This window comes from Capnocytophaga periodontitidis (assembly GCF_016126015.1).
Classification (GTDB): domain Bacteria; phylum Bacteroidota; class Bacteroidia; order Flavobacteriales; family Flavobacteriaceae; genus Capnocytophaga; species Capnocytophaga periodontitidis.
Genome location: NZ_JAEFDB010000005.1, coordinates 1 through 57,671, shown reverse-complemented (window position 1 = coordinate 57,671; position 57,671 = coordinate 1). Strand labels below are relative to the sequence as shown.

Here is a 57,671-nt window from a genome sequence, read left to right as displayed (position 1 = left end):
AGTTTCTTCGAGATAGAGCAAGGCACTACCAGTCATCCATTCGTGGAAGTGGCAAATTACGTTTTCGCGTGAGGCAGTGTTGAACTTCACAAAACTTTCGATTACCTTTCCAACGGCATATCCAAAGAGAACTGATTCTACATAATCCCAGGGGCTACTGAAAGAGTCGAGTTTATAGTTATCCCAATAGTAGCGCAAGATTTCGTTTTTAGCGCTCATATAATGAGAGAAATCAACAAGGAGGACGATGGGGTTACCTTCAATTTTCCAATTACCGACACGCACGCGCAAACCTTCGGAGGCAGCTTTAGTGCGCCAAGATTTGAAGAGTTCAGGGTTTTCTACAAACTCTTTATTTTCGTTGTGTTGCCAAATATCAGGACCAATCAAGATGTATTTACTTCTGAATTTTTTGGCAATAGCAGGGGCTTTAGTAGCGATAACGGTGTGGATACCGCCAACTTTGTTGCACACTTCCCAACTGGTTTCGAACACATAGTCGGGATTGAATTTCTTTGTCATACTCATTATATTTAGTGGCTAGTTTTTAGTGGTAAGGTGTTAGGTGACAGGAGTCAAGTGGCAGTTAATGTTCTGTTTATACAAAATATGTTGCAAAGGTACAAAGTTTTTTTTGATTACAATACTTTTTAGGAGAATTTTTTAGGTAAGAGATAAGAGTTAATAGCATTCGCTTTTAAAGGCTTAACCTCCGTTGAAGGTGTCCAAAAAATTTTTTGTAAGGGCGTTTGCAAAACGCCCTTACATAATATACTCTAAAAGTGATTGATTATCAGAACTGTAAGCTTTTTCAAAGTGTAGGGACAAAAAGGTGATTTTGAGATTTTTGAGACGGCTTCTAATCCGCAAAAGTAAAATTTTAAAGAGAAAACATCTAATATTCGATACTTTTTTTGTAGTTTATTAATAAATTATAAGTCTATTATTTTAAATACGAATGTCGTGAGGTAGTACAAATTTGTTTTATTAAGACAATGAGAATTGACAAATTATTGCTATTTTTGTCATAAATAAATTCTTTTCTTATGAAAAAACTATTCTTTTTATTGTTATTACTTCCTTTGTTAGGGAATGCTCAAGATTTTGAATACTTTGGCGTTAGAGCTGCTTTCACCCATAGCAACAAGTCGCATAATTTAGGTTTTATAGGAGCTTCACTCAATTCTTTTGACGAAGGAAATGGTTATTTTTTAGCCATTCCTACAGCTTCAACCTTTTACGCAGGTGCTCATATAGGGTCAGATTTTGATAGCACTTCTAATAAAGTACTGATAATCCCTGAAATAGGGTTTGAAACTAGTATATTTATATTTGGAGCAGGAATCTCCATTAATACTCAAGCTATACAACCCAGAATGGGACTCTCTTTTTTTAATATACACAACGCTCATATAGGCTATTCTATACCTTTAAGAGAAAAAGCCTCCTTTGAAGGATTAACTATTACTTTTACTTTGAATCTTTTTAATCTTAGTTTTTAACAAAACTCTTAATTGTTCTGACTTATCATCTTGGTAGCTAAAATGTGCTTGCACAACCCTCTGTTTGTTTGGTGATTGGTGTACCAATTGCAAGTGCATTGTGCTTTCTCGCCGTCAAGAATAACGGTATGGGTAACCCCTCCTGTTCCTTTTACATTGGCTTTCACATAATCACCGCGTTGTTCTACGATTTGTACTTCATTATTTTCAGTGAGTTTTTTGGCATTTTGCAAACGCGGGTTCAGACTTATCAATCGCTGCGGTTTAAAAGGCAAACGACGGTAGAAATAATTGCCATCGGTGAGGTTGTAGCCCAAGAGTCCGATACTCGAAAGCGATGCTTGTAGGGTTGCCATTGTACCCATATTCACATCGTTTTCAATAGCTACCATTGCTGGTGAGAACACTTCGTTAGTTTTGAAGAAATTGTTAATCCCCACGAGCCATTCCATAGGTACCTCTTCAATCATATTCTCCAAGTATTTTCCTTCGCCCGAAAAGCCTCGATATACATTATCCGAAAGTAAGAAAAGCATCTCTACCCCTTTGAAATGCAACACAAAAGCAACAGATTGCTCACTGCTACTGCGATATACATAAAGACTATCGGCAAGCAGAAGTAAACTTTGTAAGAGGTTGAGACGGTGCACTCCTCCTATTTTGATAGCTCCCGCTGTAGGGGTAGGCGCAAAAGTGTAACCAACACCGCGTTTTACCAAATAATAATCATTTTTCACGGCTTGTTTAGGCAAAGAACGGAAGAGCTGTATGGCTTCAGCTTTATTGAGGCGGTATGCCAAATCCATCTCCGAAAGATATACTTGTACATTACCCAAGCCTTTGATCCAGCGGTTGGGGAGGGTTACTTTTTTCTCTACAGTTTTGTGTTTCTCGGTAATAAAGTGTGTCTGCTTTTGTCCTACACTAAGCACCATTTTCTCGGAAGCGGTTACCGCATTGAAAGCACGCACGGTTATATCGTTGAAATCGATATTGGTGCAACCACTTTGGAGAAAATCACCGTCTAACACATCGTTGCGCAACCCTACACGGGCATAGACGCTATTGCAAGAGGAGAAGCCCTCAAAAAGCAATTCACCATTCCCCACCGAGATAATGGGGTCACGCAATTTTGCAAGCACTCCTGGGGCGATAGCAAACTGAGAGGCTACGGTCTTCGCCAGTGTAGCAAGACACTTAGCCACCACAAAAGGTTGAGTGATACTCCCCCAGAAGAAACAAGGCACTGCATTGTCTTCTTTGAGTTCTGAACAGTGCGAAAAGATAAAATTCTTCTCGTGAGCGCTCGCCTCTTCTATCACAGAGGCAAACGGATAAGCATATTCAAAGTCGTTCATTTGATTTGTCGATTTGTTGATTTGTGTGAGGGGCAAAGATAGGGATAATTTGTTAATTAACAAATTAGTGAATTAGCAAATTTGCCAATGAGATAATTATGGAGGTAGGTCAGCTATAGTTAAAAAAAATAATAATGGTATAAATTTTGAACTCTTAGTATAACAAAAAAGAATTGTTTTATGAAAAACCTCCTCCTACTTTTCACCCTCTTTGCCAGTGGGCTATATGCTCAAGATAGCCTTGTCGGGATTTATAAAAACGATAGAGAAAGAGAAAGTATCCGGCTCAATGCTGATAATACTTTCGATGTGATAAAATACTCAGGTAGCTACAGACGCGATGGCAACCTCGTGATACTAAACGCCGACCGCTCTTTTATGCTACACAAACAGCAGGGCAACTCCCAGCAGCTGCAACTCTCATTCATAGGCCCCAAAGGAATGATTTGGGAATCTTCTACCTTGTTTATCTATGTAGGCTACGAAAACGAACAAGGGGGCGTCACTTATCTGCATCTGTATAAGGAGGCGAAAGACCAGTTCGCTAATGATACCCTTCATATCGAAATTCCGCGTACCGAAAAGCTCTATTTGGTAAACAGCTTTGCTGCTGAATACCGCGAAAATAACGGCGAGGTAACTATCAACACTTTTTATATAGGCAAAAACACCAATGCCTTAGAAGTTGTTTTCTTGGGAGAGAACAGTGCTTTAAGAAATCAATTTATAGGAGTATATGAGGCTTCAACAGGCGAGCTATCACTTATGGAAACAGGCAATAAAAGACCTGATATATACCAAAAGCTTATCCCTACCCCCCTCTATCCCAACGAGATAACACGTGTAAAGAACTGGGAACATCTGTCTTTTAAAGAAGTTAAAACGAATAGGGAACTGGGTTGTGTAATCGATGATTATGACGATATACTCGAAGATTATAAAGAGGAAGAAGAGGAAGCAAAAATAAACGCCACCTTAGTGGTGAGCGATAGCAAGAATATTGAAAAAGCGATACAACGCGTAAAACCCACTCAGCAGTTGCTCGCTATCCTTCACCAACCGCAGAACCCCAAAGCCGACAAAGAGTTTGAGTTGCTAAAACTATCTTACAAGATAGAGAAAAGCGATAAACTACCTTTTACTTATCAGTTTTATACCACTTCTAAAGGTGATGAGCAGTGGCTGAAAAAACACGGTATTGCCACTGATAAAAACCAAGTGATTTTTGTAGATTACGAGGGACACGTGCTTTACTATCAAGAAAGTACCATAGCCGAAGCCCAGCGCGATGATTTCTTCGGAAAAAACACGGCTCCTACCCTTTTCAATAGCATCATAGTAGCGCGCCACATCGACCAGCTATTTGCTAACCCTCAGGCTCCTATAAAAGAAGTGGAAGCGCTCTTTTACACCTACCTCAAAAACTATGATTTGAGCTTATATTTGCTTACCGACCGCAAAAAATTTGAGCAAGAGTATTACGCACTCGACTTCAAAAATAAAAAACTTATTTACCAACTGAAAACCACCCCCGCCCAACTGACTTACCAATGGCGCAGAGTGGCGGCAAGTCATCAAAACGATACAGTTTTAGACCCCTTATTTGCCAGAATGACCGTCAGAAACCTTTATAGCTACCGAAATTATCTGATAGAGGATAAAAAAGTCGCAGCTAAAGACAAGCTACAAACCATTGCCTACCTGATGAAGTTCAGCCAAGCCATTAAAGCCTATAACGAAGCTATTGATAAAGACGTGAATATCAGCTCTAAAAAGAAAATAGAGCCATACGACTCGACTGTGCAAGAGGCCATTAATGACTTAGAAAAAGAAAAAGTACTACCTCTTGAAGAGATTAGACCTATTTACGAAGAGGCAGTCACTAAAAAGATGACTTCGGCACTGGGTTATATATACTATTTGTTAGACCAAGACAAGCAAGCGGCTATTGATTATTACGTACCTTATATAGAGGGAGTTATCGCACAGGGGAAAGGCAATTTTGTGCAAGGTATCAACAAGGTATTTCCTAAGAATGGGTATTATTCCGATTGGTATTCTTATGGCAATGTATGGGCAAATCAGGCTAACACTATTGCTTATTATATCTTCGAAACGCGCCGTAATGACGCCACCTTACTCTCTAAAGCTACGAAGTGGATGGAGGCTATATGCGATTTCAGAGAGAATGACCCTTATTACCTCGATACTTACGCCTGCTTGCTATACGCTACCAACCGGAAAGACGAAGCTATAAAAATAGAAGAAAAAGCCGTGCAAGCGGCACAAGAAAAAGACAAGAAAAAGCTTTTAGACAGCCTACAAAAGACTTTATTGCAAATGAAAAACGGTACTTTATAGCACTTTGTGGTATGAATTTATACTTTTGCCACGACAAAAAGAATTGTTTCATAGTCAAACAAAAATAGATTGCAAATAAATAAGTTTACTTTTAGGAGGTGTTTGAACACATACCCAGCTATCGCTAGCTTTCCTACATAATATACTCTAAAAATAATTGATTATCTATAAAATACACTTTGCTAAAGGTGCAAGCCGCATGGGCAGGAAACTTTGGCAAAGTGTAGCGACACAAATGCGATTCTGAAACTTTTTAGACAGTCTCTACGTTAAATTAGTATTTGTTTATGTAGATTAATCGCTAAATTCCACTAACTTCTTATGATTCTTCGGTAGTTTTTCTTGCTTCTTCACTTCTTCTAAATACAATCTCACTACTTCTTTTCCAAAGGCTTTTACTTTAGGGTCGTGAGCAGGACGATCGAGAAACTCTATAAAGCGAGTGATAGGGAGAAAATCCCAAGCGAGGACTTGAGCGAGATAGGTCTTGAGGTAACTGAGGTCTTCCTCGCGAGTAATTGCCTGACAGATATATTCATACGCCAAATCCCGTGAAGGGCGTTTCTCAAACAACAAAGCCGTACCTATATAGAGCCAACCGCTATGGCGTACCCTAATGTCGTAGCGCAAAAGCACTTCCAAAGGCAGTGACATATTGCGAATTTCACGCACTTCGTTGCCCGTAACCCAAGTGCTGATATAGTCACACAACATCGCATCGGGGTAGTGAGGGTTGAGGCTTATCTTATACTCAAAAATAGTACTGATGGGCGAGTTCCCACCATTGGTATTGTAATAGCGATACGGGAAGGCATTCTTTAGGTCTGTATAACTTACCCCTACCCACTCGGTGTGGTATCCAAAAGTAAATTTTTTATGACCGTCACCTTCCTGCCATCCATAGCCAATTAGGTAAGGTTTTACTACCCCCAGAATATTCTTAGCTGAAGTGGCAGCAAACTCTGGGAACTCTCTATCGGGGTGTTTTAAGCGGGTGATTTGTGTCCAAAGCGGGAGGAGGTCTTCGGTTAGTTGTATTTCATCTGTAAGACCTAAATAATACTGAATGGCTTTAGCATAATCTCCTTTGAGTTGTCTCGCTTTTTCTTTGGCTGCTGCCGAAACTTCTGTGAAAAGCAATCGGTTGCAAGCTACAATGAGGTCGTCAATATCGGGGGCTTTACCTTGCGCTTCGTATTGCAAGAGCTTATCCACCAATACCTCTGCTTCTATATAAAAAGGCAGGCGCGTAGGGGTAGAGAGCAACGGCAAGTGGCAGTGCTGGAGGATGAAGTCAATGACGATTTGCCCCTTGCGGAAAAGAAACGGCAGGACTTGGCGGGCATTGCCTAAGTAATAATCCTGCGTATAGGCTTCAAACTCTTTTTCGGAGAGCTTTTCGCGCTTTTTACAGAGTTCTTCCCACGTATAACGACACTTAGGGTCAAGTGCTAAAGGACGGCGGTCTATCAGCGCACGCAAAACTCCCAAGAGGATTATATCGGTAGGGATTTTCTTGTCTATTCGCTTGGTGAGCTGTTTGATATAGGGCGAAAGGGACTTTGCCCAATCGGTAGGGAAGTTGTCTTGCAAGGTGATAAGCCCCTCCAAGAAGACATCTATTGTATGAGCTGCAGGCTCACGGAGGCAGTCGCCGAGAAGGAAGAGGATCCTCTCCTTCGACCCCTCTCCCAAGGAAAGGGGAGTGCGGGCAGTTTGGGAGGTGTGAAGTTCAAGCCCCCGAACCCCCGAAGGGGGACAATCTGCAAATTGAGATGAAAGATTATTATCCTGATTGAGGTTTGCCCCCTTCCCTTCGGAAGGGGGAACGGGGGTAGGACTTAGAAGGTCTTGGGCTTTGCCTTTTAGGTAATCGCAGTAAGGGGCGATGATTTTGGGGAGACCTTCGTGGTTAAAATAGGTAGTGAGGAGAGTAGCTACTTTCTCTTGGAGCTTCACGTCAGGTATCGTAAAGAGTACCGCCAATTGCTCGCAGTAATCTATATTTATAGGGGGGTGTGTTTTATAGTATTTTTCTAAGATTTCTACCCCTATGAGTTGCGATTTAGCGATTTTTTGGACGGTAAAGCAAAGTGCAAAATTGTCGGTAAAGGCTTGGAAATCAAAAGCAGGATGGGTGCTTATTTGAGCAATGCACTTCATCGCAAAGTTGATAAGCGATGATTTGTCCAAGGTTAGCAAGGCAAAGAGCGTGTGCTGGCTTGGGAGCAACTCCTCCTCGGTGGGGGCAAGTCCCTGAATCCAACGGCAGTACATATCTAATACATTCTTTTTCCAAGGGTTGAGCAATACTTCAATAAAGCTGGTTATGAAGCTCTTATCAGGGAAATAGTTTTTCTTACAAAGCAGGGTAAAGACTTTTTGCCATTCCAAGTTGCTTCTAAGGGTATAATCTATATACTTAGCCGTATGAGGAATCACGCGCGTTGCCAGCTCAGGATACTGGAGGAGTACCTCAGCCGCTTTGGCTTCTTGTGTACGGCTGTACTCAATATCATATAAGTTCTTGACAAAAATCTCCTCATTGAAAGGGATAATCCCCTCTGTATAGAGCACTAAGAGTATTTCGATAGAAAAACTACGCGGGGATTGCTCAAAAACCTGTTGGACACCCTTTATCATATACGCCCCTTCGGGGGTGTGGATAAAATCCATAAAGGCTTGGGAGTGCTGGGAATTCAAAAAGAAAAGAGGATACTTAATACGTGTATGATAGCTCTTTACATTTACAGACGTGAAATTTAGCTGTTTTTCTACACTTAGCAGTTCTTCTACGCTATGACATACACACATCATCAGATAGGTGATGAGGTACTCAGTTTCGTAGGCAAGGCGCTTTTTCTCAAAGAGTTTTTCCCAATCTTTGTCATGGGTTTGTTTTTTGATTTGTGCCTTTTCCTGCTCGGGGAGCGCAAAGGCAATGCGGCGGATTTCTGCCCAGTTTTCTGTTCTAAGGGCTGAGATAAGTTCTTTGTTCATAATTAAGTGAAAAGTGACTAATGACTAAATTCTGCTAATTTTTTGTGATTGCGAGGGAGTTTGTCCTGCTTCTTCGTTTCTTCTAAATAAAGGGCGACAACTTTCCTTTGGAAAGCCTTTACTTTAGGGTCGCGGGTAGGTCGGTCTAAAAACTCTACAAACCGATTGATTGGACTAAAATGCATAGCCAACGCATCACTTAAATAGCGTCCTACATAATGCAAATCCTCACCTCTTGCAAGGGCTTGAAGTATGTATTCATAAGCCAAATCTCGCGACGGACGTTTGTCGTATAACAAACACGCTCCTATATACAGCCAACCGCTATGGCGCACGCGCAAATCATAACGCAAAACAGCTTCTAATGGTAGCTGCATATTGCGTATTTCTTCTGCCCCAAAAGCATTATTGGCTATATAACCGCAGAGAATAGCATCAGGGTAATGAGGGTTCAAACTCAATAGGTAATTCACCTCTGTCGATAGGGGTGTACTACCACCACAAGCATTGTAGTAAAGGGGCGAAAAAGAGTTTCGATAGTGCTCTATCCAATAGCCTTTTTCGCTTTTCTCATCATAACCTATATCGTAATTATGAAAGGTAAACATATCTCTGTCTCTCCATTTTGTCCATCCATAACCTATGTAATAAGGCTTTACTACACTGGGAATATCCTTAGCTGAAGTGTTTTCAAATTCTGGAAATTCTCTATCGGGGTGTTTGATGCGAGTGATTTGCGCCCAAAGAGGGAGAAGTTCTTCAGTTAGTTGTATTTCATCGGTAAGTCCTAAATAATATTGAATAGCTTTAGCATAATCTCCTTTGAGTTGTCTCGCTTTTTCTTTGGCTGCTGCCGAAACTTCTTTGAAAAGCAGACGGTTGCAAGCCACTATAAGGTCGTGAAGGTCTGGTTGCTTATTCACAGCTTCATATTGCAGTAGTTTATCCACAAATATTTCGGTATCTATATAAAAAGGCTCGTGTGTAGGAGTAGAAAGGAATGGCAACAGCTCTTTTTCATTAAGATATTTCAAGGTGAGTTGTGCCTTGTGAAAGAGGAATGGCATAAAAATCTTATGCTTATACAACCTATTCCAAAGAAGATACTCCTCAAAAGCTGCTTCATCAAGTTTTTCTCTCAAAGCATTACTCTCCTCATAAGTGTATTGATAAGGAGGTATTTCAAGAGGTTTTTGATGTGAATAGCAGTACAAAAAGCCCTTTATTATGGTTGTAACACTATCCAAATAATGACTTTTCATCAGTTTTTTAAGATAAGGAGCCAACTCTTTAGTGTAATTAGCCGGAAGGCTCTCTTGCAGCTGCACAATTCCCTCAAAAAAGAGGTCAATAGTCTCCGCAGTACGCTCACGAAGGCAGTCGCCGAGGAGGAAGAGGAGGTCTTCAGGGGTTAGGGTGCGAGCCGCACGGGCAGTTTGGGAGGTGCGGGAACTGTGGGAGGTGCGAGCCGTACAGGCAGTTGGGGAGTTCTCGGAGTTCTCAGAATTTTCTGATGGACTTAGGGTTGCAAGGAGGGCTTGAGCTTTGCCTTTTAGGTAATCGCGGTAAGGGGCGATAACTTCGGGGAGACCTTCGTGGTTGAAATAAGTAGTGAGGAGACTAGCGACTTTTTCTTGGAGTTGGGTATCGGGGACGGTGAAGAGTACCGCCAATTGTTCGCGGTAGTCGGGATGGGTAGGGGCTTGTTTTTTATAGTGTTTTTCTAAGATTTCTACCCCTATGAGTTGGGATTTGGCGATTTTTTGGGTAGCAAAGCATAGGACAAAGTTGTCGGCAAAAGACTGAAAATCAAAAGCAGAAGCATTAGTAGCTTTTTGCAGTTGCTTCATCGCAAAATTGATGAGGGCTGTATTGCCCAAGCTGAGTAAGGAAAAGAAAGTGTATTGGTTTTCAATTACTTCATCGGCAGTAGGGTTGATTACTTCTATCCAACGGCAATAGGCATTGAGGATGTTTTTCTTCCAAGGGTTTAACAAAGCCTCGAGGTATTGCTTTACAATATCGCGATTTGTGAAATAGTTATTCTTAGCCAAAATGTGATACATTGCCAAGATATATTCAGTATCATATAGATAAGTATAGATATATTTTGGGGCTGCTGCAAGGATTTGAGTGGCTATTTCAGGGTATTGTAACAACAAATCGATGAAAAAAGGTTCTTCACGATAGGAAACATTCTTGTGATAAAAGTTTTCAACGAACAATTTTTCATTAAAAGGTATCAAATCCATTTTATACAGCACCCAAAGCATCTCAAAAGAGATATATTCTGCATTTTCTCGATACATTTGGGGCAATTCTTCTTTCAAGTAAGCCCCTTGAGGAGCTTGGATAAGCGCTAAAAGCTCTGGATAAAAAGCTGTGGAAAGGAAATCGTAAAACACCCCTTTTGCATACCAAGGACTGATATTATTTTTTCGCTCAAAATGGAGTATTTCTTCTCTTTGATCACTCAAACACATAAAGGCATAAGCCATTACTATACGATCGTTAGGTACATTCTTAGCCCAACTTTTGGGCATATCATACATTTGCTTGATAGGCGTATCAAGGAAAAACACCTTTAGCTTTAGGCGTTCCTCTTCAAAAAGACCAAAGCAAATAGTACGTATCGCGGTAAAATCGTGTGCCTTAATGGCGGAAAGTAAGTTTTCTTTCATAAGTGAATAGTGACTAATTGATAAAAGCTACTAATTTCTTGTGATTGGTAGGTTTCTTATCTAATTTTTCAGCTAAAGGGAGGTAAGCTCCTACCACACTTTTTTGGAAAGCCTTTATTTTTGGGTCACGGGTAGGGATATCCAAAAACTCCACAAAGCGGGCGATGGGGGCGTATTGCTCGGCTAAGAGTTTGCCGATATATTGCGCCAATAGGTTGAGATTCGTACCATACTCCAGATGTTCTAAGATATAAGCGGCTGCCATATCGCGGGTGGGCTTTTTCTCAAAGAGCAAGGCGGCAGCCACAAACAGCCAACCACTGTGATAGATAGGCAAATGGTTCTCGAGCAACACTTGCATAGACGTTTGCATATACTCTATATCGTACGACTCATTGCCCTTGGCGTAAGAGGCTATATAACGGAGGATTTGCGCCTCAGCATAGTGTGGGTTTAGACTGCATTGGTACAATATATCCGTGCTCCAGCCTCGACGACTGTTGCCTGTGTTGTAATACGGGAAAGGATATTTTGTAGGCTTCTGCTTCATATCAAAATTGTTATTCCAATTGTCTTCTAAGTTCAGGTAATGGAAGGTAACATCACTTTGGTTGCGCGTTTTCATCCAGAAATCAATCATAAAGGGCTTTACCACAGTAGGGAAATCCTTAGCCGAGGTATTGGTAAACTCTACGAACTCCTTATCGGGGTACTTGATACGGGTGATTTGCGTCCAAAGAGGCAAAAGTTCCTCAGTAGGTTGCACTTTATCTGTCAGTCCTATATAGTACTGAATAGCAGGGGTGTAGGCACCCTTGAGCTTTTGGGCTTTTTCTTTGGCTGCTGCCGAAACGTCCTTAAAGAGCAGTCGGTTGCAAGCCACTACCAAGTCGTGGAGGTCGGGGTTTTCACCTTGAGCCTCGTATTGTAAGAGCCTATCCATCAGCACCTCTGCTTCTATATAGAAAGGGGCGTGTGTAGGGGTGGAAAGGAAAGGGAGTTTATTCTTCTCCTTGAGTTTTTCCAGCAGATGTTGGGCTTTGTGATATAGGTAAGGCAATGTAGTGAGGAAAAATGTTTCGTCCTCCTTGTTTAGTTTCTTTTTATCCCCCGTCCAACGCTGTAAAAACCAACGCAAAATAGGCACCGAGGCAATGCCATTCCAGTGTCTCTCTAACTGCTTGAGGTAAGGTGCTAACTGCTCCTTGAAGTCAGCAGGGAAGTCATCTTGCAACTGGTTAAAGCCCTCAAAGAAAAGGTCGATAGTAGCAGCCGTACGCTCGCGGAGGCAGTCACCAAGGAGAAAGAGAAGGTCTTCAGGGGTTAGGGGGCAGGCTATTTTTTGGGGGTTGGAGCTGTGGGAGCTGTGGGAATTATGGGAGGTGTGGGAAGTGCAAGCCGCACAGGCAGTTTGGGAGTTTTCGGAGTTCTCGGAGTTTTTGGAGTTCTCTGATGAGTTGGGCGAGGGTAAGGATTGGAGGAGGTTTGGGGCTTTGCCTTTTAGGTAATCGCTGTAAGGGGCGATGACTTCGGGGAGACCTTCGTGGTTAAAATAGGTGGTGAGGAGGTTGGCGACTTTTTCTTGGGGCTTCACATCTGGGACGGTGAAGAGTACCGCTAATTGCTCACGGTAGTCGAGATTGGAGGGGGCTTGCTTTTTGTAGTACTTTTCTAAGATATCCAAACCTATGAGTTGAGATTTGGCGATTTTTGGGGTAGCAAAACACAAGGCAAAGTTATTGGCAAAAGATTGGAAATCAAAGTCCTTTTCGCCGGCTATCTCTTTGATGAGCTTCATCACAAAGTTCACTACCGAGGTCTTGTCACTACTGAGCAGGGCAAAGAGGGTGTACTGAGAAGGGAGGAGTTCTTCCGCAGAGGGTTTGCAGCTCTCTATAAGACGGCAATAGGTATTGGCTGTATAGGTTTTTAGCGGGCTGATCAATGCCTCTAAGAAGTTAGGTAGCACTTGGGTACCTTTGAAAAATCCTTTTGCCCCAAAATCAAGTAATTTTTCATATTCTGTAACAGAAATATCTCTTTTTTCAAGGAAATAGGAAGGCAGTTTTTCACCTATTTCTTTAGCAATACGGGGTCTTTTAAGAATAAAGGACTCTATTTCTTTATGTTTGTTCAATAAATATAAGGCATCTCCGAATTTTTCTATTAAAAAATCCTCCTCAAATGTGATAAAATCATTTTCATATAGCGACCACAGTATAGGGAAACCTAAATTTTTACAGCTCTTCACATCTAACTGAGTGAGTTGTTCTAAGTGTAGTGGATTTTTCCCCTCTTTGAGTACTGAAATCAGCCCAGAAATGTCACGGCTGTACAATAAGTTTTGTAGTTCTTTGTCTAATGCCTCGAATTTAAGGGGGATTGTGTTTTTCTTTGCCATAAAATGATTTTATCAATTAAGGGACAAAGATATGATTTTTTATTTTATTTTCAAAATGAGAAGATTTAAATTTAGCTACTGATTATCACGACAAAAAAACAACTCTTTTTCCTTCATAAAGAGTACATTCCACTTGCCTGCACTCCAAAAAGCTTTAAAATTGCGAATATTATTTGCACTTATAACTTCTTCTTCAGGAAAATATTGGTACAGTACTTTTGGTTTATCAATAGGTTTAAGGGTTTGTTTACTGAAGAGTTGCATTTTCACTCCTTGGTAAAAACCTTCGTCAAATTCAAAAAAAACAGCAATATGCTGGTTATTAGTAGTAAACAAACATTTATCGGTGTTGTAATCACTATCGGATAACACTATAGTTTGCGAAGGAGAGGCTATGTTATATAGCACAAAATTGCCCTCTTCTTTACCGGCGTGATACTGTTGATTGTTCCATTGCAAATAGTTGGTTGCCCACCTAAAAACATTACCTAAATACACATTTTCAGTACATTTTGTTTGTTTAAACTTCAGGTGATACACTCCTTGTTCTGTTTTAAAAAGCACTGCAAAAGCATCTCCTTTTTGCATATCGGTATCCGATATTAGCCTGTATTCTAATTTTTTAGGATTGTTTAAGAGCGCGTTTATAGAAGTTTCACCAATTAGTTTACCAGTTTTGGTTTGAAGACACAACAACTTGAAAACAGAAGTATTTTGCTGTTGTAATAGCAAATAAGTGTAATGTGAATGACTATAGCTTTGTTGAATATTATAATTTTTATCAAAAGGAAGAGCCAATGAAGCAATTTCACGGTAGAAAAGTGAGTTGTTAGCAGTAAGAGTAGGCACATATTTAGCCCAACACAAATGACGATTGAGAGTGTAGAGTGTATCACTCTCGGCATAGACAGTTACAAAGTCGCGAGCATTGGGTTGTGATTCACTCCAAATTTTACCACGTTGCACGAGTCCTGTAGTAGTATCGAAACGCTTTAACGCATCTATATCGTATTCATGTAGGAGGTAAATATGTTGGGTTACAGTATCTAAAGTAGCATATACCTCTTCAAAACCTATATTGTTACTCAAAGGTTCTATATGGGCGGTATTTTTTATAGGGGTAAATTTGTAATTATAGATTTGTTGTAACCACCGTTGCCAATCCTTTTGAGTATCTTTTTTAGGGATAGTTCCTAAATCATAGGTTAAATATACTAAATGTTCTAATTTTTCTTTGGCTAATGTTGAGAGTGGTACATTTTCGATATTTTCTTGGAATCCTACTTCACTAACACCACATTCACCATCTCCTGATGAAAGATAAATTACTTTTGTTTTCTGAGGATTATTAATAGCAGTTATCCAATAGGCTGTATTTTGAAAATCATATCTATTGTTAAATTCATCATAGTAAAAAGGTTTCTTTCTTTTGATTTGTGAAATGATAGAAGGAGAGCGTTTCCAATAGCTTTTGGTGTAATACACCTCAGGGAGATTAGGAATAGGGAGCAGTTCAAAAGTGAGAGGAGTATCATACTTCTCTCCTATTTCTTGATTAAAAGGAATAAGGAGAATCGTTTCCGTTTTTAGTTTTTTAGCATCCTCAGGTGATAAATCTAAGAAATATCCCCGTTCTGGTAAATAAATATTTGCTTTTTCTAATACAAAAAGTGCTTTTTTGATATTTTCCGATAGATTTATCGTTCTATAATTCTTATTAAAGGTACCTGTAACAGTAATTTTCTGTGCAAAAACGGAGAAAAACGCTAATAAAAATGCTATAGTTAAGTGCTTTTTCATAGTTGTATATTGTTTTTTATTTATCAGAGTTTATTTTATCTCTTACCTAATTCAATGATTTCTAAGCTCTTAATTTCTTTACCTTGAATTTCAAAACGGAGCATAGTGCGTACTGTTTGCCAGCCATAAATGCCTGCGGCTCCTGGGTTGAGATGCAACAATTGAAATTGTGGGTCGTATTGTACTTTTAGAATATGTGAATGCCCCGAAATGAAGAGTTTAGGAGGGTGTGCTAAAATTTCTTGTTTGGCCAAGGGAGTGTATTTATTAGGATAACCGCCTATATGTATCATCAGTACTTCTACTTCCTCACACAAAAATCTATTTACTTTAGGGAAGTACTGACGCACATCGGTACCATCGATATTACCATAGACCCCTCGCAAAGGTTTCACTGCTTGAAGGGCTTCGATCACTGCTACATTACCAAAATCACCACAATGCCAAATCTCATCGGCTTCATTAGCATAGTGCAGGATGCGGTCGTCTATGTACGAATGGGTGTCGGATAGGAGGAGAATTTTCATTGTACGTCCAATTTATGGTGCTGTTTGCCTTGAATTTTGTAGCAAGCGCGCTTAGCGGCTATTTCTTCGGCTTTTTTCTTAGAAGTAGAGCGGGCACGCGTTACCGAAAAACCTTGTACGTGTACTTTGGCGACAAAATATTTTATTTCAGAACGGTCTTCTATATCTTCTTCGGCTTCAAAAGCAAAGTCTAACTTGTGTTTTTGACACCATTCTATCAATAAACTCTTGTGACTAATCACTTTTCCTTCCAAGTTTTTGATATTGATATGCGGCAAGATGAGTTCGCGTTCTATAAAACGGAAACAGGCTTTATACCCTCTATCTAAATAAATAGCCCCTATGAGCGCCTCGAAGAGATTACCTGTGATATTGTTACCCAATTGCCTTGGGGTGAGCTTGGTGCGCAAAAAATCTAAGAGTCCCATATCTTTACCCAACTGGTTGAGATTGCGGCGTTCTACAATTTTAGAGCGCATTTTAGTGAGGTACCCCTCATCTTGCTCAGGGGCATTGGTGAAAATATAATCGGCTATTACTGCGCCAAGTATGGCATCGCCCAAAAACTCCAATCGCTCATAACTTTTGCGCGTTGCCTTCTGGAATTGGTAAGAAGGATGTGTAAAAGCCTCGCTGTAATAGGACAAGTTTTTAGGGGCAAAGCCTAAGAGATTCTTTATTTTATTATAAAAAATCCCGTCTTTCTTTTTTGAAAAAAGACGGGGAAAAGCTAATATTTTCTTTAAGTAGAACACTTATAGTTTATATCTTTTTGAATAATAAACACGCATTATGACCACCAAAACCAAAGGTGTTGCTCATCGCTACTTTTACATCGCGGTGTTGTGCTTTGTTGAAGGTGAAATTCAAGCGTTGATCTATTTTTTCATCGGGGGTTTCAAAGTTGATTGTAGGTGGTACAATGCCGTATTTGATAGCGAGAATAGATGCCACTGCCTCTATTGCCCCTGCAGCACCGAGCAAGTGTCCTGTCATCGACTTGGTAGAGTTGATATTGATATCATAAGCGTGTTCGCCAAAAACTTCGAGTACAGCTTTAGATTCTGCAACATCACCCAGTGGTGTAGAAGTGCCGTGCATATTGATAGCATCGACTTCGTTTGTTGATACTCCTGCATCTTTCAAGCAATTGATCATCACATTTTTAGCTCCTAATCCTTCTGGGTGAGGAGCCGTCATGTGGTAAGCATCGGCCGAAAGACCTCCACCTGCTAATTCGCAGTAGATAGTAGCACCACGAGCTACTGCGTGGTTGTACTCTTCGAGCACTACAGCTCCTGCTCCTTCGCCTAATACAAAACCATCGCGATTGGCATCGAATGGACGAGAGGCTTTGGCTGGATTTTCGTTGAAAGTAGAAAGTGCGTGCAAAGCGTTGAAACCACCAATACCAGCAATAGTTACAGCTGCTTCGGAGCCTCCTGATACCATCATATCGGCATAGCCTAAACGGATGTAGTTAAGGGCATCAATCATAGCGTTAGCAGCTGAAGCACAAGCTGATACAGTAGTAAAGTTAGGACCTCTAAAGCCGTAGCGTATAGAAATTACGCCAGCGGCGATATCGGCTATCATTTTAGGGATAAAGAAAGGGTTGAAGCGAGGAGTTCCATCGCCTTGATTGAAGTTGGTTACCTCGTTTTGGAAGGTTTCCAAACCACCTATGCCAGAGCCCCAAATCACGCCAATGCGGTCTTTATCGAGTGTATCAACATCGAGGTGGGCATCTTTGATTGCTTCATCGGAAGCTACTAAGGCATATTGTGCAAACTTATCGAGTTTACGGGCTTCTTTTTTGTCCATAAAATCCTCGATATTAAAGTTTTTAACTTCACAAGCAAACTGAGTTTTGAACTTAGAAGCATCGAAATGGGTAATAGGCGCAGCGCCGCTTTTACCAGCGACAAGACCTTCCCAAAACTCTGGGGCGGTATTTCCAATAGGGGTAAGAGCCCCTATACCTGTAACTACAACACGTCTTTTCTCCATATAGTTTTTTAAGTTTTTAGCATTTAGGTTTTAAAAAACAATTAGGCAGTAAGCTACCAACTGTGATATGCTGATAGCCTACTGCCTATGAGCCAATTATTGTTTAGCGTCTTCAATATATTTTACTGCTTGACCAACAGTTGCAATGTTTTCAGCTTGGTCATCTGGGATTTGAATATCAAATTCTTTTTCGAATTCCATAATCAATTCAACAGTGTCTAATGAATCAGCTCCTAAGTCGTTAGTGAAGCTTGCTTCTGCAGTAACTTCATTTTCGTCTACGCCTAATTTATCAACGATAATGGCTTTAACTCTTGATGCAATGTCTGACATAATTTTCTTTTTTTATAATTTAATAATAATTACTGCCGGCAAAAGTATAACATTTTTTTTGAAACACAATCTTTTTCTGATAAATATTGCAGTTTTTTTGCATTTAAAATTTTTAAACTACTCATTTATAATTAATTATATAATAGAGGTTAAAAGATGGGGTGTAGGGGAAAATTTGGCTATTACGGGGTATTTTCCTGTTTTTTGTTGTACGGGCGTTTGCAGCACATACCCAGCTATCGCTGGCTTTCCTACATAACACACTTTAAAAGTGATTGATTATTAGAGTAATCAACTTTGGTAAAGTGTGAAACTTTGGCAAAGTGTTGAGATGTTATATTGAACTGTCATAGGGAAGTTCAACAGAAAAATTTTCTAACGACTCACGACTACACTTATTCCATTTCCGCCAAAGCCAACCGCATTGATTAAGATATGTTGTAGTTTATCAGGGATACATTCGGGTGCTGGCAGGTAGGGTACTGGCTCAAAACGGTTGTTTTGCAACATTCTGACAGCCATTGCAAGGTTGAGCGCCCCACTAGCACCGTAAGTATGTCCGTGTTGCCATTTATTATTGGTGAGCAGTGGTTTCTTGTCGCCAAAAACCGCTTCTATAGCATTGAGTTCAGCTTGATCGCCTTTGATAGTACCCGTGCAATGGGTAATTATGGCATCTATTTTAGGATTTCCGGCACTTGCCAAAGCCCGTTGCATAGAGGCTTGCAGACAATCGCCATTTTTGGAGAGGGATACACTATGGGTGAGCTTTTCGGTAGCAAAACCTATCCCCACAATATGAGCTAAGGCATTAGTGTGTTCTCCTTTTTCTAAACAGAAACAACCTGCCCCCTCCCCCAGCACCATTGTGCTTTGTTTTTTGGTCATATCCATTGCGCGACAAGGATAAGGCAAGGGCAGACTGCTATAGATTTTGAGGGCTTTTACTTGAGCAATGGTAAAAGGAGTAAGCGGCGCCTCACTACCCCCCACTAAAAAGCGTTGTTCCATACCACTTTCCAGCCACGCAATGGCATTGGCGATGCCGTGCAGTGCAGTAGAGCAAGTGATAGAATGTGAGAGTTCAAAACCTTGATTGCCTAAATCTTGAGCTACCCACGTGCTGATATTACCCAAAGTAGTGGTGGGTGAGGCTAAGGTTTGGCAAGTGCCTTCGGCAAGAAAATGAGAATAATTCTTTTCAAACAAGGCCGTAGCTCCGCGAGAAGAGCCTATATTGATGCCAAAACGCAAATCGTGCCAATTAGCTTGTGCTACTGCTTCACGAGCGGTGTGTAGTGCATAAAGAACAGTAGTATCTAAAGGTTCGTAAGCCGGATTGGAGGCTTGAAGTGCTGAGATGAGCATTTGGTCGCCCTCAGAAAGTTTTCCTTGGGGTATGTTGTTATGAAGAGTAAGAGCCTCGGCAGCGAGGGTACTCATTCCCGTAATAGCTATTTTGAGGGGTATATAATCTTCCATTTTCTACCTTTAGTAATTTTTTGTATGAGTTTTTGCCAGAAGTTCATTTGTTTATAAGCGAGTTTTTCACTGCCCATATATTCGGGATTATAGTTTGCAGAAAGAGCTACTAATGTTTCAAAACTCTTTTCTTTGTTCTCTTGTAGAAATTGTGTTATAACCTCTCTAAATTCTTTGAAATACCAATAGTGATGAATATGAGGTTCAGCCTCATAAATAGCTCCTTTTTGAGAGAGCAACACTGTGAAAGCAAACTGTTCGGTTACGTGGTTATCAATAGAAGGGTGAAGAAAATCGGTAACTGTTAGAGCCCTTTCTACCACAAAGTTATCACTTGGTGAGAGACCTATAATCCCAGCGTTGTACATCGCTTGTTGAGGAGCTACAACGATAGGAGGCACTACTGCAATCGTGTTTTGATGTGATTTTAGATAGGAAGCTAATGTTTTGAAGTGCCTAAGATTGCTTTTGAAGATAATTCCCTCTTTCAAACTCATTATAGGAGTACCTTTATTGATTTTCGTTTCTAAGAAAGAGATGTTTTCTTTGAAATAAACATCGCTATCTAAATACAAGAATGTTTCTTGAGGGAAGCGCTGAAAAGCATCGCGTAGCACTTCTATTTTTACACGGTGAACAAAGTCGATAGTGCCACGCCATTGTTTTATTTGTGCAGGGGTAACACTTATGTAGGTAATTTGGGGAGGGAGCAATTGCTGAAAATGAGCTACATTATCAGTATATATTACTATTTTATTTTCATCAATACGGTGATGCTGATAATAAGAAAGTAGCGCAAAGGTTACTTCGTTTAAAAAAGCTTCACCTCCGTGAGCAAAGAATACTATGGTCATTCGCTGTTAGTTTTTATAGTTTGAATAAGGTTTGCGCATTGAGAGTAGTTGCTGAAGCCACTGTTTCGAACGGTATCCCTTTGAACTGAGCTATAGTTTGAGCCACATAAGGCAAAAAGGCGGGTTCATTGCGACGCGATTGATACTGTAACAGCTGACTTTGGGGTACGTTCTTGGGCAACATAAAAGGAGCATCGGTTTCTATGAGCATACGGTCTAAAGGCACGTAACGGACAACTTCTTCTAAATGAGCAAAGCGTTTGCTATCACTCACAGCCCCTGTAAAACCTATATAATAGCCAGCGTCTAAGTAAGTTTTTGCTTCTTTTAAACTACCGGTAAAGCAGTGTACTACCCCTTCGGGCAATTGGTTGTGGTCGGCGAGTATGGCAGTAAAACGCACGAAGGCTGCACGCTCGTGTAGAAATAAGGGTTTATGCACTTCTTCAGCTAAAGCGAGTTGTGTGTGAAAGCACGCTTCTTGTATGGGGCGTGGTGAGAAATCGCGGTCGAAATCTAAGCCACATTCGCCTACGGCTACTACATACTTTTGGTTGAGCAACGCTTGTAAGTTTTTGATGCTCTCGGCGTTCATCGTTTTGGCGTCGTGAGGGTGAATGCCAGCGGTAGCGTAAAGTCTTTTGGGGTATTTTTTGGCTAACGCTAAAGCCTCATTACTGCTACGCACACTTGTTCCCGTAAGAAGTATTGTATCTACTTCTGCCTCTATGGCACGGTCTATAATTTTGTCGTACTCACCTGCGAATTGCTTATTAGTGAGATTTATGCCTATGTCTATCATTAGTTGTTAGGGGATAGTTATTTTTATTGTCTGAACTTTTTCATTTCGGCTTCGGTATAGTCAAAGAAGCGAGCGACCTCTTTACTATTTACATCATAATAATTTTCTTGTATTACATAGGTTATAGTTTCTGTGGTGAGGTCTTTTACCGCAAATACCCAAGCCGCTGTCCTATATAATGAATTGTAAACAAGTATCTTGAATTTTTTCAAGTGAAGTATATCAGTAGCGTATTTCTCTACTTGCGCAGGTAATGCTCCTATTTCCTTAGCCTCCACCTTCATTTTTGTTTTTTGTTTATACACTACATCGTCCTTTATACCGGTTACTAACAAATAGTTCTTAGCCTTTTCTTGATCTTCTTTTTCATTTCTTGAAGCGCTTTTCACTAAGAAGATTTTCTTATTTGAGACTTTGTATATGTAATAATCGGCGGTATCGTTATGCAACTTTTCGTTTTTGTGTTTACAATCACCAGTTTGTTCAAAAGTTAGGGCATTCAGGCGCACATACGAGGGGGCAATAAGCTGAAATGTTCCTGATACAGATGGGAAACAATCGTTGCCACAAGGGGCAAAGTAATACGAAATATATTGATTTTTGTCGTTCTTTTTAAATACCGTTGCAAAACCTGCTATTTCATCTTCGTCTTTCGTAAGTTCAAATAAGTTACTGTCTTCTTCTTTGAATTTACCCAACAGAGAGTTGGTTATCCATTCGCCTTTTAAGGGATTTTGTGCGTATATTGACGGCGCACATAGTAACAAGGTTATTAAAAAATGTTTCATAGTTGTTAGGGGTTAGAGGGCACGAGCTACAAGCTCGCACTAGCGGGAGGGTTATTATTATTGTCTGAACTTCTTTATTTCAGTTTCAGTACAATCAAAAAAGCGAGAGATTTCTTTATCTTTTGCATCATAATAATTTTCTTGTATTACATAGGTTATCATTCCTGTGGTGAGGTCTTTTACCGCAAACACCCAAGCTGCTCTCCCTCTTAATTGGTTATAAATAAGAATCTTGAATTTTTTCAATTGAAGTATATCAGTAGCATATTTCTCTACTTGCGCAGGTAATGCTCCTGTTTCCTTAGCCTCCACCTTCATTTTTGTTTTTTGTTTATACACTACATTGTCCTTTATACCGGTTACTAACAGATAGTTTTTAGCCTTTTCTTGATCTTCTTTTTCATTTTTTGAAGTGCTTTTCACTAAGAAGATTTTCTTATTTGAGACTTTGTATATGTAATAATCGGCGGTATCGTTATGCAACTTTTCGTTTTTGTGTTTACAATCACCGGTTTGTTCAAAAGTTAGGGCATTCAGGCGCACATACGAGGGGGCAATAAGTTTAAATGTTCCTGTTATAGAGGAGAAACAGTCGTTGCCACAAGGGGCAAAGTAATACGAAATATATTGATTTTTGTCGTTCTTTTCAAATTCCGTTGCATAACCAACTCTTTCACCTTCTCTTTGTGTAAGCACAAACAGGTTTTTGTATTCCTCTTTGAAATCACGTAACAGAGAGCTGGTTATCCATTCGCCTTTTAAGGGATTTTGTGCGTGCAATGAAGGTGCACATAGTAACAAGGTTATTAAAAAATGTTTCATAGTTGCTAGAGATTAGAGGGCACGAGCTGCAAGCTCGCGCCAGCGGGGGTTATTTGTTAATTGTTATTTTTTATTTGTTAATTGTAATATGAGGCAACCTATGGCATAGCATATTATATCAGTCCACGAGAAGTGGTTGCCCAGAATGATATAGCCTATACTTCCTTTAGCAAAGCCTAAATGAGAGGCTACTCCAAAATATTGCAGTATTTCTACTACAACGGCAAAGGCAAATATGCCCCAGATGAGTTTGCTTTTGTGTTTCACTTTTACAAATGAAAGGACTATATAATAGAGCAATATCACTACTAATACATCGCCGAGATAACCGCGTATAAAACCGATATTCTTGAATAGCGTAGCGATAAGGAACTCTACACCAAAGAGGGCTAATGCCCATATAAAGTATTTTTTATTGAATGTTAGGGTCATTGTTAGGGGTTAGGGAATAGGGATTCACCGTTGAGATTGGTGGTGAGGGCTTCGGTCATAAAGTCGAAAAAGGGGCGCATTGCTAAGAGTCCTTGTACTACTTTCTTATCAAAACCTTCGGCGGTAGCTTCTTTTTGAGTGTAGTCGCGTTTGAGTAGGAACTGCTTTTTGCGCAAATAATCAAGCATAGGATCATCTTTTTCAAAGCCTTTGGGAGCTGTTTTGAGTTCGTCGCCCCATAGTTTTCCACCGAACTCTTTTACAATACCTTTTTCGGTCATTACTTTTCGGAAATCATCGGGGTTGAGAGAGATTTCTTGACGCATACGCAACAAATCATCTTTATTGGGGTCGAAGAATCCTCCTCCTATAAAAGTTTCTTGCGGACTGATATGCACATAATATCCCCCGCGATAGTGAGGTTGTTTGCGCTGTATGTAGCAACCGAAGTGGGTTTTGTAAGGCGTTTTATCCTTAGAAAAGCGCAAATCGCGGTAGATACGGTATATTTTGAGAGGAGCTACAGTGTCGTGTGCTGCAATTTCAGCATAAATACGATTAAAAAGCTCTGTTGCTTGCAATTTAGCGCTTTCGTAAGCGTTTTTATGAGTGTCGAACCACTCTTTGTTATTGTTTTTAGCGAGGTCAGTGAGAAATTGAAACATAATTTTAATGACGAGTTACGAATGACAAGTTACGAATGACGAATAATGAGGCAAAGGTAGTAATAATTTGCTAATTAGCAAATTTGCTAATTTACTAATTATCGCTATTTTTGCAACGTGAAACAAAACCAAACTATGAACGACGATTTGTTATACCTCATTGCCTTAAAGAAAATTCCGCTTGTAGGCGATATAACTGCCAAAAAACTCATTGCGCACTTTGGGAGTGCCAAAAATATATTTGCACAACGCCGAAGTAGCTTAGAAAAAGTAATGGGTATAGGCTCTAAAATTACCCAAAATATCCTCAACTCTCAGTACTTACAAGAAGCTGAAACTGAGTTGCTCTTTACTGAAAAACACGACATCAGCATTGTTAGCTATACCGATGCTCACTACCCTAAACTATTGAAACAGTGTGTGGATAGCCCTATACTCTTCTACCAAAAAGGACACATAAACCTGCAAAACAAACGACTGCTGAGCATTGTAGGTACCCGTAATATCACGACCTACGGCACGGCATTTTGCGAACAACTGATAGAAGAACTCGCCCCGCTTGATGTGGTGATTGTAAGTGGTTATGCTTATGGGGTGGATATCACGGCTCACAAGGCTGCAATGAAACACCGCTTGCAAACAGTAGCTTGCCTCGCTCACGGACTCAACCTTATCTACCCTGCTGCTCACGCGAAATACTGTGAAGCAATGGAAGAAAACGGCGGTTTCATCACCGATTTCGGCAGTGAGAGTCCGTTTGACCGAAAGAATTTCCTCAGTCGCAATCGCATTATTGCAGGGCTTACAAAAGCTACTGTAGTGATTGAATCGGGTAAAAAAGGGGGAAGTTTGGTTACTGCTGATATTGCTTTTTCATACAACCGCGAAGTGTTTGCCGTACCAGGTCGTACGACAGATACTTATAGCATAGGCTGCAATGAGCTGATACGCAACCGCAAAGCTAATATACTCACCTCAGCTAAAGACCTCATTTACCTACTGAATTGGGATACTCCCGCCCCTAAAGCCGTACAACAAGAACTTTTTATAGACCTCAGTCCCGACGAAGAATTGGTAGCAAACTATCTCAAAGAGAATGGCAAACAAGCCTTAGATGAACTCGCTCTCGGCTGCCAAATACCTATCTACCAACTTTCTAATTTGCTTTTCCAAATGGAACTGAAAGGAGTAGTAAACCCGCTACCAGGGAAAATGTTTGAGATTAAGTAACAAGTAACAAGTAACAATTAACAGGAAGATTATACATATTGATATGGACGCTTTCTACGCCTCGGTAGAGCAATTGGATTTTCCTGAATTGAGAGGAAAAGCGATTGCGGTAGGCGGAGGCGAAGCGCGCGGTGTGGTGGCAACAGCCAGCTACGAGGCGCGCAAGTTTGGTGTGCGCAGTGCTATCAGTGGGGCGCAAGCGCGCAAATTGTGTCCACACCTTATCTTTGTAAAACCTCGCTTTGAGCGCTATAAGCAAATATCAATGCAAATACGCGCTATCTTCCACGAATATACCGATTTGGTGGAACCTCTTTCCCTCGACGAGGCTTACTTAGATGTTACAGTAAACAAAAAAGGTAACCCTTCGGCTACCCTCATTGCACAAGAGATTAGACAACGCATCTTCAATGAAACAGGACTTACGGCTTCAGCAGGCATTTCGGTAAATAAGTTTATTGCCAAAATTGCTAGCGACTATCACAAGCCTAACGGACAAACAACTATCACTCAGGCTGAAGTACAAGATTTCTTAGACAAACTCGATGTGCGCAAATTCTACGGCATAGGCAAAGTAACTGCCGAAAAGATGTATCAGTTAGGGATTTTTAAAGGGAAGGATTTGCGGGAGAAATCATTAGCGTTCTTAGAACGGAATTTCGGCAATAGCGGACATTATTACTACGAGCTCTCACGAGGTATTCACCGCAGCGAAGTTCAGCCTTTTAGGATTCGCAAATCGGTGGGTGCTGAAGAAACTTTTGCCGAAAATCTCACCAGTGAGGTGTATATGGAACGTGAACTTGAACGTATAGCCGAAGATGTAGTACGCCGCCTTAAAAAACAGCAAGTTGCAGGTAAAACTATCACCCTGAAAATAAAATACAGCGACTTCACTATTCAAACACGCAGCAAGACCCTTAAAGATTTTATTAGCAGCAAAGAGGAAATTCTTTTACACATCAAAGAATTGCTCTACCAAGAAAGATTGAGTGAATCGGTACGATTATTAGGCATTTCAGTTTCTCACCTCAACAACGAACCTGAAAAAGAGACTGTAAAACAACCGATGTACATACAGTTGAAATTGGAATTTCCAGAGTATAGGGAATAGAGGATAGGAGGTTAGAAAGTTAAACCTACACTTAATTGATGAAAAGTATTTGTTTTTTGGAGGGTAAAAACTTCTATTTGGGTGTTGAGTCCCACAAAATAACTGAGCGATGACGATAGTGGGCGATGATACTGCAAATGAGCTTGGAAAACTTGCTCATCGGAGGCGAGAAAACGGGCATTGTGCAAGAGCATTTCACTGAGGGATACTTCACTATCATTGCGGAGTACATAGTTGCCTTTTAGTGTATTGCGATACTGGTAATGCAAACCTGCTATACCTATACTCTTCTTCCCTAAGGGCGCTACAACACTCATTTTTATCCCTACATTCATATAATCGAAATGCTGAAAACTCCTCACAAGGGTATAATCCTCACGGTGAGTTTCATAACCTACATAAGGTGCTATGTGATATTGCAAATCACTATTGTTACAGAAAAGCATTGCCAATTGGTAGTGCTCTTTTTTTAGAGTATAATTCTCGTTTTTAGCAACTACTTCCGTCAAATTGCTATTACGACCCGAAAGAATAGGCTCTACCCCACTTTTGGTTTGCAGAGAGTAATATCCTTTGAAACCATAATAGTAAGTATCTTTGTGAAACAGCTTTGTCAGCTCGGTATAGAGTGTGCGATTGGTAAGTGTTACAGCTATCACACCATTATCTTCTGTCATATATTTTTCGATTGCCAATTGCTGGTAATTAGCAGAGAGGAAAAGGTTGTTTTTTCTACTGATATTCAGTCCGCTGCTATATCCATAACCTTCATAAAAAGCCCTGAGTTTGTTGCCTTTCAGCAGGTGGTTATAATAGCCTAAGCCATTGAGATGATAGACTGAAGGACTCCCCAATTCGTTGAAAAATTTCAGTTCGTTAGACTGGGTATATTTCTGGAAAGAGGCATATATTCCTGCTTGCCACTCCCCTACCCTCCACATAAATCCTGAGCGCAATTGCAGATTAGAAGTGATATTTTTAGGGCGCGGGTCTTTGTTACGACTTGCTAATTCGGCTTTGTAATCCAAACTGATACCCCAATGCAGTCGTTGCCATTGCTTAGCAAAACCACCCATAAAGGCGTATTGCTCGCTATGCAAGTCGCCCCCTACAGCATCGGCGGTGAAGTATGGATAGAGCAAATCACTATCTACCGACTCATTCCAGCGCACTTTTCGCAGTTCTTGATTTTTATAGGACGCATTGCCCCAAAGCGTGCGTGTACTATCATAAGGGAAGAAAGAGGTTGCTTTTGCTGAAAAAGCGGTATGTCCTTCAGGATACTGCTGAGCATAAGCCTCCTTATCACTTCTCTCATAAGCCGCTTGTACGGTAGAAAAACGATGTTTCCCCCACTTGGGCATCGTAGCTGGATTCTGAAAATAAGCCTCATAAAAACGAGAGATGCTTTGTTGTTCTTTCAGCTTTAGCAAGAGGGTATCGGGGCTTTGCCCCCAGCCTATTTGGTAGAGGAAAGCGAAAAATAATATGTTAATTAGTTGTTTTTTCAATTTAGTGCGAGCCAATGCGATCCGGTGCGAGCCGCACGGGCAGTTTGTTAATTTGTTAATTTATAAAAAGATTGTCTGAAAAGTTTTTATACTACAAGGGCGTTTGCAAAAAGTTCTTATATTGTGGGGCGTTTGCAAAAAGTTCTTATACTATAAAGGCGTTTGCAAAACGCCCCTACACAACATACTCTAAAAGTGATTGATCATCAAGATAATCAACTTTGCCAAAGTGTAGCGACACTCTTCACTTTTCATTTTTTAAGTGATGGTGTTACACGTGGATCGAAATCTTCAGTGGAGTTATTGGTGTCTTTTAACACACGATGTCCGTTTTGCTGACCCGTTACTTTGCGGCGTACTCCTTTGCTATAACGAGAAACATCTCCTTGACTTTCGGAGGCGTAAGTCCAACCACTATCTAAAGAAACATCAGTTACAAGCCATTGAAAGTCTTCTTTTTGTGCGAGATTTACAGCATCGATAACCCACGTATTGGGGATTTTTACAGCATCTCCTCCTGAGTCAAATCCTGATTCATCTTTGTATGTATAAGAATACTTCTCTAACTCTGTAACCCCCTTGGGCATTCTGGCAAGTGCAAAAGCGTTGATTGCTTGACGATTGATTACTGCATCTTCAAACTTCACGAACATATTAGGCACTGCAGCGTTATCGGGGTCTTCATCGTCTGCTTCATCTTTGATTTCGAAATTGGCATTTTTCAAATCTATTGAATTACTGTTGAGTTCTTTGTGATTGATAGCCGTAAGGGCAATGATGATGCTCTCGCCTGCTGCTACGGGGTATTGCTTGCCATTCCCTGGGATTTGGTATACCGCATTGGCTGTAAAAGCTTGGTTCATTATATTTGGCGTATAGGTTTGCTTGTCATTTGTTTGGAACGCCGATTGCACCAAGAGCAAACCATCAGCATAAAGAATTCTGGAAGTAGGGTTGTAAATCTTGAAATAACCATCATCTAAGTATTGTTTGCCTTGTGGAGTAGTTGTGCCCGTGATAAAAATCTCTTCAATAAGCAAATCTTTATCCTCATCACTTACAATTGTTTTTAAAGTAATAGGCAAACTGTAGGTAGTGGCTGTGAGGATGTCGAGTTTGGGTATTAAGGTGGTTACTTCACCTGCATAGGTAGTGCTACTTTGGGTGTAACTCACAGTACCTGTGGCACGTACCTCATAGCTACCCGCAGGAATACTCAGTTGAAAATCGTTGGTAGTAGTGTTGTGATATACTTTTTCTACCTTCTCATTCTTGTTGAGCTCGGTAAGGGTAAGAGTAAGGGTACCATAGTGGGTAATGGTTACTTTATCGGGGGCTTGTAAATGAAGGGTTATGTTCAAAGGTTCGGTAGCGATACCGTTGTTGTCGTCTTTCTTACAAGCATTTAGGAGCACTAAAGCAAGTGCTACAGCTAAAAATTGTTTTAAATGTTTCATATTAATGCTAATTTGGTGCGAGCCGCACGGGCAGTTTGTTAATTTGTTAATTATAAAGAGGTTATCCGAAAAGTTTTTATATTGTAAGGGCGTTTGCAGCACATACCCAGCTATCGCTGGCTTTCCTACATAACATACTATAAAAGTAATTGATTATCAGGACAATCAATTACAATCAACTCTGGCAAAGTGTGAAACTTTGCCAAAGTGTTGTGATACTTTTCACTTTTCACTTTTTAAGTGATGGTGTTACATCGGGATCAAAATCTTCAGTAGAGTTATTGGTGTCTTTAAAGATAGGTTTACCGTTGTTTTCAGAGAGGACTTTACGGCGTACGGATTTGCCATAACGTGCGGGATCATTGTCTTTTTTGCCACAATACGTCCATCCACTATCTAAAGAAGGAGCGGTTAGAAGCCATTGGAATTTTCCTTTTACACTTACATTCACAGCATCGAGTATCCACGAATTAGAAATTTTATAAGTTTCACCTTCTCGAAATATTATTTTATAAGTATACTTGTAGTCAGTTAAATAGGATGCTATTGTAATTCCTTTAGGCAATCGGGCTATTACATAGCTCTTGTATCCACGATTGTGAAAAGCTACATAACTATGGGTGTTGAGTACATTGGTTACCTTAGGGTTGTCCTCATCTTTTATCTGTTCATAGTAAATTTCAAAATCGGCTTTTGATAAATCGAGAGAATTAGTGTTGTTCTCTTTGTGATTGATAGCTTGATCGGCTATAACTATCCACTTACCAGGGGCAACAGGATACTGAGTTCCATTACCAGGTATTTGCACGATTCCTTCTACAGAGAAAGCTTCATCTATAATATCAGGCTCAACTTTTTGTCTACTTGTTGTAAGGAACTTAGAGTCAGCTATTAATAAACCATCGGCATAGAGCACTTTATTTGTAGGGTTATAAAGTTTGATATACTGGTCGCCTTCATACTGTTTGCCTTGTGGGGTTAAGGAACCTGTAAAGTAGATTTCTTCGATAATGAAATCACCATCTTCTGAGGAGGTAATTTTCAGACTAAGGGGTAGCGTATAAGTAGTAGCTGTAAGGATATCGAGTTTATTCATAAAACCTACAACTTCACCTGCATAGGTAGTGCTACTTTGGGTGTAACTCACAGTACCTGTGGCACGTACCTCATAGCTACCCGCAGGAATACTCAGTTGGAAATCGTTGGTAGTAGTGTTGTGATATACTTTTTCTACCTTCTCATTCTTGTTGAGCTCGGTAAGGGTAAGGGTGAGGGTACCATAGTGAGTAATGTTTACTTTATCAGGAGCTTGTAAATGAAGGGTTATGTTCAAAGGTTCGGTAGCGATACCGTTGTTGTCATCTTTCTTACAAGCATTTAGGAGCACTAAAGCAAGTGCTACAGCTAAAAATTGTTTTAAATGTTTCATATTAATACCAATTTGGTGCGAGCCGCACGGGCAGTTTGGTGCGAGCCGCACGGGCAATTTATTAATTTGTTAATTATAAAGAGGTTATCCGAAAAGTTTTTATATTGTGAGGGCGTTTGCAAAAAGTTTTTATACTATAAGGGCGTTTGCAGCACATACCCAGCTATCGCTGGCTTTCCTACATAACATACTATAAAAGTAATTGATTATCATTTATATACTTTGTCAAAGTCCAAGGACTTTGACAAAGTTTGCAATGCACCTATTACTTGTTAGCTGTTAGTTATTACTTTTTAAGTGTGGGTGTATTGAGTATCTCGAAATCGTCGGTAGAGTTATTGGTGTCTTTAAAAACGGTTTTACCGTTATTTTGAGAGAGGACTTTACGGCGTACGGATTTGCCATAACGAGAAGCATCTCCTTCTCCTTTAGCTACATAAGTATAACCAGCATCTAAAGAGGGAGCTGTAACTATCCACTCGAAACCTGATTGAGTACTTAAATTTACGGCATCTACTATCCAATTATTAGGGATTTTCAAAGCCTGTCTCTGCATTAATTTTGTTCCTACTTTGTATTCATAGTTATACTGAAGTGTAGAAGTAGCAGTACCTTCAGGGAAACGTGCTATCACATAACTTCTATTGCCTCTATTATTAATTATAAAAACACCATATAAGTTGATATTGTTAGTTACTCCTACCCCATCAACGTCTTTCACTTTTGGAGGGTAGAAGCTTTCAAAATCAGCTTTTGAAAGGTCTATAGAATTAGGGTTATTTTCTTTATGATTAATTCCTTGTTCAGCAATTACAATAGACTTCCCTGGTTGCACAGGATATTGAGTGCCTGTACCTGGAATCTGCACCATACTTCCTGCTGTAAAGGCTTCTGCCATTACATTGGGGGTGTAATCTCTTTTATTTACTGTTAGGAACTCAGAATCTGCTAAAACCAAACCATCGGCATAGAGAACTTTATTAGTAGGGTTATACAATTTGATGTACTGATCACCAAAATACTGTTTACCTTCTGGAGTAGCTGTACCTGTAAAGAAAATTTCTTCAATGATAAAATCTCCATCTCCTGAGGGGCTGAGTTTTAGGCTAAGGGGTACTGTGTAGGTAGTAGCTGTAAGAATATCAATCTTACTTACAAATCCTGCTACTTCACCCGTGGCGGCGGTGCCACTTTGGGTGTAATTTACGCTACCTACAGCGCGTACTTCATAACTACCTGCAGATAATTCCAACTTAAAATCACTACTTGATACATTGTGATATACCTTTTCTACCTTCTCATTCTTGTTGAGCTCGGTAAGAGTGAGGGTGAGGGTAGCATATTGAGTGATAGCTACCTTGTCGGGGGCTTGTAAATGAAAGGTTACAGAAAGAGATCCTGTAGGGATTCCATTGTTGTCGTCTTTTTTACAAGCGTTTAAGAGCACTAAACCAAGTGCTACAGCTAAAAATTGTTTTAAATGTTTCATATTAATTAATTTGTTGCGAGCCGCACGGGCAGTTATTTGTTATTTGTTAATTGTTATTTGAGTGAAACGTTCATTTCCATTCCGAAATAGGGATTGATGAGTCCGCGGCGGTTGATATATTGTCCGTTCACGCGGTAATCTTCATAAAAGTTAAACAGATTGTTTACGTACATTGAGAGCGTAAAGTACTTATAGAAATCTTTAGATATTTTTAGATGTATGTTCATTGACAATGGGGTTCTATCGCTGAGACTTACAGTTGTAGGGCGTATGAGCCATTGCAGTACGGGGTCATTAGCTTCTGCCGCTGTATATGGGTGACGTACACCATCCTCACTGATGTAGTGAGTGGGCACACGACTAAGTGACGGATTGGTGCTAATAGTATACCAAGTGAGGTCGCAACGCACAGAGGTTGTGAGTTTTAGCTCGGGGAGATAAGTATCAGCAATAAGACTGGTTTCCAGCTGTTCGCGGTCGTACTTCTCCACTTCGGGGTATACCCCCAGATTGTAATGTTTGCGGTTGTTGATCACATTTTTATCGGCGGGACGATATACGGGCAATGAGTTGTAATACAGGCTGTGAAACCACGCGCCACTGAGTGTAAAACGAGTGTTGAGCAACTGAAGGCGCTTACTGCTGTACTGAAACTCAACCCCTTGTTTATCGATAGCAGAGCCATTGCTCTCCATATCTGAGAGTATCAGGGCGTCTTGCACTGTATAGGGCAGATTTTCCACCAAAGGAGGAGCAGTAATCGCATTGTGATTGAGTCCTGTAGCATCGTATTTTTTATAGAATACTTTATGATAATCGCTCATTTTTCGAAAACCCGATTGCATACGCTCATCAAAATAAGTAATAAATAGCGAATGGTGGTTGTATTCTAACCCAAGGCGCACTTCGGCTTTGTTATTCACCGCAGGCATAATGTCGTAGTTCACTTGCGGAAAAATGTAAGTTTTGTAGTGCAATTGGCGGTAAGCTTTTTGACTGTGATAGTAATTGAGCTGTACAAAATCTTCGTATTTTTCTTGAGGATAGAGCATTTCTTGAGTGGGAAGTTTGCTGTGTTTCCCCCAGCCTGCTGTAAGGCTAATACTGAGAGCATTTTGGTTAGCGAACTCAATTTTTGGGAAAGTAACTTTCATATTCACACGAGGGTCAAAACACACCTTGTTATGCAATGCGTAGCGTGAATCGAGTCCTAAAAGGGTATTGGCACGCAAACCAGCACGCACGAGAAATTGGGTATGCCAAAAAGTTTTTTCTAACTGCTCTTCAGCATAAAAAGCCATATCTTGCATTGCAGGAATGCTCTTAAAAGCACGCGGACGGGTGTCCATTTCGGGTGATGGAGGGTGCGCTAAATCGTATACCTGCCCCAGACCGTTGTTTTTGTTGTAGTTGTAAGTAAGTCCGATTAGCAATTCGTTGCGATAGCCCGAGAATAGCTTATAAGAAGTCGTTGAGAGGTCGGCATAGAGGTGTAGCGGTTTGCCATCGACGAGCAAGTGCGACACATAGTGAGGATCGGAGAATACCCCATAAAATTCACCAGCTTCTGTGTTTATGAAAACGGGGCGTGCATTGGTAATTTGCACCCATTTATCTTGCTCAATACGGTCGAAACTCTGTGAGTAACTAGTTTTGAGTGCCAATGCTTTGAAGAATGTTTTAAGGAACTCCCAACTCAGCCCATTGGCAATGCGGATATTATTGTAAGTAGATTGATAAGCGTCATAGCGATCGAAGCCCACATCGGGGTCGCGCTTTTCCTTATCGATAGTGCCCGTATAGTCGATGCTAAAATTCCACGTAAGCGGATTTTCGGTATCAAAGCGTTTTTCAGCACGTGCTGAAGCAGTATAACGCTTGTAGTTTTCAAAGCTGTTACGCGGGTCGGGTTGGGCATTCAAATAATCCAAACTAAAGTTGAGTTTGAGGCTATTTTCAAAAAAACTGAAACCTTTACCTATATAGAAAAGTTTGCTAAAACCATCGGCTTTGGCGCGTGCCCTAAGGGGAGTATAGCCTTTTTTGCGGTGAATTGTTACTACCCCACTGCTGATATCACCAAATTTCACCGATGGGATTCCGCGTATAATCTCCACTGTTTCAATATCATCGGTAGCGATGGTGCGCATATCCACCCCCGAGCGGGTAGTGTTGCGCTTCTTATCGGCGTAATTCGATTGAGGGGTGATAATCATTCCGGTACCTACCGTAGATTGCATATTGTTATTTACATCTAAGGGAACACCATCAATATTGAAGCCTACGCCTAAAGAGGAAATACTATAGCCGTCCATAGGCGTTCCTGTCTGCCTGAGAGTGAGCGTATTGGCATAGTTCAGTGAGGGAGTAGTAACTTGCCGACCAGGGAGCAAACTCACCAAATCGGCAAAGCTAGAAGGCTGAAGGTGTCGCATTGCCTTGCGGTCGATAAGCGAGGTAGAAGTAGGTGCAGGAAGTTCTTTAGCAGTTACCACTACTTCCTCTAACTGAATAGCTTGAGTAGTAGCAGTAACCGTGGTGGTAGCTGTTTGAGCGTAAAGTGTTGGGTAGAAAAAAGAAAATAAAAAGAATATCCCAATAAAAATATTAGGAAAGTAATAGAGAGGACAATGTATTCTTTCACTTTTCACTTTTCACACTCATTAAAATCGGGGACAAAGGTAATACTTTTTTTGAATTGCATAAAACAATTCTAAATAAAAGTGTGAAATAATTCTAAATAGGGTAAAAGAAAAATGGTAAACACTTTGTTATATTTACAACAAAATATTTATCCTTTGTAGAAAATGCGTATTTATTTTTCTGAAGATGAGATATTAGCTACCTTTGCACTCAAAATCTAATGTCGGACGACTTATAACTTACGAACTATGTTAAATAAATTTTCTCCTACTTTTTGGGTAGCGAGCTTCCTTCAGCTGATGGAACGCTGGGCTTATTACGGTATTTTTACGCTTTTGGGGCTTTATTTAGTTGCCTCTACTGATAAGGGCGGACTTGGGTTTGACCACTTGCAAAAAGCGAGTATAATGGCAAACGTTTCGGCTATTCTTTATCTTTTGCCTCCTATTTTTGGAGTGATTGCCGACCGTATTGGCTATAAACTTTCATTAGTAATTTCGTGTGCTATTACAGCGGTAGGCTATTTTTTGATGGGAGAAGTTACCGATTATGCAGCGGTGTACTCTATATTTCTCTTATCGGCTGTTGGAGCAGGATTCTTTAAGCCTGTAGTCAATGGTATTGTAGCGCGTAATACCGATGAAACCACCAGCACTATGGGGTTTGGAATTTTCTATATGATGGTGAACATAGGGGGCTTTTTAGGTCCTGCAATGTCGTCCTACCTCCGCACCGAATACGGTTGGCGCATTATCTTTATACAAGGAGCTGTAGTGATGACTATCAATGTGTTAGTAGCTTTATTCCTCTATAAAGAACCCAAACTCGCTCAAAAAATTAGAAAGCCTTTACTCACCGAAATCAAAGAATCACTGATGCATATCGTTGAGGCTTTGAAGGACCGCCGACTTACCGTACTATTGCTTTTGATGGTAGGCTTTTGGACGATGTTCAACCAGCTGTTTTACACCCTGCCTAACTTTATTGAAGATTGGGTAGATTCATCGGCATTGAGTGCGTGGATTAATGAAAAATCAACTTTTTTGGGCACTATCCTCACCTCTGAAGGACAAGTGAAAGCCGAGTGGTTTATCAACATAGATTCGTTTATGATTATCTTCTTTCAAGTGCTTGTATCGTATTTTGTAACCAAAATGAGCCACGTGAGCGCTATGATTAGAGGGACAGTTATCGCTACTTTAGGGGTAACGCTTACTTTTATGTTCAACAATCCGTGGTTCACCATTATAGGCACCGTGATTTTCTCGATAGGTGAAATGGCTTCCAGCCCTACCCTATCGGCTTTTGTGGCTCAAATTACACCTAAAGGCAAAGAGGCGCTGTATCAAGGTACGGTGTTTTTGCCAGTAGCTGCAGGAAACTACCTCACAGGTTTCTTTTCAGGACATTTGTATACTGAATGGTCTGATAAATACGGTTTACTAAAAAAAGAATTAGCCAAACGCGCTATTGAAATGCCTGAAAATCTCACTAAAACTCAATATTTTGAGTTAGCAAGTCAGAAATTAGGACTCAGTCAGTCGCAAATCACTCAATTGTTATGGGATACTTATGAACCTGCAAAACTCTGGTATGTGATTTGTGCTTTGGGGGTATTTGCAGCGGCATCATTGTATATTTACAATAAACAGGTAACAAGAAGCAATTAACAATTTAAACTTTATCAAAAGTTTTTTGTACGTGCGGCTCGCACCTTTTGCAAAGGTGCGAGCCGCACGTGCTAATAACTTACGATTCAATCGTAAAGCGTATGATTTTTCTGTCTTCATCTACCATTACTACAAGAATTTCATCGGTAACTTCAGGCAACGTATAGTCGAAACCCGCAAACTCTGTTGCAAAAAGGGAGATATTGAGATTGGTAAGCTCAAGTGCTGTGAGCAATTCTTCCCCCTGCACATCAGCCATTTCTTCTACTATTTGCACATAATCTTTCACCATAGATTCCTCGCTAGAACGATAGACTTTTATAAATTCGTTGCGAATCTGCTGGTCGAGTTCAGGCAAGTGTTCTAACAATTGCTGAATAGCTGTCCCCTGAGCTTTAGAGGGTGTTTCTCCCATACAATCAATAGTGATTGACACTGAGGAACCGTTGATATCCACATCTTCTATTTCGTGGTAATCATCATCTTCAGAAAGGGTAACCTTCCCGAAATAGGGTAATTTGTAGGTAGCCATAATGTTTAATTTTAGGCGACAAAGATAGCAAAAATCAATATATTTACAAATACAAAAGTCAGTTTTACACATTAACAACAATTCAAATTCATTTGATTTTTAGCGTCTTACAAAATACATCTAAAAAATAAATGTTAAAAAATTTGCATAGTATAAAAATTCACCGTAACTATGCAGCAAAATTAGACAACCGAGAACAATTTGAACACTATTTAACTGCGGTTAAATAGCCATTTAAAGATATAAACAATATTAGCGTTTCGCTTTACATTTTCCTATCATAGAAATACGACCAATTTTTCAACACCAGGAAAGTGAAGTGGAAGTGCCTGCGGTTACGTGGGCATTCCTTTTTACTTTGGTGTGCAGCCTTTGGTCGGGCTTCTGTGATGAGTAAACAAGGAATGCACCGCGTTTTTTTATGTCCTCATATTGAAAAAAATATTAAATGGTCACACTTTGACCAATACCTACTGTAATTTTGCAACCAAAATAAAACAGCTATCCGAGGGGCTGTATATAACAAAGGAGTAACCGAAAAGCCTATAAGTGAGTAGGACAAAAATTAATACCAACAAAATGGCAAAAGAAATTAATTTAGGGAACGAATTGCTACGAATTTGCCCTACAGACGACAACAAACTTGAATTTTCTACTAATAATGGTAGGACTTGGATTCAACGCTACAAAGGAAATAATTTTGGAGACTTCAATGATTTAGTTATTTTCGGTAAGGAAATTATTGTCGTTACATCTAAAGGAGTCTATGCTTCAACAAGTAAAGGAGTCAATTGGACATTACGTACTTCTAATGCCTCCTATGGAACATTTGAAACCATACAAGTAAATGGCACTGAGCTTGTAGCTACTACTTCAAAAGGTACTTATATCTCAAAAAATGAGGGGCGTACTTGGACAAAAAGAAATTAATCATTTAGAATGCCTATCGTATAGGTAGGCATTCTTTTAAAAATCTAAATAAATGAAGCTATTCAAAAGCAAATTACTCATCGGCTTAGCTACTTTGTTGGCTATTTCACTTAGTATTTTTATCTTTAATGCTATTTACCAAAACGAACTCCCTAAAATAGTAGAAGAAATCAACAACTCTGCTATAGGGGCTATATTTACCGCTATCGTTACTGTATTCCTTTTGCAAGGACAAACTGCCAGCGAGGAAGACAAAGAACGCAATGTAAAGGTTTTTGAGAAAAAATCAGAACTCTTTAATAACTTTATTGAAGAACTTTGGAAAGTGTGGGAAGATAGAAATATCTCATTAGAAGAACTTAATCATTTACTCAAATTAGTTGCTAAAGATATTATCCCTTATGCTAAACCACAAAGTGCTAAAAGCATCTTGCAATCGCTCAATGCGATAGCTGTAGACACACAAAATGTAAACCAAAATAAAACTGAAATACAAGCTCATCTATATGCTATCATCAACACTCTGTCTAAAGAAATAGGATTAGGCGGAGCTATTGAACACGAAGTTGCTACTGAACTTAACAAACTTGAAAATCACATTCTTCCTTATCTAAATAAAAAAGGCTATATACATAAAATCAACTCTTTACTCCAAGAAAAGTTAGATAAAACCTTAACCGATTTCACTGTAGAAGACGATATACTATGGTGGCGAGTAGGAGGAAAGGATACAGGTATGTGGCTTAGAGTAGGCGATACCAATAACAGCGGACAAATATACCTCACTTTCTGGTCAGAGTTTTTTAGCAATCGTCAATACACGCCTTACCGCTATGCCCAAAAAGGCGAATCGAAAGACTGGATAAAAGGTTATAAGTTAAGTAAAACTTTTAATTATAACCTATTGCGGAAAGGCGAAGAACTTAGCTCTGAAAGTATAGAAAAACTCGTTAATGAAATTGTTGCATTCTACCAAGAACCTTTAGATGGAATAAGTAAGACCATTGATGAACTCATCGAAGAGTGTAACCCACAAAAGGAAGTTTAATTTTAAAATACAACAAACAATGAAAAGATATATTTTTATACTTATTGTGTTATTCTTAGTACTCTCTTGCAATTCTCAAAATAGTAATACCTCCATCGATACTACAACATTCAATACTGAGGTTTTGAAGGGAAAAGTAAAAACTTTAAAGGAAACTATGTATGAGATTGATGACAACCAAAATAAAACACTTTTCATTACAGAAGAAGAACGTCCATATAAGACTTCCTTTGACGAAAAAGGGAATATAGTAGAAAATGAACAATATAATTCAGAAGGAGAAGTCTTCCTCAAAAATGTAAATGTTTATACCTATCAGAATAACACTATTAAGAGTAGGGAAAGTTATTGTAAAGGATATTTTTGTATGAATGAAGGAAAAAGAATTACTAAATACAATGATAAGGGTTTAGTAATTGAAATTGTAACATACGACTCTTCAGGTGGCGTCCTTTCTACTGAAACATTTGAGTATGATGATAAAGATAAACTTATCAAAGAAACTTTAAAAGGTTTTTACTATTCTGAAGGTGGTGACTTTGAGATAGAAAAAATACCTATAGACAAAATTCGTACTTATAATTACAAATATGAAAATGGGAATCTAACAGAGGAAAGCTCTTCTGATGGTGAAATGAAAAAGTATGATTCACAAGGTAGAATAGTAGAGGAAAAAAGATGGGATAATACAGATTATTTTTATAGCTATGATAGCAATAATAATCTAATTAAGAAAATTCAAATCTACCATACAAATTCTGTATTAGAAAGAATAGAAACTACCTACAAGTACGATGAGAATAATAATCTTGTAGAACAAACAACTTCAGATGGTAACAAAACTTTTTACAAGTATGACCATAAGAACAATCTTATAGAAGAAGTTTCTAATGAGGGAAATAAAATTACTTATAAATACGACGAAAAAGGTAATTGGGTAGAAAAGCGTCAAAATAAAATTCTCACCGAAAGAACCATAGAATATTATTAACAAAATATGCAAACAAACCAATTTAAAAATGTATTGTTCACCCCTTACATTGGTGAAAAATACCAACAAGGATATCAAGGTAAAAAAGTATTAGTGTTAGGAGAAAGTCATTATAGTGCCGATGAAGATGGGAATGCCTCTCTTGATGATCCTACTTTCACTAACTATATAGTACAAGAGTTTATAAACTATCAGAAAGGTAAAAGAGGACACGGCAACTGGATGAAGACCTTTACTAGATTCGCAAAAGCTTTTCATAATGGTAACCTATCTACTAATGAAATAGTGGATTTTTGGGAGCGAGTAGCTTTCTATAACTATGTTCAGGAGCCAATGGCAACTCCTCGTCAGTCTCCTACTACTGAACAATTTACTAAATCAGAAAAGGTTTTTTGGGAGGTGTTAGAAGTCTGCCAACCTGATATTATTGTAGTATGGAGTCATAGACTTTGGGTAAAAATGCCTTATACAGGAGAATACCAATCTAAAGAAAATACACTCATCAATAAAGGTAAAGGCTTCTATTATTACAAAGTAGGAAATAAAGAGATAGCAACTATGTATATTCCACACCCTTCAGCACAAAATTTTCAATACCAAACAGTCTACAATGAACTGAAAGAAGCTTTCAATTTGTAAAACTATTTATTATACTTCAGTAGAGCACTTTGTGTTATACTGAAGTTTTTATATATTTCTTGTGTTAAACTTACGTTATTATGAAAGTATACAAATACACCTTTTCCCTATAACCTCCTTAAAAAAACAAAAATTCCAAACTACTGAATATTCAATAGTTTGGAATTTTATTTCTAATGACTGGCGAATTACTTGTTATTTGTAATTCGTCAGTTGTAATTAACAATTATTCTTCAAGTCGGATATCTAATCCAAGACCTTTAAGCTCGTGCATCAATACGTTGAAAGATTCTGGCAAGCCTGGTTCTGGCATTGTCTCACCTTTTACAATCGCTTCGTAAGTTTTGGCACGACCTACTACGTCATCGGATTTTACAGTTAAGATTTCGCGTAAGGTACTAGAAGCTCCATAAGCCTCTAATGCCCATACCTCCATCTCTCCAAAACGCTGACCACCAAACTGGGCTTTACCTCCCAATGGCTGTTGGGTGATAAGTGAGTACGGACCGATAGAACGCGCGTGCATCTTATCGTCGATCATATGTCCGAGTTTGATCATATAAATAACCCCTACAGTGGCTTTTTGGTCGAAACGTTCACCGGTACCACCATCGTATAGGTAAGTATGACCAAAACGCGGTACGCCTGCTTCATCAGTAAGCTCATTGATTTGCTCAAGCGATGCTCCATCGAAGATAGGAGTTGCAAACTTCTTACCGAGCTTTTGTCCTGCCCAACCCAATACAGTTTCGTATATCTGACCAATGTTCATACGTGAAGGTACCCCAAGTGGGTTCAACACGATATCTACTGGAGTTCCGTCTTCAAGGAATGGCATATCCTCATCGCGAACGATACGCGCTACGATACCTTTGTTACCGTGACGACCCGCCATCTTATCCCCTACTTTTAACTTACGTTTCTTAGCCACGTAAATTTTAGCTAATTTTAGGATACCTGCAGGCAATTCGTCACCCACAGCAATGGTAAATTTATCGCGACGCAATCCTCCTTGTAGGTCATTTTCACGAATGCGATAGTTGTGCAAAAGGTCGTCTATAAGACCGTTGATGTGTTTATCATTAGTCCATCCTGCAGAAGTAAGATGAGCGTAATCTTCAATACCTTCAAGTACTTTTTTGGTGTATTTCTTACCTTTAGGTACAATTTCTTCTCCAAGGTCGTTTACTACTCCTTCTGAAGTTTTTTCAGCTACTAAACTAAATAATTTTTCTAATAATTTAGTACGAAGTGCCTCGAATTTAGCATTGTAGTCAGCTTCTAATTGCGCTACATCTTCTTTATCTTTACTGCGTTTGCGTTTATCTTTTACTGCACGAGAGAACAATTTCTTGTCGATTACTACCCCGTAAAGTGATGGAGAGGCTTTTAGAGATGCATCTTTCACATCACCTGCTTTATCACCAAAGATAGCGCGGAGGAGTTTTTCTTCTGGAGTAGGGTCAGATTCACCTTTTGGAGTAATCTTACCTATAAGAATATCTCCAGGGCGTACTTCAGCACCAATGCGAATCATACCGTTTTCATCCAAATCCTTAGTAGCATCTTCCGATACGTTAGGAATATCATTGGTGAGTTCTTCAGCACCTAATTTAGTATCACGCACTTCAAGTGCATACTCATCAATATGGATAGAAGTAAAAATATCATCGCGTACAGCACGTTCTGAGATTACAATCGCATCCTCGAAGTTATACCCTTTCCAAGGCATAAACGCTACTTTCATATTGCGACCAAGTGCTAACTCTCCGTTTTCAGTAGCATAACCTTCACAAAGCACTTGTCCTTTTTTCACACGTTCGCCTTTTTCTACAATTGGCTTAAGGTTGATACAAGTACCTTGGTTAGTTTTTTGGAATTTGATAAGGTTGTATACTGTTTCATCAGGGTCGAAGCTCACGAGTTTTTCTTCGTCAGTACGATCGTAAGTAATGATGATTTTTTCAGCATCTACATAATCTACTACCCCATCGCGTTCAGCATTCATAAGCACACGAGCATCCGATGCTATACGGCGTTCCAAACCTGTACCTACAATAGGAGCTTCTGGTTTCAACAAAGGCACTGCTTGGCGCATCATATTCGAGCCCATCAACGCACGGTTCGCGTCGTCGTGTTCCAAGAACGGAATAAGAGAAGCTGAAATAGAAGCGATTTGGTTAGGCGCCACGTCTATATATTGTACTTCGTTAGGTTCGATTACAGGGAAGTCACCATCTTCTTTTACAACCACTTTTTCCTCAATGATATTAGCTTTATCGTCTAATGCAATATTTGCCATACCAATTTTGAGTCCTTCTTCATCTTCGGCAGTAAGGTAAGTCATATCTTTAAGATCTACCTTTCCGTTAGTAACTTTGTGGTAAGGAGTTTCAATAAAGCCCATACCATTTACTTTAGAAAATACTGCTAATGATGAAATCAAACCGATGTTTGGTCCCTCAGGGGTTTCAATTGGGCACAAGCGTCCGTAGTGAGTATAGTGTACGTCACGAACCTCAAAACCTGCACGTTCACGTGATAAACCTCCAGGTCCTAAAGCTGATAAACGGCGTTTGTGAGTAATCTCGGCTAATGGGTTCGTTTGATCCATAAACTGAGATAATTGGTTTGTACCAAAGAACGAGTTGATTACAGATGAAAGAGTCTTAGCGTTAATCAAATCGATAGGTGTAAATACCTCATTATCACGTACGTTCATACGTTCGCGGATAGTGCGTGACATACGAGAAAGACCTACACCAAACTGAGCTGCCAACTGCTCTCCTACCGTGCGCACACGACGGTTAGACAAGTGGTCAATATCATCTACCTCTGCTTTAGAGTTGATGAGCTCAATCAAATATTTTACAATGGTAATGATATCCTCTTTGGTAAGCACTTGCTTTTCCATAGGGGTATCCAAGCCCAATTTCTTATTGATACGGTAACGCCCTACATCTCCCAAGTTATAACGTTGATCTGAGAAGAACAACTTGTCGATAATACCGCGAGCAGTTTCCTCATCGGGTGGTTCGGCGTTACGCAATTGTCGGTAAATGTGTTCTACCGCTTCTTTTTCAGAGTTGGTAGGGTCTTTTTGTAAAGTATTGTGGATAATGGTATAATCTGTAGCCTGACTATCTTCTTTGTGAAGAAGAATAGTTTTTACATCAGCATCTAAGATTTCTTGAATGTTATCTTCGTCGAGCACAGTATCGCGATCGAGGATAATCTCATTACGCTCAATAGATACTACTTCTCCTGTATCTTCATCTACGAAGTCCTCGTGCCAAGTGTTAAGTACACGAGCAGCCAAACGACGACCGATGTATTTCTTAAGCCCTGTTTTAGAAACTTTGATTTCTTCGGCAAGGTCGAATATTTCTAATATATCTTTATCGCGTTCAAAACCAATTGCACGGAAAAGTGTAGTTACGGGCAATTTCTTTTTACGGTCGATATAAGCGTACATCACATTGTTGATATCGGTAGCAAACTCAATCCACGAACCTTTGAAAGGAATGATACGTGCAGAGTAGAGTTTGGTACCATTAGCGTGAAACGACTGACCGAAGAATACCCCTGGTGAACGGTGTAATTGAGAAACTACCACGCGTTCAGCACCGTTGATAACGAATGTTCCGCTGGAAGTCATATAAGGCACAGTTCCCAAGTACACATCTTGTACGATAGTTTCAAAATCTTCGTGCTCAGGGTCGGTGCAATAGAGCTTCAATCGGGCTTTCAGAGGCACACTATAGGTAAGACCACGCTCAATACACTCTTGTATAGAGTAGCGAGGAGGGTCTACGAAATAGTCGAGAAACTCCAATACGAATTGGTTACGAGTATCGGATATAGGGAAGTTTTCCTTAAAGGTGTGGTACAATCCCTCGTGAACTCGGTCTTCCGACTTGGTTTCCATCTGAAAGAACTCTTGAAACGATTTGATTTGAATATCCAAAAAGTCAGGATATTCAGGAACGTGTTTCACAGAAGCAAAATTGACTCTTGCGGTTTGATTCGTAAGCATTTTCTTTACTTTAATATTATTGTTTAGTGTGTTAGTAGTAAGTTGTTTTTATTTGTCTTTAGTCATTAGCTACCACAGTAGATAGGCAATATAGCTATTCCATCTTCTCCTCTTTCTATCTCTGTACCTTCATAAAATACGTGGTCTCCTAATTCTTTATTTGCCTGTTGGTTATGTACTTTCATTAAGAGTTCATAACCCAAAAAACTCTTGCCGTTATCAGGAAGCAAAGTTGCTGCCAATTCTACCTGATAACCATACTCATCATCATCTGGTTCTTCTTCAAAGATATCATCATCTTCCATCAACTCCTCATTAGGTAGTATATCTTCTGGGTGTACCCAAGCCATATATTGCATTTCAATACTAGGCTCATCAATTACTAGCTCGTCTAATCGCCATTCTTTTTCGTTTTCACAGCTAATATTATACTCTTCGATATCCTTTTTAAACTCTTCTACAGTATTGTAATATTTTTTAGAGAAACTCCAATAGATGTTATTTAAACGTTCAAGATGTTTGCTCATTTTGTTTTTATGTTTATATTTGGCAAGAGTATCTATTCTCTACCATCATAATATTGTTGTTGTATTGTTGCCTTAAATTACAAAATGGTTTAGGTCTTTTTGCCATTGAAAAAGACCTAAACCTTATAGGGTTTATAAGTAAAATTATTTTAATTCTACTTCAGCACCAGCTTCTTCTAAAGATTTTTTAAGCCCTTCTGCTTCTTCTTTAGAAACACCTTCTTTTACTTTTGAAGGAGCGCCGTCTACTACTTCTTTAGCTTCTTTAAGTCCAAGACCAGTCAAGTCTTTTACTAATTTAACAACCGCTAATTTGTTAGCACCTGCTGATTTCAAGAATACATCAAATTCTGTTTTTTCAGCGGCTGCTTCACCTGCACCACCTGCAGCTGGACCTGCTGCTACTGCTACTGCTGCTGCAGCTGGCTCGATGCCATACTCTTCTTTCAAGATTTGAGCAAGCTCGTTTACTTCTTTAACGGTTAAGTTTACTAATTGTTCTGCGAAATTTTTTAAATCTGCCATTTTTTCTATCGTTTTTGTTTAATTGTTTAAAAATAAATTCTGTGTGTTCTGTTTTACTTTTCAGATAAAGTTTTGATGATACCAGCCAATTTGCCGCCACCTGATTTGAGAGCTGAAACAACGTTTTTGGCAGGAGATTGGAGTAATCCAATGATATCGCCAATAACTTCGTTTTTAGATTTAAGAGCTGCTAAGGCATCTAATTGATTGTCGCCAATAAATACAGCCGCATCTACATAAGCTCCCTTTAGAATAGGTTTTTCTGATTTTTTGCGGAATTCTTTGATGAGTTTTGCAGGTACATTTCCTACCTCAGCATACATCAATGAAGTGTTTCCTTTAAGGATATTTGGCAATTCACCAAATTCTTTTTCTGAAGCTTCCATTGCTTTAGCAAGCAAGGTATTTTTCACAACTGCTAATTTGATATTCGCTTTGAAACAAGCACGACGTAATGCCGTTGTATCTTGAGCGTTCAAACCAGTTAAATCTGTTACATAAATAACATTATTATCAGCTAACTGTGCAGTTAAATTATCTATTACTAATGATTTTTCTTCTCTTGTCATAATTTCGGTTTTTAACTACAAATTAAACTGTTTTAGGATCTACAGCTACACTTGGGCTCATAGTAGATGAAAGATAAATTGATTTCATATACGTACCTTTAGCAGCGGTAGGTTTCATTTTTATTAATGTTTGAATCAACTCGTTGGCGTTGTCTACAATCTTATCAGCAGTAAATGATACTTTACCGATAGAAGCGTGTACGATACCAGTTTTATCTACACGGAAATCGATTTTACCAGATTTCACTTCTTGTACAGCTTTACCTATTTCCATAGTAACAGTACCAGTTTTAGGGTTTGGCATCAAGCCACGAGGACCAAGCACACGCCCTAAAGGACCTAATTTACCCATTACAGCAGGCATAGTAACGATTACGTCTACATCAGTCCAGCCGTCTTTGATTTTTTGTAGATACTCATCAAGCCCTACATAGTCGGCTCCAGCTGCTTTAGCTTCAGCTTCTTTCTCTGGAGTTACTAAGGCAAGTACACGAACATCTTTACCAGTCCCGTGAGGAAGTGTAACTACACCGCGTACCATTTGGTTTGCTTTACGTGGGTCTACGCCTAAACGCACTGCAATATCTACAGAAGCATCAAATTTAGTGTAAGTGATTTCTTTCAATAATGCTGAAGCCTCTTTGAGTGAATAGAGTTTATTTCTATCAACTTTAGCAAGAGCTTCTTTGTGTTTCTTTGTTAATTTTGCCATATTGCTTTGCGATTAAAAAGGTTTTTCTCCTGTTACTGATATACCCATTGAACGTGCCGTACCAGCAACCATACTCATTGCAGATTCTATTGTAAATGCATTCAAATCAGGCATTTTGTCCTCTGCAATTGCTTTCACTTGTTCCCAAGTGATACTTGCTACTTTCTTACGGTTTGGCTCTCCGGAACCTCCTTTAACCTTAGCGGCTTCCAACAGCTGAACAGCAGCAGGTGCAGTTTTGATAACAAAGTCGAAAGACTTGTCTTTGTAAACGGTGATAACTACAGGAATTACTTTTCCTTGTTTGTCCTGCGTACGAGCGTTGAACTGCTTGCAGAACTCCATAATATTAACACCGGCAGCACCTAATGCGGGTCCAATTGGTGGCGAAGGATTCGCTTGACCTCCCCGAGCTTGTAGTTTAACTACTTTACTAATTTCTTTTGCCATTGTTTATAATTAATAATTTATTTAAAATGCCTCTTATGAGGACTTTGTTACAATTTTTCTACTTGGGTGTAGCTGAGTTCTAAAGGTGTTTTACGTCCGAAGATTTTCACCATCACTTCAAGTTTGCGTTTTTCTTCGTTCACACGTTCTATAGTACCATTAAAACCATTGAAAGGACCATCGATAAGTTTTACCATTTCGCCTACTTCAAAAGGAATAGCTACTGTTTCTACCGTTTCGGCTAATTCGTCTACCTGACCAAGCATACGGTTTACATCGGCTTTACGCAATGGCAGTGGATCACCTCCTTTGGTTTCACTCAAGAAGCCTACTACCCCTGGGATAGACTTAATGATATGCACTACCTCACCTGCTAAGTGAACTTTCACCATTACATAGCCAGGCATGTGCACTCTATCTTTGGTGATTTTCTTGCCGTTACGCACTTGAACCACCTTTTCAGTAGGCACTAAAACTTCCTCTACATAGTCGGCATAACCTAAACGAGAAGTCTCGTTCTCTATGTAGTTCTTTATTTTGTTCTCCTGACCGGTAACGGTTTTAATTACATACCATTTTTTTTCTATTAATCCAGACATTCTTGCTGTTTTTATTTCATAAATTCAAAATACTTACCTATAAGGTATTCGAATGAAGAATCCATTCCCCAAATTACTAAAGAAAATAGGATAGAAAACACCACTACTACCACCATTTCCTTCTGTGCATCTGAAATATTAGGCCACGTAACGTGGTTTGTTAGCTCTTCATAAGACTCTTTAACGTATTGAATCATAACTTATTAGTATTATTAATGAATAATATTACGCCCTATTATGTGCGCTTTTGGGTGGCAAAAGTACGGTGATTTTTTTAATCTACCAAACTTTTTAGAATATTTTTTATTCCAAAGCACAATCTTTCCATACTTCTGCTTGTCTATAGAGCTCTAATGAACGATATGGCACTACCACTTTCCCCTTATATCCGAAACTGCGATTCACTACAGGTGGAGTGAGTGCTCGGCAATGCAATTCAGCAAGACCACTATTTTCAAAGGCTGCCAAATCTATCTTTTCTACTGTATTAGGCAATTTTAACTCTTTCAAGTTTACACACCCATAAAACGATTGTACCCCTATAGAAGTTGTAAATTTAGACAAGTTTACTTCAGTAAGATTGGCACAATTATAAAAAACCTTAGCAGCAACATCTACCACTGCACGAGGCAACTCTATTGTTTGCAAGCTAACACATTCAGCAAAAGCAAACACACCTATATATTTAACATTTTCAGGTAAATCAATATACTGTAAATTCTTACACCCATAGAAAGCTCCATAGAAAATATCAGTGAGAGCCAAAGGCATTTGTACAGCAATCAGCGAACTACAATTCCTGAACGCCTGCATATTGATTTTCTCCACCGTATCCGGAATTACCACCGAACTCAAACTTACACAATCTAAAAAAGTATCGTTCAATATATGACGCAAACCATAAGGCAATTTCAGCGTTGCCAAAGCACTACAACTATGAAAAGCACTTGCTCCAATAAAAAACACACTATCAGGAATACTTATTCCCTTAAGCGATTTGCAATACTCAAAAGCATCGTCGCCTATACTCTCTAATCCTTCAGGCAACACCAATTCAGGAAGAGACTCACAATACGCAAAAGCACTGCTCTTAATATGCCTTAAACTCAGCGGCAAAGTTACTTGTACAAGCGCCTTACACTGGTAAAACAACTGCGACGGAATCACACTAAGAGCATTACCTAAAAAACTCACCTGCTTGAGTCCCGAACAATCCATAAAAGCACTGCTGCCAATAAGACTCATAGACTCGGGTATTTCAATGCGTTCCAGAGCAAAACAACCTCTAAAAGCCTCCTCCCCTATCGTCGCTACCGTATTAGGTAAGTTAATATCCTTCAGCTTAACGCAAAAAGCAAACGCCTGCACCCCAATAGCCGTCACCGAGTTAGGCAGCATCTCCACTTTAGTAAGATGATTACAACCCGCAAAAGCGCGATCCCCAATAGTGGTTACCCCACCCGAGACACTAATCCTTTGCAAGCGCGTACAACCTTTAAATGCTTCAGCTACAATTGCTTTCACCGTATGAGGTAATGCTATATAGCCATCTGAAGGTATCTTAGCATCCTCACACTTGAGTAAAACCCCTTCCTTGATGAAAAGCGCTTCAACACCTTGCTGAGCCAACACTAATCGTACGCCGAAAAACAATACTATAAACAAGTATTTATAAAGAGTCGTAGTCTTCATATCTTTATATATCAAAGGGCAAAAGTATAAAATAATTGCCAAATAGCAAAAAAAGCACCTCATTCGAACACACAACGAACACGTAACGAAGACACAACGAACCTCCTCCCTACTTGCAAAAAACTGCACCAAAAAAACATAAAATCACCCCTACCCCACTCAACAACAATTTCTTATCTCTTACTTCTTACCTCTTATCTTATAAAAAAATCTTAAAAATATTTTTGCATTTCCACAAAAAGTATTACTTTTGCCGTTTGATTAATAACACCAAACAATTTTATACTTTTATAAACGAATATAAACAATGGCAGTACTCGAAAAGATTAGAAGTAAAACCGTATTCCTTATCGCGATTATAGGGCTCGCCCTCTTCGCTTTCATCATCTCCGATTTCATCGGTAAAGGGCGCTTTAGCAACCACATGCCTAACGAAATAGGTACCGTAAACGGCGAAGATGTCTCTATTGACGCCTTCCGTGCTCAAGTCGAAAACGCTACTCGTCAAGCTAACGGACAAGTAAGCAGCATCGAAGCCGCTAAATATGTGTGGGAACAAAAAGTCCAAGAAATCCTCCTCAACCAACAAATCGAAAAACTCGGCCTTAGTGTCGAAAAAGACCAAATCTTGGCTATCCTCGCTAAAACCCCTCTAGCGCAAAACCCTCAATTCGTGAATGAACTCGGCGTGTTCGACCCCCATAAATTCACTTCCTACTTAGCTACCCTCAAAAGCACCAACCCCGAAGCCTATGCTCAGTGGAAAATGCAAGAAGACGCTATCGTAGAGGGCGCTAAACAACAAATGTATTTCAGCCTCATCCGCGCTGGACTTGGCGTTACCAATGCCGAAGCCGAAATGGAATACCACCAAGAAAAAGACCTCGCCGATATCAACTATGTCGCCCTCCAATACAGCAGCATCGACGATAAAAATATTACCATTACCGACGGCGAAATCCAAGACTACATCAAAAAACACGAAAAACAATTCAAACAAGAAGCTTACCGCAACATCCAATACATCGTCGCTGCCGAAAAACCTTCAGCTAAAGATATGGAAGCTGAAAAACAAAGCTTGCTCAAACTCTTGCAACCCGAAGTTGTGTACAACAGCAAAACCAATAGCAACGACACCCTCCCTGGATTCGCTAAAACTAAGAATATCAAAGAGTTTGTCGATCGCAACTCTAATGTCCCTTACGATAGCACTTTCGTAAATAAAGACAATATCCGCTCTGCTTACGCCGATACCCTTTACGCTCTTCCCGTAGGTAAAGTATTCGGACCTTACGAAGAAGACGGCAACATCAAACTCAGCCGTATGGTTGCCAAAGAGCCTGCCGGAGCCGTAAAAGCAAGCCACATCCTCATCGCCTACCAAGGAAGCCAAGCCGCTACTCCTAATACCACTCGTACTAAGGAAGAAGCTAAGGCTAAAGCCGAAGAACTTTTGGCAAAAGCCAAAACAGCAGGAACTGATTTCGCCGAACTCGCTCGCGAAAACTCTGAAGAACCTGGCGCTGCCTACAGCGGTGGAGACCTCGGATTCTTCGGAAAAGGCGCAATGGTAAAACCTTTCGAAGAATTCGTTTTCGCTAACCCCGTTGGCAATATAGGTCTTGTTGAAACCGATTTCGGATTCCACGTTGTAAAAGTTACAGGTAAAGCCGAAGCCGTAAACATCGCCACTATCAGCCGTGCGGTAGAACCTTCTGAAGCCACTGTAAGCGAGATTTTCTCTAAAGTTTCTAACTTTGAAATGAAGGCTTCTCAAAATCCAAAAGAATTTGCAAGTATCGCCAAAAAATTCGGCCTTTCAGTACTCCGCGCCGATAACCTCCATAAAAACGACGACCAAATCATCGGATTAGGTAGCAACCGCGCCATCGTACAATGGTTGTTCAATAAGGACACCAAAGTAGGTGACATCAAGCGATTCAACGCCGGAAGCAACAACATCGTCGCTCAATTAGTAAAACAAGGTGAAGAAGGACTCAGCTCTGTACAAGATGCCGCTCCTATCGTGAAACCTATCCTCATCCGCGAAAAGAAAGCCGCTATTTTAAAAGAAAAAGCCAAAGGCAACAGCCTCCAAGCCATCGCTTCAGCTAACAAAACTGAAGTAAAAAGCGCTACAGGTCTCGTGATGAAAAACCCAACTATTATAGGTGAAGGTCGCGAACCCAAAGTCGTAGGAGCCGCCTTCGGACTCAAACAAGGTCAAATCTCTAAACCCATCGATGGTGAAAACGCCGTATATGTAATCCAACTCATCTCAGAGACTATAGCCCCTGCAATCACCGATTACAGAACCCAAGCAGAAACCGTTGAAAATCTCCGTACCGAGCGTGCTGCACAAAGCATCCTCAAATCATTAGAAAACAGCGCCACCATCAAAGAAAACCTAAGTTCATTCTATTAATAATAGAAATCAGAAATTAGAAATCAGAAATTAGAAATTAGTAATCAGAAAATAAAAAATAGGAGTTAAAGAATCCCAACATTCTTTAACTCCTTTTATTTTGCCAATTAACATTTTATCCCTATCTTTGCCCTAAATAACCATTCACTTACTATCGCTACACTTTGTCAAAGTCCTTAATTGCCCGTGCGGCTCGCACCTCCTACCATCATCGTAATTCCCCTGTTATGATTGAAAAAGACTATCTCAAACGCCAAATCGACCGTTTCTTTGAGGAACTCACCGCCCTACTAAACCCCAAGGCAGCCAAAGAAGAAGAACGCAAACAATTAGATCTGCTGACTGAAAAATACACTCAGCACCATCTCACATATTTCCTCAACACCCCCACCGAAACCCTCCTTTCAGAATACGAAAACGATGCCGAGGCGTTAGAAATCATCTCCGAATTGCTCCTCCAATCCACGAACGAGCCCGCAACCCTACAGAAAACCGCCCACATCATCAAATATGTAGATGCCATCAGCAAAGACTTTTCGTTTAGAAGAAGAAACAACTTAGAAAAAATTAAACAACTCAAATATGAATGACAATTACAAAAATTTCAAGCAATTATTAGAGTATTTTGTGGCACACTTAGAGTATTGCGTTACAAATAACAAACACAATAGAGGCTATGATAAATACATCAAACCTTTTGAAGAAAAAGGTAGCTTTAAATGGAGTGGGTTTGGTCGTAAAGAAGAAAAAATACAAAACCAAGTTAAGAATTGGGAAAACTATCAAAATGGTAAAATTACTATAAATATATTAGCTTCCTCTTATACCAATAGAGGTAGTTACCTAAATTGGATACACACTTCAATAAATGTAAAAAGAATGCTAATAGTATTGAATATCTAAGAATTGTAAAAAACTCATATCCTATTATAAATGCAGAAGAAGTTTTGACTATTAGTGTACAAAAGTTAGGACTCTTCGATGACCAAGAACCCAATGATAAGTTGTAAAATTTTTTTGATAAATTTAATGAGTTAATTATGGAAGAAAAAGGAATAGGAAAAGTTTTTCAGTATGTTCAAAAACTAAAAAGCTCTAAAAACATCATTCTTACAGGTGCCCCTGGTACTGGTAAAACTTTTTTAGCTAAAGAAATAGCTAAACAAATGATAGGGGAAGACGATGAAGCCTTAGCAAAAAGCCCTCAGTTTGGCTTTGTACAATTTCACCCTTCTTACGACTATACCGATTTTGTAGAAGGCCTCCGTCCTACTAATAACGACAATGGAAATGTTGGCTTTGAATTAAAATTGAAACTACTTATATAATCTATTTTAAATAAAGAAGATACAGGAATTACAAGAAGATTAGGTAATGATTTAGTAATAGCTCTTATTTCATTTGATTATACCTATTTTCTCAGTAACTTCTAGGTGCAAAGATACGAATATTTTTCTAACTTCCTCACTCACAATCAATTTTATTTTATAAAACTCTGATAGGTAACGATTTAGTTACGGAACTTAATTCACTTCTTTGCTTTGTTTTTATTGTGTTTTTAACTCACGATGCAAAGGTATAAATATTTTCTCTATTGACCAAAACTTTTATTTTTCCGTTGCTAGCATAATATATAGAAGTTTCTAAAAATCTTGAGTGCATACAGATGAATTAAGTATAGTAAGCCTACTATATACTCTTTTATATTCCTTCCAAAACTCCTTATCTTACTTGCGCTTTCAAAAATATTTCTCATTTTTCTTCAAAATAATTTGATTGATTTCGTTGTTTTTCGTTACTTTGCGCTGAAATAACACGTCCTATTGCTATGAAAACGTTAAATATAATCTTACTTTTGGTAATTCCTTCTTGGGGATATAGTCAGCAAGAGCTTTGTTTCCACTACGACAAGGCAGGAAATCAACGACTTATTACTACCTGTGGTAGTGGAGAAGAACAACTCAGTGATGAGGAAATCTTCAAGGATACTTTAGATGAAAAACGGCGTGAAGAGCACAATGTCGAGAAGATAACCTTAGATGTAGCTCCTAACCCTGTTATTGATGAGCTGACCGTCTATTGGCAGCATAAGGAGCAAAAACCAATGACTGAGCTTTTTATCACTTCCGTTGATGGGAAGATCCTCTACAAGCGGAGCACATTGCAAGCAACTCAGCACAAAGTGAATATAGCCGACTACCCCACGGGATTTTATCTCTTAGTATTGGAATTTGCTGATGGCAGCCGAAAGATATTTAAAGTGGTAAAAAGATAATACAAAAACTATTACTATGAAACACATACTCTACATATTACTCAGCTTAAGCAGCCTAACTGTTACAGCACAGGAGCTGCCTTATAAGCTCATCAAAAAGACTTCTTTTCATCGCGATGAGCCTACACCTTCTACCCTTACTGAGTTGCCTACTATTGGTGTAGCAACCGCTCGTGGAGCATCGGGAAGTGATTTAGGTATTACCCCAAGTAATTTAGACGTGAGTGCCACAGGGGCAGCCGTGTACACTATCCCTATTGCAGTGCCTGCGGGCATCAATGGCGTGCAGCCTAATCTTGCGCTTACCTATAACAGTCAGGCAGGTAATGGGATAGCAGGCTATGGCTGGAATATCACAGGAATTTCAAAAATTACCCGTGTAGGCTCCACCCCTTACCACAACGGACAACTCACAGGGGTAAATCTCACTGAAACGGATCAGTTTGCCCTCGATGGACAGCGTCTCCTGCTAAAAGAAGGCACTCACGGAGCCGATGGGGCAGTGTATGAGATAGAAAATTTCTCAAATGTGAAGGTGGTAGCAAAGGGTACTTTTGGGAATGGCATTTTTGGTCCCAGTTATTTTGAAGTGTTATACCCTGATGGTAGCAAAGCGTATTATGGGAAAAACAACGGAAGGCGACCTTATGAGTATAACATATCGTCGTGGGAGAATGCTCAAGGGGTAAGTATACAGTATGCTTATAAGACTTTAGATGGACACCATATTCCATTGATTGAGAACATCATATACGGGGCAAAGGGAGAAGCAATGGGTAATTGTATGGTGCATTTTGAGTACAACAACCGTTCGCGCTCTGAAACCTTTTATATTGGTGGAATAGAGTTTAATAGTCTATACAAGCTATCAGCGATAAGCGTTAGCACTAATGGAAAAGAATACCGAAAATACGACTTAAATTGTAATCCTAATAGCTTGGGCTACGACAGATTGGTAAGTATTCAAGAGAGTGTAGAAGGTGAGAAGCGGGTACCAATAGGGCTGCAGTATCTTAATTTTTCAGATAAGTTAAGTAAGTCAACAGCAAAAGCAAGTACGGGTTTTATAAATGTAAGCCTTACCAACTCTGCAATAGTACCTCTTGATTATAATAGAGATGGAAGGTTAGATTTTATTATTTATCCTACCACTGGTTCAAAGGCTTATAAAGACATATCTGTTGTTTATAACTTCAGAGGAGAACAGAACTCATTAGGTGTTTCATTTATTACCAATGAGCCTTTCAAAGAAATTTTTCCAGCTAAAGTTCTATCGCGATCAGGAGAATTATTAGTAAATAGTGGCATAGTAACAACTCATTTTACTGCAGATAAAATTCGTTTTGACGTATATACAGATGAGTATATGGGATATCCAGCAGTACATTATAGCAAGGAGTGGAAATTACCTGCTTACATAGAGGCTGATTATAACTATTGTATGAATCAATTGATGTACTCAGGAGAAAGACCCATCTTACCACCTCCTCAGAAAGCAAACACTAATATAAAAATACTTTCTGGGGATTTTGATGGTAATGGGCTCACTGATGTTATATCTATAGAACTCCCTTACAATGTTGAAAAATGTATCCCCACTGGGCGTAGACGTGAGGGAAGATATTGTGATTGTAAACATACTATAATAAATAAAAGTACTGTAAATTGGATTGACTTAGATAGAAGAAAAACCTCTAATTACACTAAATACTTACGAATTTTAGAGTCAAAGATTGACTCTGATGATCTCCTGCAAGCTATTGATATGAATGGTAATGGTAAAACAAATCTCTTACATATCACTAAAGGGAAATTGTTTATTTATGAAATGGATGGTAACTATAATCTCCAATTAGTAGTAAAGCACACTAATCCTTATTTACTTATCAGGAGAAAGCATCCTCTTATAGATAATATTAATAGTAACCTTGATTTGATACGTCCCATTATAGGTGACTTCAATGGAGATGGACTGATTGATTTTATGTTGCCAAGAGATAATCCTACTAATCAATATGATATACTCTACAATACAGGTAAGGGGTTTGTTACTGAAACAAAAATACTACCTTTTAAATATGAAGCTCATATGGCAAATGGTAGGAGACCAGTTCAGTCTACTCCTATAGCAATAGATATGAATAATGATGGAAAATCTGATATTGTAGAGTATCGTACTGCTTTTGATTCAGATCTAATAAATCAGATGTTTAGAGGAATTAGTGTCTTTAAGAATATAAATGGGAAAGATGCTAATGAGTTATTTGTAAAAATAAACAATTCAGAATATGAGAGTTATAACGTAGGAAGAGCTGGTCATTTACTCTTTTCTCCTCCTGATAAGCGTAATATGTTTATGGATATTGCGCTAATATATGGGGATACAATGGAAAGCTACTCTTTGGAACAAGATAGTAAAAAAGAGACTGTTCTTCGTACTATCAAACAGGGAGGAACTTCTCAATACATCACTTATGCCCCTATGGCTTCTGACTTTGCTTACGCTTCTGAGCAAATAGATCCTTTGTATCCTACCTATGTAAACGTAGATGAATACCATCGCCTTAAGTATCCCTACATAAACTTAGCAAATACACCTTCTGTACCCTTAGTGGCAAGAATACAAAAACAATATAACGGAGTAGACACAGAACAATTATTTGATTACTTCGGAGCTATCTCACACGATGAAGGATTAGGATTCTTAGGTTTTAGTGCTATAGGAAGAACTAATTGGTATGACCCCACAAAGAAAGAAGAACAAAGGATGTTTACTTATTCAACAATGGATGCTAAATTGCGAGGAGCTGTCACTGATACTTACATTGCCAATTATAAAGCTCGTTACAACTTTACTTATCCTCCAGACTATGTACAACATACCTCCTACACCTACACCCACTCCGAATCTCCTAACAAACGTTTTAAACTCCAATTAGATAAGCAGGTTACTGAGGATAAACTCAAAGGCGTTACTACCACCCAAGCTTTTACCTATGATGCTGACCTCAACCCTACACAAATCACCACAGCGGCTGAGGGCTATAAGCAAGTACAAGAACTGCAATACGCCCCCAAGGAAAGTACTCCTTACCGTATGGGCTTGCTCACCCATAAACGCACAGCAAGCACTTTGGACGGTGATACTTTTACGGCTGAGGAAAGCTATACTTATGAGAATGGGTTAATCAGCACTGCCAAAACAAAAGGCAACAGCACAGGCGAGCACACCGAAAAATTTAGTTATGACCCCTATGGCAATATAACCCAAAAGGAAACTATTGCTGAAGACGGACAAAAGCGCAGTGAGCAATACACCTACGACCCTACTCACCGCTTTATAGCAACCCATACCGATTC

Annotated in this window: 47 protein-coding genes (1 of these 47 running past the window's edge); 15 read left to right on the top strand and 32 right to left on the bottom strand. The window is 39.5% G+C overall.

Annotation, left to right across the window (positions count from 1 at the left end; all coding sequences use genetic code 11):
• Window positions 1-528, bottom strand: the beginning of a protein-coding gene (gene glgP / locus I7X29_RS08965) for an alpha-glucan family phosphorylase (RefSeq protein WP_198474130.1). 3,717 nt of this gene lie to the left of the window's left edge; only the first 528 of its 4,245 coding nucleotides appear in the window; its start codon is at window positions 526-528; its stop codon lies beyond the left edge, outside the window.
• Window positions 529-1,046: 518 nt separating this feature from the next.
• Here glgP and I7X29_RS08960 point away from each other — a divergent pair.
• Window positions 1,047-1,502: a hypothetical protein gene (locus I7X29_RS08960; protein WP_198466620.1), complete on the top strand. Its 456-nt coding sequence runs from the start codon at window positions 1,047-1,049 to the stop codon at window positions 1,500-1,502.
• An 8-nt stretch (window positions 1,503-1,510) separates the two neighbouring features.
• On the opposite strand, the gene I7X29_RS08955 is transcribed toward I7X29_RS08960, so the two are convergent.
• Window positions 1,511-2,860 carry an SWIM zinc finger family protein gene (locus I7X29_RS08955; protein ID WP_198466619.1) on the bottom strand — a complete coding sequence of 450 codons (1,350 nt, stop codon included), beginning with the start codon at window positions 2,858-2,860 and terminating at the stop codon, window positions 1,511-1,513.
• 180 nt (window positions 2,861-3,040) lie between these two features.
• On the opposite strand from I7X29_RS08955, the gene I7X29_RS08950 reads away from it, so the two are divergent.
• Window positions 3,041-5,221 (top strand): hypothetical protein, encoded by a 2,181-nt coding sequence (locus tag I7X29_RS08950; RefSeq protein WP_198466618.1) that lies wholly within the window; start codon window positions 3,041-3,043, stop codon window positions 5,219-5,221.
• 294 nt (window positions 5,222-5,515) lie between these two features.
• On the opposite strand, the gene I7X29_RS08945 is transcribed toward I7X29_RS08950, so the two are convergent.
• The 15 genes from I7X29_RS08945 to I7X29_RS08875 form a co-directional block, all read right to left on the bottom strand.
• Window positions 5,516-8,221 carry a DUF6493 family protein gene (locus tag I7X29_RS08945; RefSeq protein ID WP_198474128.1) on the bottom strand — a complete coding sequence of 902 codons (2,706 nt, stop codon included), beginning with the start codon at window positions 8,219-8,221 and terminating at the stop codon, window positions 5,516-5,518.
• Between the two features lie 17 nt (window positions 8,222-8,238).
• Complete coding sequence (locus I7X29_RS08940; protein WP_198474126.1) at window positions 8,239-10,902, bottom strand: DUF6493 family protein; 2,664 nt, start codon at window positions 10,900-10,902, stop codon at window positions 8,239-8,241.
• A gap of 13 nt (window positions 10,903-10,915) precedes the next feature.
• The gene (locus I7X29_RS08935; protein ID WP_198474124.1) at window positions 10,916-13,303 is read right to left on the bottom strand and encodes a DUF6493 family protein; all 2,388 of its coding nucleotides are present in this window, start codon (window positions 13,301-13,303) and stop codon (window positions 10,916-10,918) included.
• 75 nt (window positions 13,304-13,378) lie between these two features.
• Window positions 13,379-15,103, bottom strand: a complete 1,725-nt coding sequence (locus I7X29_RS08930) for a hypothetical protein (protein WP_198474122.1) — start codon at window positions 15,101-15,103, stop codon at window positions 13,379-13,381.
• 35 nt (window positions 15,104-15,138) lie between these two features.
• Window positions 15,139-15,630: a metallophosphoesterase family protein gene (locus I7X29_RS08925; protein ID WP_198466616.1), complete on the bottom strand. Its 492-nt coding sequence runs from the start codon at window positions 15,628-15,630 to the stop codon at window positions 15,139-15,141.
• On the bottom strand, window positions 15,627-16,385 hold the full coding sequence (gene rnc, locus I7X29_RS08920; protein ID WP_009412423.1) for a ribonuclease III: 759 nt from the start codon (window positions 16,383-16,385) through the stop codon (window positions 15,627-15,629). Before rnc ends, I7X29_RS08925 begins: the two co-directional genes overlap by 4 nt.
• A gap of 7 nt (window positions 16,386-16,392) precedes the next feature.
• Window positions 16,393-17,640 carry a beta-ketoacyl-ACP synthase II gene (fabF, locus tag I7X29_RS08915; RefSeq protein WP_009412422.1) on the bottom strand — a complete coding sequence of 416 codons (1,248 nt, stop codon included), beginning with the start codon at window positions 17,638-17,640 and terminating at the stop codon, window positions 16,393-16,395.
• Window positions 17,641-17,736: 96 nt separating this feature from the next.
• Window positions 17,737-17,973, bottom strand: a complete 237-nt coding sequence (locus tag I7X29_RS08910) for an acyl carrier protein (protein ID WP_002680600.1) — start codon at window positions 17,971-17,973, stop codon at window positions 17,737-17,739.
• A gap of 375 nt (window positions 17,974-18,348) precedes the next feature.
• The gene (locus tag I7X29_RS08905; protein ID WP_198474120.1) at window positions 18,349-19,455 is read right to left on the bottom strand and encodes a beta-ketoacyl synthase N-terminal-like domain-containing protein; all 1,107 of its coding nucleotides are present in this window, start codon (window positions 19,453-19,455) and stop codon (window positions 18,349-18,351) included.
• Complete coding sequence (locus I7X29_RS08900) at window positions 19,428-20,309, bottom strand: hypothetical protein (RefSeq protein ID WP_198474118.1); 882 nt, start codon at window positions 20,307-20,309, stop codon at window positions 19,428-19,430. Before I7X29_RS08900 ends, I7X29_RS08905 begins: the two co-directional genes overlap by 28 nt.
• A 13-nt stretch (window positions 20,310-20,322) precedes the next feature.
• Window positions 20,323-21,111: a TatD family hydrolase gene (locus I7X29_RS08895; RefSeq protein ID WP_198466613.1), complete on the bottom strand. Its 789-nt coding sequence runs from the start codon at window positions 21,109-21,111 to the stop codon at window positions 20,323-20,325.
• 23 nt (window positions 21,112-21,134) lie between these two features.
• Window positions 21,135-21,899, bottom strand: coding sequence for a hypothetical protein (locus I7X29_RS08890; protein ID WP_198466612.1), 765 nt, complete (start codon window positions 21,897-21,899; stop codon window positions 21,135-21,137).
• 57 nt (window positions 21,900-21,956) lie between these two features.
• Window positions 21,957-22,721, bottom strand: a complete 765-nt coding sequence (locus I7X29_RS08885; protein ID WP_198466611.1) for a hypothetical protein — start codon at window positions 22,719-22,721, stop codon at window positions 21,957-21,959.
• A 63-nt stretch (window positions 22,722-22,784) separates the two neighbouring features.
• Entirely contained in the window at window positions 22,785-23,153 is a 369-nt protein-coding gene (locus I7X29_RS08880; protein ID WP_088593755.1) for a ribosomal maturation YjgA family protein, read from the bottom strand.
• A 2-nt stretch (window positions 23,154-23,155) separates the two neighbouring features.
• Window positions 23,156-23,821 (bottom strand): DUF2461 domain-containing protein, encoded by a 666-nt coding sequence (locus tag I7X29_RS08875; RefSeq protein WP_198466689.1) that lies wholly within the window; start codon window positions 23,819-23,821, stop codon window positions 23,156-23,158.
• A 132-nt stretch (window positions 23,822-23,953) separates the two neighbouring features.
• On the opposite strand from I7X29_RS08875, the gene dprA reads away from it, so the two are divergent.
• Window positions 23,954-25,048: a DNA-processing protein DprA gene (gene dprA, locus I7X29_RS08870; RefSeq protein WP_198474116.1), complete on the top strand. Its 1,095-nt coding sequence runs from the start codon at window positions 23,954-23,956 to the stop codon at window positions 25,046-25,048.
• A gap of 16 nt (window positions 25,049-25,064) precedes the next feature.
• The gene (gene dinB / locus I7X29_RS08865) at window positions 25,065-26,162 is read left to right on the top strand and encodes a DNA polymerase IV (RefSeq protein ID WP_198474275.1); all 1,098 of its coding nucleotides are present in this window, start codon (window positions 25,065-25,067) and stop codon (window positions 26,160-26,162) included.
• Between the two features lie 11 nt (window positions 26,163-26,173).
• On the opposite strand, the gene I7X29_RS08860 is transcribed toward dinB, so the two are convergent.
• From I7X29_RS08860 to I7X29_RS08840, 5 genes are all read right to left on the bottom strand, one after another.
• Complete coding sequence (locus tag I7X29_RS08860; RefSeq protein WP_225883710.1) at window positions 26,174-27,673, bottom strand: DUF6850 family outer membrane beta-barrel protein; 1,500 nt, start codon at window positions 27,671-27,673, stop codon at window positions 26,174-26,176.
• A 251-nt stretch (window positions 27,674-27,924) separates the two neighbouring features.
• On the bottom strand, window positions 27,925-29,130 hold the full coding sequence (locus tag I7X29_RS08855; protein WP_198474114.1) for a DUF4876 domain-containing protein: 1,206 nt from the start codon (window positions 29,128-29,130) through the stop codon (window positions 27,925-27,927).
• A gap of 229 nt (window positions 29,131-29,359) precedes the next feature.
• A complete protein-coding gene (locus tag I7X29_RS08850; protein WP_198474112.1) occupies window positions 29,360-30,559 on the bottom strand; it encodes a DUF4876 domain-containing protein in 1,200 nt (399 codons plus the stop codon).
• Window positions 30,560-30,845: 286 nt separating this feature from the next.
• Complete coding sequence (locus I7X29_RS08845; protein ID WP_198474110.1) at window positions 30,846-32,048, bottom strand: DUF4876 domain-containing protein; 1,203 nt, start codon at window positions 32,046-32,048, stop codon at window positions 30,846-30,848.
• A gap of 53 nt (window positions 32,049-32,101) precedes the next feature.
• Window positions 32,102-34,654 (bottom strand): TonB-dependent receptor plug domain-containing protein, encoded by a 2,553-nt coding sequence (locus tag I7X29_RS08840; protein WP_394368705.1) that lies wholly within the window; start codon window positions 34,652-34,654, stop codon window positions 32,102-32,104.
• Window positions 34,655-34,939: 285 nt separating this feature from the next.
• Here I7X29_RS08840 and I7X29_RS08835 point away from each other — a divergent pair, with 285 nt between their 5' ends.
• Window positions 34,940-36,361 (top strand): MFS transporter, encoded by a 1,422-nt coding sequence (locus I7X29_RS08835; protein WP_088593748.1) that lies wholly within the window; start codon window positions 34,940-34,942, stop codon window positions 36,359-36,361.
• Between the two features lie 79 nt (window positions 36,362-36,440).
• On the opposite strand, the gene I7X29_RS08830 is transcribed toward I7X29_RS08835, so the two are convergent.
• Window positions 36,441-36,893 (bottom strand): DUF2004 domain-containing protein, encoded by a 453-nt coding sequence (locus I7X29_RS08830; protein WP_198466605.1) that lies wholly within the window; start codon window positions 36,891-36,893, stop codon window positions 36,441-36,443.
• 579 nt (window positions 36,894-37,472) lie between these two features.
• On the opposite strand from I7X29_RS08830, the gene I7X29_RS08825 reads away from it, so the two are divergent.
• The 4 genes from I7X29_RS08825 to I7X29_RS08810 are packed head-to-tail and all read left to right on the top strand — an operon-like array spanning window position 37,473 to window position 40,501.
• Window positions 37,473-37,823 carry a WD40/YVTN/BNR-like repeat-containing protein gene (locus I7X29_RS08825; protein ID WP_198474106.1) on the top strand — a complete coding sequence of 117 codons (351 nt, stop codon included), beginning with the start codon at window positions 37,473-37,475 and terminating at the stop codon, window positions 37,821-37,823.
• 52 nt (window positions 37,824-37,875) lie between these two features.
• Complete coding sequence (locus I7X29_RS08820) at window positions 37,876-38,871, top strand: hypothetical protein (protein ID WP_198474104.1); 996 nt, start codon at window positions 37,876-37,878, stop codon at window positions 38,869-38,871.
• 46 nt (window positions 38,872-38,917) lie between these two features.
• Entirely contained in the window at window positions 38,918-39,862 is a 945-nt protein-coding gene (locus tag I7X29_RS15675) for an RHS repeat domain-containing protein (RefSeq protein ID WP_198474102.1), read from the top strand.
• Window positions 39,863-39,868: 6 nt separating this feature from the next.
• Window positions 39,869-40,501 (top strand): hypothetical protein, encoded by a 633-nt coding sequence (locus tag I7X29_RS08810; RefSeq protein ID WP_198474100.1) that lies wholly within the window; start codon window positions 39,869-39,871, stop codon window positions 40,499-40,501.
• 226 nt (window positions 40,502-40,727) lie between these two features.
• Here I7X29_RS08810 and rpoB read toward each other — a convergent pair whose 3' ends face one another.
• The 9 genes from rpoB to I7X29_RS08765 form a co-directional block, all read right to left on the bottom strand.
• Entirely contained in the window at window positions 40,728-44,537 is a 3,810-nt protein-coding gene (rpoB, locus tag I7X29_RS08805) for a DNA-directed RNA polymerase subunit beta (protein ID WP_198474098.1), read from the bottom strand.
• Between the two features lie 65 nt (window positions 44,538-44,602).
• Window positions 44,603-45,064, bottom strand: coding sequence for a hypothetical protein (locus tag I7X29_RS08800; protein ID WP_198474096.1), 462 nt, complete (start codon window positions 45,062-45,064; stop codon window positions 44,603-44,605).
• Window positions 45,065-45,208: 144 nt separating this feature from the next.
• Complete coding sequence (gene rplL, locus I7X29_RS08795; protein ID WP_002680017.1) at window positions 45,209-45,589, bottom strand: 50S ribosomal protein L7/L12; 381 nt, start codon at window positions 45,587-45,589, stop codon at window positions 45,209-45,211.
• A gap of 53 nt (window positions 45,590-45,642) precedes the next feature.
• Window positions 45,643-46,158, bottom strand: coding sequence for a 50S ribosomal protein L10 (gene rplJ, locus I7X29_RS08790; protein WP_198474094.1), 516 nt, complete (start codon window positions 46,156-46,158; stop codon window positions 45,643-45,645).
• A gap of 22 nt (window positions 46,159-46,180) precedes the next feature.
• Window positions 46,181-46,870, bottom strand: a complete 690-nt coding sequence (rplA, locus tag I7X29_RS08785) for a 50S ribosomal protein L1 (protein ID WP_088593741.1) — start codon at window positions 46,868-46,870, stop codon at window positions 46,181-46,183.
• Between the two features lie 12 nt (window positions 46,871-46,882).
• Window positions 46,883-47,320 (bottom strand): 50S ribosomal protein L11, encoded by a 438-nt coding sequence (gene rplK / locus I7X29_RS08780; protein ID WP_002679988.1) that lies wholly within the window; start codon window positions 47,318-47,320, stop codon window positions 46,883-46,885.
• Between the two features lie 47 nt (window positions 47,321-47,367).
• On the bottom strand, window positions 47,368-47,919 hold the full coding sequence (nusG, locus tag I7X29_RS08775) for a transcription termination/antitermination protein NusG (protein ID WP_002679816.1): 552 nt from the start codon (window positions 47,917-47,919) through the stop codon (window positions 47,368-47,370).
• Between the two features lie 11 nt (window positions 47,920-47,930).
• The gene (secE, locus tag I7X29_RS08770; protein WP_198474092.1) at window positions 47,931-48,116 is read right to left on the bottom strand and encodes a preprotein translocase subunit SecE; all 186 of its coding nucleotides are present in this window, start codon (window positions 48,114-48,116) and stop codon (window positions 47,931-47,933) included.
• Window positions 48,117-48,222: 106 nt separating this feature from the next.
• On the bottom strand, window positions 48,223-49,611 hold the full coding sequence (locus I7X29_RS08765) for a leucine-rich repeat domain-containing protein (protein WP_198474090.1): 1,389 nt from the start codon (window positions 49,609-49,611) through the stop codon (window positions 48,223-48,225).
• 307 nt (window positions 49,612-49,918) lie between these two features.
• Here I7X29_RS08765 and I7X29_RS08760 point away from each other — a divergent pair, with 307 nt between their 5' ends.
• From I7X29_RS08760 to I7X29_RS08735, 6 genes are all read left to right on the top strand, one after another.
• On the top strand, window positions 49,919-52,036 hold the full coding sequence (locus I7X29_RS08760; RefSeq protein ID WP_198474088.1) for a peptidylprolyl isomerase: 2,118 nt from the start codon (window positions 49,919-49,921) through the stop codon (window positions 52,034-52,036).
• A 227-nt stretch (window positions 52,037-52,263) separates the two neighbouring features.
• On the top strand, window positions 52,264-52,626 hold the full coding sequence (locus I7X29_RS08755; RefSeq protein WP_198474272.1) for a hypothetical protein: 363 nt from the start codon (window positions 52,264-52,266) through the stop codon (window positions 52,624-52,626).
• Window positions 52,619-52,939 carry a hypothetical protein gene (locus I7X29_RS08750; protein ID WP_198474086.1) on the top strand — a complete coding sequence of 107 codons (321 nt, stop codon included), beginning with the start codon at window positions 52,619-52,621 and terminating at the stop codon, window positions 52,937-52,939. The genes I7X29_RS08755 and I7X29_RS08750 overlap by 8 nt, the downstream gene beginning before the upstream one ends.
• Window positions 52,940-53,076: 137 nt before the next feature.
• Window positions 53,077-53,364: a tRNA (adenosine(37)-N6)-threonylcarbamoyltransferase complex ATPase subunit type 1 TsaE gene (locus I7X29_RS08745; RefSeq protein WP_198474084.1), complete on the top strand. Its 288-nt coding sequence runs from the start codon at window positions 53,077-53,079 to the stop codon at window positions 53,362-53,364.
• 500 nt (window positions 53,365-53,864) lie between these two features.
• Window positions 53,865-54,311 (top strand): T9SS type A sorting domain-containing protein, encoded by a 447-nt coding sequence (locus I7X29_RS08740; protein ID WP_198474082.1) that lies wholly within the window; start codon window positions 53,865-53,867, stop codon window positions 54,309-54,311.
• 16 nt (window positions 54,312-54,327) lie between these two features.
• The coding region (locus tag I7X29_RS08735) for a SpvB/TcaC N-terminal domain-containing protein (RefSeq protein ID WP_225883709.1) at window positions 54,328-57,671 on the top strand (3,344 nt) is incomplete at its 3' end.

What these genes read in the sequence shown, in the direction of transcription:
- I7X29_RS08845 (WP_198474110.1), bottom strand. Translation starts at nt 32,048, where the DNA reads ATGAAACATTTAAAACAATTTTTAGCTGTAGCACTTGGTTTAGTGCTC.
- I7X29_RS08960 (WP_198466620.1), top strand. Translation starts at nt 1,047, where the DNA reads ATGAAAAAACTATTCTTTTTATTGTTATTACTTCCTTTGTTAGGGAAT.
- I7X29_RS08885 (WP_198466611.1), bottom strand. Translation starts at nt 22,721, where the DNA reads ATGAAACATTTTTTAATAACCTTGTTACTATGTGCACCTTCATTGCAC.
- I7X29_RS08835 (WP_088593748.1), top strand. Translation starts at nt 34,940, where the DNA reads ATGTTAAATAAATTTTCTCCTACTTTTTGGGTAGCGAGCTTCCTTCAG.
- I7X29_RS08905 (WP_198474120.1), bottom strand. Translation starts at nt 19,455, where the DNA reads ATGGAAGATTATATACCCCTCAAAATAGCTATTACGGGAATGAGTACC.
- I7X29_RS08900 (WP_198474118.1), bottom strand. Translation starts at nt 20,309, where the DNA reads ATGACCATAGTATTCTTTGCTCACGGAGGTGAAGCTTTTTTAAACGAA.
- I7X29_RS08880 (WP_088593755.1), bottom strand. Translation starts at nt 23,153, where the DNA reads ATGACCCTAACATTCAATAAAAAATACTTTATATGGGCATTAGCCCTC.
- I7X29_RS08850 (WP_198474112.1), bottom strand. Translation starts at nt 30,559, where the DNA reads ATGAAACATTTAAAACAATTTTTAGCTGTAGCACTTGCTTTAGTGCTC.
- rplA (WP_088593741.1), bottom strand. Translation starts at nt 46,870, where the DNA reads ATGGCAAAATTAACAAAGAAACACAAAGAAGCTCTTGCTAAAGTTGAT.
- I7X29_RS08940 (WP_198474126.1), bottom strand. Translation starts at nt 10,902, where the DNA reads ATGAAAGAAAACTTACTTTCCGCCATTAAGGCACACGATTTTACCGCG.
- I7X29_RS08855 (WP_198474114.1), bottom strand. Translation starts at nt 29,130, where the DNA reads ATGAAACATTTAAAACAATTTTTAGCTGTAGCACTTGCTTTAGTGCTC.
- I7X29_RS08825 (WP_198474106.1), top strand. Translation starts at nt 37,473, where the DNA reads ATGGCAAAAGAAATTAATTTAGGGAACGAATTGCTACGAATTTGCCCT.
- rpoB (WP_198474098.1), bottom strand. Translation starts at nt 44,537, where the DNA reads ATGCTTACGAATCAAACCGCAAGAGTCAATTTTGCTTCTGTGAAACAC.
- rplJ (WP_198474094.1), bottom strand. Translation starts at nt 46,158, where the DNA reads ATGACAAGAGAAGAAAAATCATTAGTAATAGATAATTTAACTGCACAG.
- I7X29_RS08930 (WP_198474122.1), bottom strand. Translation starts at nt 15,103, where the DNA reads ATGAAAAAGCACTTAACTATAGCATTTTTATTAGCGTTTTTCTCCGTT.
- I7X29_RS08830 (WP_198466605.1), bottom strand. Translation starts at nt 36,893, where the DNA reads ATGGCTACCTACAAATTACCCTATTTCGGGAAGGTTACCCTTTCTGAA.
- I7X29_RS08925 (WP_198466616.1), bottom strand. Translation starts at nt 15,630, where the DNA reads ATGAAAATTCTCCTCCTATCCGACACCCATTCGTACATAGACGACCGC.
- nusG (WP_002679816.1), bottom strand. Translation starts at nt 47,919, where the DNA reads ATGTCTGGATTAATAGAAAAAAAATGGTATGTAATTAAAACCGTTACC.
- rplK (WP_002679988.1), bottom strand. Translation starts at nt 47,320, where the DNA reads ATGGCAAAAGAAATTAGTAAAGTAGTTAAACTACAAGCTCGGGGAGGT.
- I7X29_RS08890 (WP_198466612.1), bottom strand. Translation starts at nt 21,899, where the DNA reads ATGAAACATTTTTTAATAACCTTGTTACTATGTGCGCCGTCAATATAC.
- I7X29_RS08950 (WP_198466618.1), top strand. Translation starts at nt 3,041, where the DNA reads ATGAAAAACCTCCTCCTACTTTTCACCCTCTTTGCCAGTGGGCTATAT.
- I7X29_RS08765 (WP_198474090.1), bottom strand. Translation starts at nt 49,611, where the DNA reads ATGAAGACTACGACTCTTTATAAATACTTGTTTATAGTATTGTTTTTC.
- I7X29_RS08760 (WP_198474088.1), top strand. Translation starts at nt 49,919, where the DNA reads ATGGCAGTACTCGAAAAGATTAGAAGTAAAACCGTATTCCTTATCGCG.
- I7X29_RS08740 (WP_198474082.1), top strand. Translation starts at nt 53,865, where the DNA reads ATGAAAACGTTAAATATAATCTTACTTTTGGTAATTCCTTCTTGGGGA.
- I7X29_RS08945 (WP_198474128.1), bottom strand. Translation starts at nt 8,221, where the DNA reads ATGAACAAAGAACTTATCTCAGCCCTTAGAACAGAAAACTGGGCAGAA.
- I7X29_RS08810 (WP_198474100.1), top strand. Translation starts at nt 39,869, where the DNA reads ATGCAAACAAACCAATTTAAAAATGTATTGTTCACCCCTTACATTGGT.
- dprA (WP_198474116.1), top strand. Translation starts at nt 23,954, where the DNA reads ATGAACGACGATTTGTTATACCTCATTGCCTTAAAGAAAATTCCGCTT.
- secE (WP_198474092.1), bottom strand. Translation starts at nt 48,116, where the DNA reads ATGATTCAATACGTTAAAGAGTCTTATGAAGAGCTAACAAACCACGTT.
- rplL (WP_002680017.1), bottom strand. Translation starts at nt 45,589, where the DNA reads ATGGCAGATTTAAAAAATTTCGCAGAACAATTAGTAAACTTAACCGTT.
- I7X29_RS08745 (WP_198474084.1), top strand. Translation starts at nt 53,077, where the DNA reads ATGGAAGAAAAAGGAATAGGAAAAGTTTTTCAGTATGTTCAAAAACTA.
- I7X29_RS08755 (WP_198474272.1), top strand. Translation starts at nt 52,264, where the DNA reads ATGATTGAAAAAGACTATCTCAAACGCCAAATCGACCGTTTCTTTGAG.
- I7X29_RS08800 (WP_198474096.1), bottom strand. Translation starts at nt 45,064, where the DNA reads ATGAGCAAACATCTTGAACGTTTAAATAACATCTATTGGAGTTTCTCT.
- I7X29_RS08955 (WP_198466619.1), bottom strand. Translation starts at nt 2,860, where the DNA reads ATGAACGACTTTGAATATGCTTATCCGTTTGCCTCTGTGATAGAAGAG.
- I7X29_RS08750 (WP_198474086.1), top strand. Translation starts at nt 52,619, where the DNA reads ATGAATGACAATTACAAAAATTTCAAGCAATTATTAGAGTATTTTGTG.
- I7X29_RS08895 (WP_198466613.1), bottom strand. Translation starts at nt 21,111, where the DNA reads ATGATAGACATAGGCATAAATCTCACTAATAAGCAATTCGCAGGTGAG.
- fabF (WP_009412422.1), bottom strand. Translation starts at nt 17,640, where the DNA reads ATGGAGAAAAGACGTGTTGTAGTTACAGGTATAGGGGCTCTTACCCCT.
- I7X29_RS08910 (WP_002680600.1), bottom strand. Translation starts at nt 17,973, where the DNA reads ATGTCAGACATTGCATCAAGAGTTAAAGCCATTATCGTTGATAAATTA.
- I7X29_RS08820 (WP_198474104.1), top strand. Translation starts at nt 37,876, where the DNA reads ATGAAGCTATTCAAAAGCAAATTACTCATCGGCTTAGCTACTTTGTTG.
- I7X29_RS08935 (WP_198474124.1), bottom strand. Translation starts at nt 13,303, where the DNA reads ATGGCAAAGAAAAACACAATCCCCCTTAAATTCGAGGCATTAGACAAA.